The sequence below is a fragment of the Blastomonas sp. 34TW genome, from assembly GCF_059803595.1.
This window is the reverse complement of record NZ_JAPFGW010000009.1, coordinates 1-55,775: the sequence shown is the minus strand read 5'-3', so window position 1 is coordinate 55,775 and position 55,775 is coordinate 1. Positions and strand designations below refer to the sequence as shown.

Here is a 55,775-nt window from a genome sequence, read left to right as displayed (position 1 = left end):
TGACGACGATCGGCATCAGACGAACCCGTCGAGCTCGTGCTGCTTGCGCAGCGCGGTCTCGATCGCCCAGGTGACCGAATAGGCCGCGAGCGCCAGCAGCAATGGTGTCGCGAGATAGGCAAGGTTGACCACGATCTGGAACACGGGCCCTGTCGGCGTACCGGGCGACAGGAAGGATTCGAGCAGCGTTTCGTGCACCGGGCTGGCCAGGGCCCAGACCACCGCTGCCCCCGATGCGCGTTTGAGCCATCGCAGCGCCTCGACCAGCGCGGCGTCTGTCGGCCTGCCGAGGCGGCGCAGGGCCAGCCCCACGCACGCAAGCAGCAGCGCATAAGGCACGCTGACGACCGCCTCGATGGCGGCGAGACCCAGCCGCACTTCGGATCGATCGACATAGGCCGCGAAGACGGCGCGTGTTTCGGCTGTGGCCTCGACCTGCAGGCGGATTTCCTGGCTGAGCAGGCTGGCGGGTTTGGACACCCACAGGCACCCCTCGCCACCGCAATAGGGCGACGCTCCGGGGGTCAATCCGGCAAAGACGATCACGGGAAGCATCACAAGCGCTGCGACCAGGAACAGCGCCCCGATCAGCCGAAACCGGCGCGCCTGGTCTGGCGTCAGCCAATATCTGTCGGACATGATATTCTTTCTGTTTGACAGCAATTTTTTGCCATTATACATGAAAGACGCGGCGCAACGACAGCCGTTTTGTCTTGAGGTTTTCCATGATGCGGATGCAATGGACCGCGCTTTTCGCGGCGCTGACGCTTGCCTGCCATGCCGCCCCCGCCAAGGCCCGCGATGGCAGCGAGCTCGAACAGGTGGGTCCCGAACTGGCGGTCGGCATGTTTCGGCACGGTGCGAACTTTCACCCACTTGGCAGCGCGCTCAGTTTCGATCTGCCGCCACTACCGCTGGGCCAGGTCTATGACGGGATGGAGGAAGACGGCACCGCCGACGTGCAGGTGCTCTATCGTACCGCTCCTTTGAAATTCGCGCTCAAGCCGCGTCTCACCGCCAAGCTGCAGATCAGCCTCGACAAGCGCACCAGCTTTGCTAGCGTCGGCGCGGAATGGCGGCAGCACATCCTCGGTGGGCGTGTTTACGGCCAGGTCGGCATCGGGGTGAGCGTGCACGACGGCTATCGCTTCACCCCCAATCCGTTCGTACCCGGCCTGCCGCTTGCCGAGGCGCGGCGGCGCTTTGCCATCTACCAGACGCGCACGGCGTTCGGATCGCGCGTGCTGTTCAACCCCAATGCCTCGATTGGCATCCGTCTGAGCCGCAAATGGGCGGCGGAACTGGCCTGGGAACATCAGAGCCATGCCCAGCTGTTTTCCGACCAGAATCCCGGGATCGACCATGTCGGACTGCGCCTAGTGCATAGCTTCTAGATGGCGTCAGCGGAGAGCCCGGATGGGTCGGCGGCAGCAGTGACAAGCTGTCATCCAGCCTTTCTCGGCCTCCCGCCCTTCCTCCCATTTTCGCGCGACGCCCGCGCCTTCGCGCTTGACCTCGCCTGCCCCGCCCGCGCTGCCATCCATCGTGCGGTGCCGAACACGCCGTTCATCAGGCCGGGCACAGTATAGTCGACGTCCAGCGTCTCCCAGTGCAGCCCGAAGCCTGCGCCCTGCACCTCGACGTCGGCAAGCTGCTCGGGCGTGGCGTCCTGCAGGAATTCGACCAGCGCAGGCGGGAAGGCAAAGGTTGCGCCGCTCGCCAGATCGACGATGATGCGGTCCGTTTCGGCGTCATAGCGCGCCGCGACTGCGCGCGGTTCGGCGATCAGCTTCGCCTTGCCGCGCTCCTTGGCAGCGGGGGCCTGCGCATCGGACCAGTGGGTATCAGCGGTCACGTCATTCACTCCCGTGTATCTGTTGCCAGCGCTGATGGAAATCGGCGCTGCGGCGTTCGATGATGTCCATCGCGCGCCTGCGGTCATTGGTCTTCATGGCGATGCTATGGTCCATTACTGGCCGCCCTTCAGGGCCGAACAGGAAGACCTTCATCTCGCCGTCCTGACCGATCACATGGACATGCGGCGGATCGTGGTCGTCGACATAGATCACGAAACGCATTCCGGCTTCTCGATGGACGACGACCATGGACGATATGGATAACCCAACAAGCTGGGTTTTTCAATATAGCCAACCCCCTTCCCCGCCGCAGAACCTTGCGCTAAGGGCTTGGCCGACTTATCGGTTGATGCATCGGCCCGCCGGTTCCGCGCACAAAAAAATGGTCGCGCGCGTCCCCATCCGGCCTGTCGGTGACGAACCGCCTGAGATCGGGCACCGCTCCGGTGCCGTGGGACATATAACTGGAAGGGACTCCACATGACCGCTGTTGGACAGGACACGCTCGGCACCCGGGCGACGATGGAAGTGGGCGGACGCACCATCGCCTATTATTCGCTGGCCAAGGCGGCGGAAAAGCTGGGCGATATCTCGCGCCTGCCGTTCAGCATGAAGGTGCTGCTCGAGAACATGCTGCGCTTCGAGGACGGCGGCTTCACCGTCTCGACTGCCGATGCTCAAGCCATCGTCGACTGGCAGAAGAACCCCTCGTCCGACGCGGAAATCCAGTATCGCCCCGCGCGCGTGCTGCTGCAGGATTTCACCGGCGTGCCCTGCGTCGTCGACCTCGCCGCGATGCGCGATGCCATCGCCAAGCTCGGCGGCGATACCAGCAAGATCAACCCGCTGGTGCCCGTGCACCTGGTCATCGACCATTCGGTGATGGTCGACGAATTCGGCCATCCCAAGGCGTTCGAGCAGAATGTGGAGATCGAATATTATCGTAATGGCGAGCGCTATGACTTCCTGAAATGGGGATCGAAGAGCCTCGACAATTTCAAGGCGGTCCCTCCCGGCACCGGCATCTGCCACCAGGTGAACCTGGAGAATATCGCGCAGGCCGTCTGGACCAGCACCGATGAGAGCGGCGCGATCGTCGCCTATCCCGATACCTGTGTCGGCACCGACAGCCACACCACGATGATCAACGGCCTGGGCGTGCTCGGCTGGGGCGTCGGCGGGATCGAGGCGGAAGCCGCGATGCTCGGCCAGCCGGTCTCGATGCTGATCCCCGAGGTCGTCGGCTTCAAGCTGACCGGACAGCTGCGCGAAGGCGTCACCGCGACCGACCTCGTGCTCACCTGCACCAACATGCTGCGCAAGCATGGCGTGGTCGGCCGCTTCGTCGAATATTACGGCCCGGGCCTCGCCTCGCTGAGCCTTGCCGACCGCGCGACGCTGGCCAACATGGCGCCCGAATATGGCGCGACCTGCGGCTTTTTCGGCATCGACGACAAGACCATCGATTACATGCGCCTCACCGGGCGCGACGAGGAGCTGCTGGCGCTGGTCGAGGCCTATGCCAAGGAGCAGGGCTTCTGGATCGAACCCGATGCAGTGGACCCGGTGTTCACCAGCACGCTCGAGCTCGACATGTCGACCGTCGTCCCCTCGCTCGCCGGCCCCAAGCGTCCGCAGGACCGCGTCGACCTCACGCAAGTCGACGATGTCTTCGCCAAGGACATGGCCGAGACCTACAAGAAGGCCAACGAGCGCGTCGCGGTCGAAGGCAAGGATTTCGACATCGGCGATGGCGACGTGATGATCGCCGCGATCACCAGCTGCACCAACACCTCGAACCCCGGCGTGCTCGTCGCGGCGGGTCTCGTCGCCAAGAAGGCCGATGAGCTGGGCCTCAAGCCCAAGCCCTGGGTCAAGACCTCGCTCGCACCGGGATCGCAGGTGGTCACCGACTATCTCGTCAAGGCCGGGCTGCAGCAGCATCTCGACAATGTCGGCTTCAACCTGGTCGGCTATGGCTGCACCACCTGTATCGGCAATTCGGGTCCGCTCGCCGAGCCGATCAGCAAGGCGATCAACGACAATGGCCTGGTCGCCGCTGCCGTCATCTCGGGCAACCGCAATTTCGAGGGCCGCGTCTCGCCCGACGTGCGCGCGAACTTCCTGGCCAGCCCGCCGCTGGTCGTCGCCTATGCGCTCAAGGGCACGGTGATCGAGGATTTCACCACCACCCCGATCGGCACCGGCAAGGACGGCCAGAATGTGTTCCTCAAGGACATCTGGCCGACCAATCTCGAAGTCGCCGACACCATGGCATCGTGCATGGACCGCTCGATGTTCCAGGCGCGCTATGCCAATGTCTACAAGGGTGACGAGCACTGGCAGGCGATCAATGTCGAAGGATCGGAAACCTATAGCTGGCGCGCCGGTTCAACCTATGTCGCCAACCCCCCCTATTTCGAGGGCATGAGCATGACGCCCGCGCCGGTGGGCGACATCATCGAGGCCAAGCCGCTCGCGATCCTGGGCGATTCGATCACCACCGACCACATCTCGCCCGCCGGATCGATCAAGGCGGATTCGCCTGCGGGCAAGTGGCTGATGGAGCATCAGGTCGCCAAGGCCGATTTCAACAGCTATGGCGCGCGTCGCGGCCATCACGAGGTGATGATGCGCGGCACCTTCGCCAATATCCGCATCAAGAACGAGATGGTCCCGGGGATCGAAGGCGGCATGAGCCGCTATGGCCAGGAAGTGATGCCGATCTATGACGCCGCGATGCGCCACAAGGCCGATGGCACGCCGCTGGTCGTGATCGCGGGCAAGGAATATGGCACCGGATCGTCGCGCGACTGGGCGGCCAAGGGCACCAACCTCTTGGGCGTCAAGGCGGTGATCGTCGAGAGTTTCGAGCGTATCCACCGTTCGAACCTCGTCGGCATGGGCGTGCTGCCGCTGCAGTTCCAGAACGGCGATACCCGCCAGTCGCTGGGCCTGACCGGTGACGATACGTTCACGATCCGGGGCATTGCCGATCTCAAGCCGCGCCAGCAGGTGACGGTCGAAGTGACCCGCGCCGATGGCTCGACCTTCAGCTTCGAGGCTTTGTGCCGCATCGATACCGCCAACGAGATCGAGTATTTCATGAACGGCGGCATCCTCCACTACGTGCTGCGCAAGCTCGCGGCATGATCCGGTTCGTGTCCAGGGCCATGGTTGCGCTCGCCAGCGCGGCGATGGCCCTTGGCGCGGCCCCGATGGCGGGCGCCCAGGCGCCCGCCCGTCAGGCGAGGCTGGCTACCGATCCGCAAGAGGCCGGTCTCACCTGTTTCTATGCGGCGGTGGTGACCGGCGGCGGCAAGACCGAGGCTGTGGCCGAGGCAAGCTGGTTCCTGTTCGACCTGACCCGCCAGCAGACGGAAGGCGCGCCCGAGACGTTCGCCGAAAAGCTCGAGGCGACGGCGAGCCTGCCCCCGCCCAATCTCGATACGCTCGCCGCCGATGCGCAGACGCTGCTGCCGCAATGCGCCAGCCGCTATCCGCTGATCAGCTCGAAGCGCGTCGTCACCCTGCCCTCAGACCCGTTCACGCGCGAGATGCAGTGCTTTGCGCTGACCAGCTATCTCGCCGGCATGGCCGAAAGCGAGCTCGAGGATTCGGGCGAAAGCCCGTTCGGCAAGCGCGTCGGTGCGCTGGCAGACAGGCTCGCGGCGCAACTGACCGAAGAGCGCGCCAAGGCCGCCGGCATTGCGGATGAAGCGGGGATGATCCGCCAGTTCTCGCTGGCGCTGCGCGATGTCAGCCCGCTCGGCAACCCGATGAAGGTGCTCGAAGCCTGCGAGGCGATGAAGTGACCGGCGCGGCTCGCTCTGCCCGCCAGCAGAGGAGCCGCTGATGCCGCGTCTGCGCCAGGTCCCGCGCGACGAGGCGGACGATTATGTGCGCAAGCTTTATACCGCTTTGTTCGGGGATCGCGATCCCGTAGATCAGCCCGGCACCGCCACGGGCACGCCGGGCAACTGGTGGACCGTCTTCGCGCTCGTCCCCGATGCCTTCCGCCACACCACCGAGGGCTTCGGTTTCTACCGCTCCGACAAGCGCAAACTCGATCCTGTCCTGCGCGAACTCGGTCAGACGCGCGCGGGCTATGCGGTGGGATCGCGCTTCGTCTATTCGCAGCACATGAAGGCGGCGCGCTTTGCCGGGCTCAGCGAGGAGCAAGTCCAGGCGATCGCGCACTGGCAGGTCGCCGATTGCTTCACACCCGTGCAACGCGCGGTCCTGGCCTATGCCGACGCACTGGTGCTGCAGCATGGCCGCGTGCCCGATGGCGTGTTCGCCGCCTTGAAGGCGGAGCTCTCCGACGAGGAAATTCTGGAGCTCACCTATGTCACCGCGACCTATATCATGCATGCCGTGATGAGCCGCGCGCTGCGACTGGAATATGACGATATGGACGATCCGGTGACCGAGGTTGCCGCGCCCGAAGGCGCGACCGCCGATGTCATGGGCATGGTCGACCGGCGGAAACGGGACTGACATGAGCTATCACCACCTCGCCATGGCGGCGCGCGACATGGCCGCGATCCACGATTTCTACGAACGCATCACCGGGTTCGAGCTGGTCAAGGTGGAGATCGCGCCGATGATGGGCGGCGGCTGGGGCAAGCATTTCTTCTATCGGATGGATGGCGATGACAGCAGCTTCATCGCGTTCTGGGAGCTGAACGAGGTGCCGGGTGCCGACGCCCATGAGTTCAACCTCAACAAGGCCGCGCACATGCCGCCGGGCACCAACCATTTCGCCTTTGCGGTGCACAGCGCCGAAGAGCTCGACGCGCGGCGCGACCAGTGGAATGCGGCCGGGCTCGACGTGCTCGAGATCGATCACAACTGGTGCCGCTCGATTTATACCCGCGACCCCAATGGCAATATGGTCGAATTCTGCCTGACCACGGGCAGCTTTACCGAGGCGGATCGGGCGCGGGCGCTCGCGGCGCTGGGCGAACGCGAGATGAACCCGTCGCCGCCGCCCGCATCGATGCGGCAATGGCTGGCCAAGGACCGGGCGCAGGCGGAAACCCAAAGCGCCTGAAGCTGCCCGCGCGCGCTTGACTTTCCACAGCCCGCCCCTTATGCGCCCAGCTTTCGCGGGGACGGCTTGGCCGGTTTCTGCAGCGAATCATTTGAACCCGTAATTTTCAGGAGTGCCGCATGAAGCGCACATTTCAGCCCAGCAATCTCGTGCGCGCGCGTCGCCATGGTTTCCGTTCGCGCATGGCGACCCCGGGTGGCCGCGCCGTGCTGCGTGCACGCCGTGCCCGTGGCCGCAAGCGCCTGAGCGCCTGATCGGGCCGCCGCCCGTGATTGCGGGCGCGCACGACAGCACCAAATTCGACAGCACGGGCGCTCCGGAAGGCTCCGGGGCGCCCGTTGTCATGCGGCAGCGGTCCGATTTTCTCGCCGCCAATGGCGGCCTGCGTGTCGGCACGCCGGGATTCGTGCTGCTGGTCAAGCCGCGCGCGGACCAGAGCCGACAGGCGCGGATCGGCTATACCGTCACCAAGAAGACCGGCAATGCGGTAGTGCGCAACCGGATCAAGCGGCGCTTCCGCGAACTGGCGCGCACGCTGCTGCCCGAACACGGGATCGCGGGCGCAGACCATGTGCTGATCGGGCGCAACGAGGCGCTGACCCGCGATTTTGCCGCGATGAAGGCCGATCTCGAGCGCGCTCTCGCCCGGGTGCGCGAAGGCAAGGCGAGCTCGGACCGCCGTCCGCCGCGTGCCAAGCCGCGCAGGCGCTGATGCTGCGCCGGTCGTCTGGCCTTGCATGTCCGTCTAACGCCGCTGGCATGTTCGGCGCGCTTCGGGTGAGGGCAGGGGGCATGGAGCCACAATGCGCCAGATCCTGATCCTGATCGCCCGCGCCTGGCAGCTCGGTCCCTCGCGCGTGCTGCCGCCCAGCTGCCGTTACAGCCCCAGTTGCTCGCAATATGCCATCGAGGCGCTGACGAAATACGGTGCGATTAAGGGTGGCTGGCTGGCGATGAAGCGGCTATTGCGCTGTCATCCTTGGGGCGGGCACGGCCATGATCCGGTGCCCTGACAGCATCGCGCCCCCTTATGAATTGCCGGAAGAAGGTTTGAAGCGTGGAGAATCAGCGTAACGTCATCCTGGCCATCGCTATGATGGCTCTGGTACTGTTCGGATGGCCCTATGCGCTGGAGTTCTTCTATCCCGCGCGCCCGGCGACGATCGAGGATGCGGTCGAAGCGCCGCGTCCCGGCCTCAAGAACAGCAATGCCGTGCCCGATACCGGCACCGCGCCCAAGGTGATCCGCGAGCGCAAGGCGGTGATCGCCGGAAGCGCGCGCATTCCCATCGACGCGCCGCGCGTCGCCGGATCGATCAACCTCACCGGCGCGCGGCTCGACGATCTGGTGCTCAAGGATTATCGCGAGAAGCTCGACAAGGATTCGGACCGCGTCCACCTGTTCTCGCCGGCGGGTACCGAAGACCAGTATTTCGCGCAGTTCGGCTGGATCGGCGAGGGTGTCGTCACCCCGACCAGCCAGACCGTCTGGACGGCCAACGGCACCAAGCTGACGCAGAAGACGCCGGTGACGCTGAGCTGGACCAACCCTGCGGGCCAGCGCTTCGAGATCACCTATGCCATCGACGCCAATTACCTGATTACCGTCACCCAGCGCTTCATCAACAGCGGAACCACGCCTGCGATCGTGCGCCCGCTGGGGCTGATCAACCGCACCAGCGCCAATGCCGATCCCAGCACCTGGACGGTGCGCAACGGGCCGCTCGGCGTGTTCGACGATGTCGCCGATTTCGACGTGCATTATGACGATCTCGACGAGAACCCGAAAAAGCTGGTCGAATATGACGGCAATATCGATTGGCTCGGCTTTACCGACCATTACTGGCTCTCGGCGCTGATCCCCGCACCCGATACCAAGGGCAAGATGGCGGGCAATTTCCGTGCATTGGGCGGCAAGCTCTACCAGTCCGAGCTGCTGTTCGACACGACCGTGGTCGCGCCGGGCAAGCAGATTCAGACCAGGTCGATGCTGTTTGCCGGGGCGAAGGAAACCGAGCTGCTCGACGATTATGTCGATGCCAAGGGGATCAAGCTGCTCGACCGCGCGGTCGACTGGGGCTGGTTCATCTGGTTCGAAAAGCCGATCTTCAAGCTGCTCAACTGGCTGTTCGAACAGGTCGGCAATTTCGGCGTGGCGATCATCCTTTTGACCATCATCATCCGCGGCCTGATGTTCCCGATCGCGCAAAAGCAATTCGCCTCGATGGCGGCGATGCGCGCGGTGCAGCCCAAGATGAAGGCGCTGCAGGAACGCTACAAGGACGACAAGCAGAAGCTGCAAACCGAGATGATGGAGCTGTACCGCAAGGAAAAGGTCAATCCGCTCGCCGGATGTCTGCCCATGTTCCTGCAGATCCCGGTCTTCTTTGCGCTGTACAAGGTGCTGCTGCTGGCGATCGAGATGCGCCACCAGCCGTTCGCGCTGTGGATCAAGGACCTGTCCGCGCCCGATCCGCTCACCCCGGTCAACCTGTTCGGGCTGCTGCCCTTCGATCCGCCGAGCATGATCGCCATCGGCGTGCTCCCGATCATCCTGGGTGTTACCATGTGGCTGCAGTTCAAGCTCAATCCCGCGCCGATGGACCCGGTCCAGCAGCAGGTCTTTGGAATCATGCCCTGGGTCCTGATGTTCGTGATGGCACCGTTCGCGGCAGGGCTTCAGCTCTACTGGGCGATGTCGAACGTGCTCACCATCGCGCAGCAGAAATGGCTGTACAGTCGCCATCCGCAATTGAAGGAGCTGGCGGCCAAGGAAGCGGCAGAGAAGGCGGCGAAGGCCGACGGCAAGGGCAAGGCGTGACCGACGAAGCCCAACCCATCATCCACCCGCTGCTTCAGGAAGCGAACCGGCTGTTCTCGGGATCTGTCACCTTCCTCAAGTCCGCGCCCTCGCTCGAATTCCTGCCGCCGCCCACCGTGCCGGAAATCGCGTTTGCCGGCCGGTCGAATGTCGGCAAGTCCTCGCTGCTTAACGCGCTGGTGGGCCGGCGCGCGATCGCGCGCACCTCGGTGACGCCGGGGCGCACGCAGGAATTGAACTTCTTCGATATCGGCGATCCGCCGCGCTTTCGCGTGGTCGACATGCCCGGCTATGGCTTTGCCAAGGCGCCCAAGGATGTCGTCAAGAAATGGCGCTTCCTGATCAACGACTATTTGCGCGGCCGCGCGGCGCTCAAGCGCACTTTGGTGCTGATCGACAGCCGTCATGGCGTGAAGCCGGTCGATCTCGATGTCATGAAGATGCTCGACGAGGCGGCGGTGAGCTATCGCCTCGTGCTGACCAAGGCGGACAAGATCAAGGCAAGCGAACTCGAGCGCATCGCCGATCTCACCCGTGCCGAGGCGCGCAAGCATCCCGCGGCCTTTCCCGATGTCATCATCACCTCGTCCGAAAAGCGCATGGGGATTGACGATCTGCGCGGCTTTGTGATGGACAGCATCAGCGAGTAACCTTCTCGCAGACCATCTCCGTTTCGTGGCCCTTGCCGGGAAACAGGTCAGACATACAGCCGATCGATTGGGGCAGATATGAAGCTGTACATTGGCAACAAGAACTATTCGAGCTGGTCGCTGCGCGGCTGGCTGGCGTGCAAGCAATCGGGGCTGCCGTTCGAGGAAGTGGTCGTGCCGCTTTACGACGAGGCCTGGCCCGAGCGGCGGCAGGCGCCCGAATTCCAGCCCTCTGCCGGCAAGGTGCCGGTGCTGTGGGACGGCGAGGCGGTGGTGTGGGATTCGCTCGCCATTATCGACTGGCTGGCAGACAGGACGCATCGCGACCGCTTCTGGCCGAAGGACCCGGTCGCCGCCGCGCTCGCCCGGTCGATGGCGGCGGAAATGCACGCCGGCTTCCTGCCGCTACGCCGCGAATGCGGCATGAACATGCGCCGGACCTACGACGATTTCAGCGTCAGCCCCGAAGTGCATCAGGACGTGATGCGCATATTGTCGCTCTGGGCCGAGGCGCGCGCGCGGTTCGGGCGCGGCGGGCCGTTCCTGTTCGGCAGCTTCAGCGCGGCGGACATCATGTTCGCGCCGGTCATCACCCGCTTCCAGACTTATGCGATAACGCTTCCCGGCTTTGCCCAGGCCTATAGCGAGGCCATTTTGGGCCATGAATGGATGGTCGATTGGGCCGAGGCCGCGAAGGCCGAGCCTTGGGTGATCGAGCGGTTCGAGCGCTGAGTTTTCAGCCGCCGCCGCGCAGGATCGCCGCCAGCCCCGCCTCGTAATCGGGATAGGCGAGCTGCCACCGCAGCAGCCGCTTGGCCTTGCCATTGGCCACGCGCCGGTTCTCGGCATAGAAGCCCAAAGCCATCGGCGAGAGGTTCGCCTGCTCGAGCGATTGCAGCGCCGGCAGCGGCGCGCCCAGCAACCGGCACGCGGCCTCGATCACCCGGTTCTGCGAGCAGGGCAGGTCGTCGCCCAGATTGTACACGCCCGCAGGCCCGCCAAACGAGGCGATGACGCCGCCTGCAATATCCTCGACATGCACCCGGCTGAACACCTGGCCCGGCATGGCGATACGCTTTGCGCTGCCATCGCGCACCCGGTCGAGCGCGCTGCGGCCCGGGCCATAGATGCCGGGCAGGCGGAGCACGCGGACGCGCGTATTAAGCGCCTGCCAGACCAGGTCCGCCTCGGTGCGCGCATTGCGCCGTCCGGTGCCGACGACGGACGTTTCATCCACCCACGCCCCGCCCGCATCGCCATAGACGCCGGTCGAGGACAGGTAACCGATCCACTGCGCGGGCGCGGCGCGCAGGATGTCGGCATAATGGGTGAGCACCGGATCGAGCCCGGTCGCGCGGTCGGGAGGCACGCTGGAAAGCACGTGCGTGGCTTCGGCGAGGGCGGCTTGCACCGAGGCAGAATCGGCAAAATCCACGTCGCCCGCGCGCCCGGTCCCGCGCACCTGCCAGCCCTGAGCGCGCAGCTTTGCCGCAAGGTGCGAGGCCGAATAACCCATGCCGAAGATGAAGAGATGGCTCATGCGGGCGAACCTAATCAACTCCCGTCCACAGGCAACCGTTCTCCGGCGAAAGCCGGAGTCCAGTGGCGAGATAGTGTTGTATCCGCTCTGGATTCCGGCGTTCGCCGGAAAACGGCGTGACGCGGCCGGACACGCGCACTAGTCTCTCGCCCCATGGCCGATATCCAGACCGCAACCGCCAGCCCGGCGCTCCACGAACCTCCGGTGATCTACCGCGCCGATTATCAGCCGCCCGACTGGCGCGTCGAGACGGTGGCGCTGGAATTCGATCTCGATCTCTCGGCGACCGAGGTCCACGCGACGCTCGTCCTCGTGCGAAACGGCGATCATGACCGCCCCGTTCGGTTCGATTGCGACGGCGCGCTGCCGCGATCCCTCGCCGTCGATGGCCAGTCGGTGAACTGGCGGACCGAGGGCAGCGCCATCGCCTTCGACTTGGCAAGCGAACGCGCCACCGTGACGCTCACCACGCGCATCGCGCCCGATACCAACACCCAGCTGATGGGCCTGTTCGCCTCGAACGGCATGCTGTGCACCCAGTGCGAGGCCGAAGGCTTCCGCCGGGTCATCCCGTTCATCGACCGGCCCGACAACATGGCGGTCTACGAGGTGCTGCTGCGCGCGGACAAGCAACGCTTCCCCGTCCTGCTCTCCAACGGCGCGCTGGTCGAATCGGGCGATCTGGACGGTGGGCGGCACTTTGCCCGCTGGCGCGATCCGCATCCCAAGCCGAGCTATCTGTTCGCTTTGGTCGCGGGCGATCTGGTGGCGACGCGCGACCATTTTGTCACGAAGAGCGGCAAGGATTTCGATCTCGCCATCTTCGTGCGCGCAGGCGACGAGGGGCGCACCGCGCACGCGATGCAGGCGCTGAAAGCCTCGATGGCCTGGGACGAGCGCGTCTACGGCCTCGAATATGACCTGCCGGTGTTCAACATCGTCGCGGTCAGCGATTTCAACATGGGGGCAATGGAGAACAAGGGCCTCAACATCTTCAATTCGCGTTACATTCTCGCCGATCCCGACACCGCGACCGATTACGACTATGACGCGATCGAGGGCGTGGTCGCGCACGAATATTTCCACAACTGGTCGGGCAATCGCGTGACCTGTCGCGACTGGTTCCAGCTGAGCCTGAAAGAGGGCTTCACCGTCTATCGCGACCAGTGCTTTTCCGCCGATATGGGTTCAGAAGCGGTCAAGCGGATCGAGGACGTGCGGATGCTGCGCGCGAGCCAGTTCCCCGAGGATGCTGGGCCGCTGGCGCACCCGATCCGCCCCGACAGCTATATGGAGATCAGCAACTTCTACACCTCCACCGTCTACAACAAGGGCGCCGAGGTGATCCGCATGATGGCGACCATGGCGGGACCCGAGCGCTTCCGCGCGGGCTGCGACCTCTATTTTACGCGGCATGACGGCGAGGCGGTGACCTGCGAGGACTTCGTCCGGGCGATGGAGGAGGGCGCCGGGCTCGACTTGAGCCAGTTCCGCCGCTGGTACGAACAAGCGGGCACGCCGCAGGTTCAGGCGCGGCTCGAGCATGATGCGGCGACCGGCACCGCGACGCTGCACCTCCGCCAGAATTTCGCCTCCACGCCCGGCCAGCCAGTCAAGCCGCTGATGCCGATCCCGCTGCGCACCGCGCTGATCGACCGCGACATGAAGGCGCATCGCGGCGAGATGCTGGTGATGCTGACCGAGGCCGAGCAGGCGCTGTCGTTCGAAGGCTATGCCCGCGCGCCGGTGCTGTCGATCAACCGCGGCTTTTCCGCGCCGGTGAATCTCGATGTCGCGCGCGCAAGCGGCGACCTGCCGTTTCTGGTGCGCCACGATGACGATCCGTTCGCGCGCTACGAGGCACTGCAGCAGCTCGTCATCGACCGGCTGATCGCCGACATTGCCGCCCTGGACGGCCCCGGCGGCGCGCAGGGCCAGGCGGTGTCGCTCGACGAGATCATCGCGGTGTTCGGCGATCTGGTCAGCGACCAGCGGCTCGACGATTCGATGCGCGCCGAGATCCTCAGCCTGCCGACCGAGGCGTTCCTCGGCGAACAGATGCTGGTGGTGCGGCCCGAGGCGATCCATGCGGCGCGCAAGAGCCTGCGCAAGGCGATCGGAGCGCGGCTGCTGAACCAATGGCGGATCGTGCACGAGCGCGCGAGTGCGGTGCCCTATTCGCTGAGCCGCGAGGCGAGGGGGGCACGCAAGATCAAGTCGCTGGCGCTCGGTTACATCGCTTCGTCAGAAGCCGGCGACGCTGCGGCGCTTGCGTTCGATCAGTTCGCGCGCGCCGACAACATGACCGACCGCCAGGGCGCGCTATCGGTGCTCGCCAGCATGCAGGCGGACGAACGCGAGACCGCGCTCGACAGCTTCTACAACCGCTATCAGGGCAACGCGCTGGTCATCGACAAATGGTTCTCGCTGCAGACCGGATCGGCGCATCCGAAGGTGTACGAGCAGATGCTCGAGCTTATCCGGCACAAGGATTTCACGCTGACCAACCCCAACAGGGTGCGCGCGCTCTACTGGCCGTTCGTCTCCAACCAGCCGGTTTTCCATCACGAAAGCGGGTGCGGCTACGAGTTGCTGACCGATCTGGTCTTGAGGCTCGATCCGCTCAACCCGCAGACCACCGCGCGCTTCATCGCGCCGCTGGGGCGCTGGCGCCGGTTCGATGCGGCGCGCGCTGGCATGATGCGCGGATGCCTCGAGCGGATCCTGGCGCAGCCGGGACTGTCGAAGGATGTGACCGAACAGGTGGTGAAGAGTCTGGAATAGCCAAACCTTCTCCCTTGAAGGGAGAAGGATACTGAGCCTTGCCAGCGGAGCTGGCTAGGCGAAGTTGGATGAGGGTGACCGCAGCGCTGGCGCATTTCACCCTCACCCAGCTGCGACTAACTCGCTGCGCTCGTAAGTCTTCGCAGCCCTCTCCCTTCAAGGGAGAGGGGTATTTGGGAAAAGAGAATTGACCGACATCCCCATCCTCACCTCGCCCCCACTCGATGGCATCGCGCATGGCTTTACCGGGCGGCGGGGCGGGGTTTCGACCGGGCTGGTCGCAGGGCTCAATGTCGGGCTGGGATCAGACGACGATCCGGCGGCGGTGCACGAGAACCGGCGGCGCGCGGCAGAGGCGATCCTGCCCGGTTCCACGCTGGTGACGCTGCACCAGGTGCACAGCGCCGATGTGGTGCGGGTCAATGCCGCGATTCCGGTCGACGACCGGCCGAAAGCCGATGCGATGGTCACCGACCGGCCGGGGCTGCTGCTCGGCGTGCTCGGCGCGGATTGCCCGCCGATCCTGTTCGCCGACGCGCGTGCGCAGATCATCGGCGCGGCGCATTCGGGCTGGAAGGGCGCGTTTGCCGGGGTCGGCGAGGCGACGGTGGCGGCGATGGAGCGCATGGGCGCGCATCGCGAGAATATCGTCGCCGCGGTCGGCCCGTGCATCCAGCAGAAAAGCTATGAGGTAGATGCAGGCTTCTTCCGCCGCTTCTGCGAGGCCGCGCCCGAAAACGAGCGCTTCTTTCGCGAAGGCCGGGCCGACCATTATCAGTTCGATCTGGAAGGCTATATCGCTGCCCGGCTCGCCGCCTTTGGCATCGGTACGGTGCATGTGAGCGGCGTGGACACCTATTCGGACGAGGCGGGCTATTTCAGCTTCCGCCGCGCGACGCACCGGGGCGAGCCCGATTACGGGCGGCAGATGGGCGCGATCGGGCTTCGCGGCTGACCGGGCCGCAGATGCGGCACGGAGCGGATGGTTTCCTTTGTAATCATTTGCGCGCTCGGGCATAGATTGGGGCATAACAAGGGACCGGGACCAACATCCTCAACCACCTCCGCTCAGCTAAGAGCCTGTCGAAGGCCCCGCAATTCCGCCAACGTGCGCGCGTGACCTTCGACAGGCTCAGGTTGAGCGGGGTTGGGAAAGGGGAAGTGGAAACCCGCCCCAATCGCAGGAACCCCGCATATGACCGACACCCCGATCAAGCCGATCGCCACCCCCACCCCGCGCCGCAAGCCCAAGCCCGAGATCGGCACGCTCGGCGGACGCAAGCTCAAGCCCGCCACGCTGATGATGGGGCACGGCTTCGACCCCGTATTGTCCGAAGGCTCGCTGAAAGCCCCGATCTTCCTCACCTCGACCTTCGCGTTCGAAAATGCCGCGGCGGGCAAGCGCCATTTCGAGGGGCTGACCGGAAAGCGCCCCGGCGGCGCCGAAGGCCTGGTCTATTCGCGCTTCAACGGCCCCAATCAGGAAATTCTCGAAGACCGCCTGAGCATCTGGGACGATGCGGAGGACGCTCTGGTGTTTTCCAGCGGCATGTCCGCCATCGCCACGCTGCTGCTCGCCTATTGCAGCAACAATGACGTGATCGTGCATTCCGGCCCGCTTTATGCCGCGACCGAGGCGATGATCGCGCGCATCCTCTCGCGCTTCGGCATCACCTATCTCGACTTCCCCGCCGGCGCGACCCGCGCGGAGATCGATGCGGTGCTCGAACAGGCGAAGGACATGGCAGCGAAGCAGGGCGGCCGGGTCGCGATGATCTATCTCGAAAGCCCCGCCAACCCGACCAACGCGCTGGTCGATATCGAGGCGGTATCGCAGGCCCGCGATGCGGTGCTGGGCGCTGAGGCCGTGCCGACGCCGATCGCGATCGACAACACCTTCCTGGGTCCGCTCTGGCAGCAGCCGCTGCATCATGGCGCGGATATCGTCGTCTACAGCCTCACCAAATATGTCGGCGGGCATAGCGATCTGGTCGCGGGTGGCCTGTCTGGCCCCAAAAAGTGGATGGACCCGGTGCGCGCGCTGCGCAACACCATCGGCACGATCTGCGATCCCAATACCGCCTGGATGCTGATGCGCTCATTGGAGACGGTCGAGCTGCGCATGACGCGGGCGGGCGAGAATGCCGCCAAGATTTGCGCGTTCCTGGCGCAGCACCCCAAGGTCGAGGGGCTGGGCTATCTCGGCATGATCCACGATGCGCGCCAGCAGGACATTTTCGATCGCCATTGTTCGGGCGCTGGATCGACCTTCTCGCTGTTCATCAAGGGCGGCGAGGCCGAAAGCTTCCGCTTCCTTGACAGTCTGCGTCTCGCCAAGCTGGCGGTGAGCCTTGGTGGCACCGAAACACTGGCCAGCCATCCGGCTGCGATGACGCATCTTTCGGTCCCCGACGCGCGCAAGGCCGCGCTCGGCATCACCGACAATCTGGTGCGCATCTCGATCGGCGTCGAAGATCCCGACGATCTGATCGCCGATTTCGAACAGGCGCTCGAGCAGGTCTGACCAATCGATGGCCCCCGGAGCGCTCCGGGGGCCGATGCTCGCTTAGCGGATCGCGCGATAGGGCACGCCGCCGCTGCCCGCCTGGCGCTGGCGGATCAGGCGGATATAGGTTTCGGCAAGACCCCGGTTGATCCGGTCCCAGCTGTATTTCTCGCTGCGCTTGAGGCCCGCCTGGCCATGGCGTGCGCGAAGCTCGGCATCGCCGCAATAGGCCTGGAGCGCATCGGCGAACTCGACCGTCGCGCCGGGGCGCACCAGCTGGCCGGTGACATTGTGTTCGACCAGGCTCTCGCTGCCCGTCGCGCGCGCGGCGACCACGGGCACGCCGCAGGCCATGGCCTCGAGCGTCACATTGCCGAAGGTCTCGGTGATCGAGGGGTTGAAGAACAGGTCCATGCTCGCGACCGCGCGGCCGAGATCGGTGCCGCCCTGGAAGCCCGCAAATACCGCTTTGGGCAACCGCGATTCGAACCATCCGCGCGCGGGCCCTTCGCCCACTACCAGCACCTGATGCGGCACCTGGCGGCGGACCAGCCGGTCGATCGAATCGGAAAAGACGTCGAGCCCCTTTTCCATCACCAGCCGCCCGAGAAAGCCTATCACCAGCACGTTATCGGCCAGCCCCAGCGAGCGCCGCCAGTCCATGTCGCGCATGCCGGGGTTGAAGATGTGCTTGTCGACGCCGCGCGACCAGATGCCGACATCATAGCTCATCCGCTGTTCGCGAAGCACCTGCGCCATCGAATCGGACGGCGCGACGATGGCGTCGCACTTGCGATACAGGCGGCGCAGGATCGCCTCGAGCAATGGCTCGAGAAACGCCATGTTGTAATAGCGCGGATAGGTCTCGAACCGCGTGTGCACCGATCCGAGCACCGGGATATTGTGCCGCTGCGCCCAGCGCACGGCGCTGTGCCCGGCGCTGTCGGGGCTGGAAATGTGCACGACATTGGGTGCGAACCGGTTCAGGTCCTTCTTGATCCTGGGCGGCAGGATCGTCGTCACGCGATATTCGGCGCGGCCGGGGATCGGCAGTGAGGGCAGGCTGATCAAATCGCCCGCCGGCTCGAACGCGGGGGTTTTGGTCGTCGGCGAATAGACGCGAACCTGCGCGCCATTGTCGAGCAGCCAGCCGACCAGCCGGTTGAGCGCCTGGTTCGCGCCATCGCGCACGTAATTGTAGTTGCCGCTGAACAGCGCAATGCGGAGATCGGAAATGTCCATGATCGGCCCGCCTTAGGCCCGCTTCGATACAAAAGCCAGCATTTGCGGGATGGCGGCCCGATCAGGCTTCCGCCGCGACCGTCTCGGGCGGCGGCAGCAGGCGGATGCGGGTCACGCGGCGCTCGTCGCCATCTATGATCTCCAGCCGCCAGCCGCTGTCATGCTCGAGCATGCGTCCGGGAGCCGGCACCTCGCCCGCCAGCATGAAGGCCAGCCCGCCCAAGGTATCGACCTCGTCGTCGATCTCGCCCAGCGCCGCATCGACCAGCTTGGCGACATCGGCGAGTTCGGCGCGCGCATCGGCCTCCCATGCGCCGTTCTCGCCGGGCGTCACCAGCGTCTCGGGCTCGTCGTCATGCTCGTCCTCGATATCGCCGACGATTTCCTCGACCAGATCCTCGATCGTCACCAGCCCTTCGGTGCCCGAATATTCGTCGATGACGATGGCGAGGTGGGTGCGTGTCTGGCGCATCTCCGCCAGCAGATCGAGCACGCCCATGGTTTCGGGCACGAAGCGCGGCTGGCGGATCAGATTGTCCCAGGTTGCCGGGCGCGGGCCATCGGCGGCGATGATCGGGAACACGTCCTTGATGTGCACCATGCCGACAATGTGATCGAGCGATCCGTCATAGACCGGCACGCGGCTGTGCCCGTGTTCGGCGAAAATCTGCACCAGCGCATCGAAGCTCGCATGCTTGTCGATCGCGATGATGTCGCTGCGCGGCACCGCGACATCGTCGACGTCGTGCTCGCTGAAATGCAGCAGGTTGCGCAGCATCTCGCGCTCGATGCGCGACAGGTCGCCACGCGACGATGCACTGTCGGAATCGTCATCATCCTCGTGCTCGTCGATCGCCTCTTCAAGCTGGGCGCGCAGCGACTGGTCGTGTTGTTCTCCGAACAGCAGGGCCTTCAAGCCCCGCCATATTCGCCCCGAACCTTCGTCTTGTGCGGTGGATTTCCCCCCGCCATTACTGTCTCCGTCTGCCATGACTGGCTGAATCTTAACCCCGCTCTTGGATTTGATGGGAAGGCAGCATCTGAACTTGCGCCGCTAATATGGATTGTCGATGCCCAGATTGGCAAGCGCTTTCACCTCCAGCGCTTCCATGATCTCCGCATCGGCCTCGTCGATATGGTCATGCCCCAGCAGGTGGAGCATGCCGTGCAGCGCCAGATGGGTGGCATGGGCGGCCAGCGCAATGCCCTTTTCCTCGGCCTCGCGCGCACAGGTCTGATAGGCGAGCATGATGTCGCCGAGCAGCACCTCGCCGTCATCGGTATTGGCGAGCGCCGCAAAATCATCCGGATCGATCATGGGAAAGGACAGCACGTTGGTCGGCTTGTCCTTGTGGCGGTAATCGCGGTTGAGCGCCTGCACCTCGTCATCGGTGCCGAAATGCACGCTGACCGAGACGGTGAAGCGGGCATCGGCGAGCGATCCTTGCGCACTAACGGCGAGCGCGGCGGAGACGGCGCGCGCGGCCAGCGCTTCCCAGTCGGTATCGCCGGGCCAGATTGGGTCAACAGAGGCTTCGGTCTCGATCATGGGGCTATCAAGATCCCTTCGTCATTCCCGCGAACGCGGGAATCCCGCTATCGTTTCAATCGTGCGGAAGAAGCGGGACCCCCGCCTGCGCGGGGGTGACGGGCAGGAAGAAGCGAGAGTGCGCTTCACGCATCCTTGCCCTCATAGGCCTCGACGATGCGCCCGACGATCGGGTGGCGCACCACGTCCGCGGCGGTGAAGCGCACGGTGCCGATGCCCTGCACGCCCTCAAGCCGCCCGACCGCATCGGCGAGGCCCGAAGCGCCGACCCCGCCGGGCAGGTCGACCTGTTTGGGGTCGCCGCAGATCACCATGCGGCTGTTCATGCCGAAGCGGGTGAGGAACATCTTCATCTGTGCCGGCGTGGTGTTCTGTGCCTCATCGAGGATGATGAAGCTATCCGCCAGCGTGCGCCCGCGCATGAACGCCAAGGGCGCGATCTCGATCTCGCCGCTGGCGATGCGCCGCTCGACCTGCTCGGCCGGCAGCGTGTCATAGAGCGCGTCGTAGAGCGGGCGGAGATAGGGATCGACCTTCTCCTTCATGTCGCCGGGCAGGAAGCCCAGACGCTCGCCCGCCTCGACTGCGGGGCGCGACAGGATCAGCCGGTTGACGGTGCCGGTGATCAGCTGGCTCACCGCCTGCGCCACCGCGAGATAGGTCTTGCCGGTGCCCGCCGGGCCGAGCGCGAAGATCACGTCGTCGCGCACCAGCGAGCGCATGTACTCGGTCTGCGTCGCAGAACGCGGCACGATGGTCTTCTTGCGCGTGCGGATCATGATGCCGGGCGGCTCGGCCACCTCGGAACGCACGATGCCCTCCAGCGTCGGTTCGGCGGACATCGTGATCAGCGCGTCGACCGCGCCCTCGTCGATATCGAGTCCCTGCTCGATCCTTTTGTGCAGGCCGACCAGCACGTCGCGCGCGCGCGCGGCGCTTTCCGCCTCGCCCTCGATCTGAATGCGGTTGCCGCGCGCCTGGATGTAGACGCCGAGCCGGTTCTCGATCGCCACCAGATTCTTGTCGAACTGGCCGAACAATGGCCCGAGCAGCGTGGGTTCGTCGAACTCGACCCCGATCCGCGCCTTGTTGGCAGGTTCGGGCCGATTGAACGGAAAGTCGCTGCCATAGATCGGCGAGAGCTGCGTCGATTGCGGGTCGCGCTTGCCGCGAAACTTGGTCGAATCGCCGCCGCGTCCGCCGTTACCCTTCTTGTGCGCCATCAGGCCGCCACCAGTGCCAGCGGCTCGCCCGCCAGGCTGTTGGGTCCGGCCGAAACGATCTCGACCTCGATCAGATCGCCGATCTTCGCGCCCTCCTGCGTCACATGCACCGATTGCAGCCAGGGCGATTTGCCCACCAGCTGGCCCGGCTTGCGTCCCTGCCGTTCGAGCAGCACCTTCATGCGCTTGCCGACCGTGCCCATGTTGAAGGCATGCTGCTGGGCGTTGAGCAGGTCTTGCAGACGCTGCAGCCGCTCGTCCATGATCTCGGGCGCGATCTGATCCTCCATATCGGCGGCGGGGGTACCGGGGCGGGGCGAATATTTGAAGCTGAACGCCTGAGCGTAAACCGTGTCGCGCACGATATCGAGCGTCGCCCGGAAATCGGCCTCGGTCTCGCCGGGAAAGCCCACGATGAAATCGCCCGACATCGCGATATCGGGCTTGGCGGCGCGGATCCGGTCGATGAGCTTGAGATAGCTCGCCGCCGTGTGGCTGCGGTTCATCGCCTTGAGGATGCGGTCCGAACCTGCCTGCACGGGCAGGTGAAGGTACGGCATCAGCTTGGGGATGTCGCGGTGCGCCGCGATCAGCGCGTCGGTCATGTCATTGGGGTGGCTGGTGGTATAGCGGATGCGCTCGAGCCCGCTCATATCGGCCAGCGCCTCGATCAGTCCTTCCAGCCCCCTGGCGCGGCCACGATCGTCGCTGCCGGTCCAGGCGTTGACGTTCTGACCGAGCAGCGTGATTTCCTTCACCCCCGCCTCGACCAGCGTGCGCGCTTCGGCCACCAGATCCGCATAGGGGCGGCTGATCTCCGCGCCGCGCGTATAGGGCACCACGCAATAGGTGCAGAACTTGTCGCAGCCTTCCTGCACGGTGAGGAAGGCGGAAGGCCGCTGCTGGCGCGCGCGACCAGGCAACGCGCCGAACTTGGTAGCGGCGGGCATGTCGGTATCAATCGCGGTTTCGCCGCGCCGCGCCTGTTCGATCAACTCGGGCAGCCGGTGATAGGCCTGCGGTCCGACGACGATATCGACGCTACGCGCGCGCTTTGCGATTTCCTCGCCCTCGGCCTGGGCGACGCAGCCTGCGACCGCGATCATCGGTTTGGTGCCATCCTCGCGCTTCAGGCGACCGATGTCGGAATAGACCCGCGCCACCGCCTTTTCGCGGATATGGCAGGTGTTGAGGATGACGAGATCGGCCTCGTCGCGACTTTCGGCCTGGCTCATGCCCTGGGCAGCGAGCATCTCGCCCATGCGCTCGCCATCATAGACGTTCATCTGGCAGCCGAACGAGGTGACGAAATAGCGGCGAGGGGCGTCCCCGGCGGATTCGGGGGCGGATGCGGCAGGGTTATCGATGCTGTGGGTCATGAATGCCAATGGCTATACAGCCGGTTCACGCCCCAAGGAAGCACAAAGCGCCGCATCGATCCGCGCCCGCGCCTCGGCCGCGATCGCCTTGCGCCCGGGAAAATCGGCCGGGCTGAACGGTTCGAGGAAATGCATCGTCACCCAGAAGCTGCCGCGCCGGGTGAACAGCCGCAGCGCATTGTTCGGCGCGGTTTCCTCGCCCACCCAGGCGATGTCATGCGCATTCGCGCCGTAATCGAGATAGATCGGCTGGACGAGCACGCCGGGCGGCGGCGGATCGAGCACCTGCAGCAGCGGCGACTTGAACGGCAGCAGCGTGCTGCCATCGGTGGTCGTGCCTTCGGGAAAGATGGTGATCGCCCAGGTCTCGGCGAGGGCGTCGCGCAACTCGTTGATCTGCCCGGCAATGCCGAGCCGGTTGGTGCGCGAGACGAACACGGTGTCGTTGAGCTTGCACAGCCAGCCGATGACAGGCCAGCTCTTGATCCCGTCCTGCGCCACGAACGCACTGCCGTTGCGTCCGGCGATGACCGGAATGTCCAGCCAGCTCAAGTGGTTGGCAATATAGAACACGTCGCGCTTGAGCGGCGTTCCGACCACCCGGACCTTGGCCCCGCAGGCGCGCCCCACCCCGCGCAGGAACAGCTTGGGCCAGGGATTGGAGAGGCGGAGCGTGCGCCAGACATAATAGAGCGGCACGCAGACCAAGAGCATCGCCACGATCAGCAGCACGCGCAAGGCGAGCCGCACGCGCCCGATGGGCCCGGGATCGCGCCAGTGCAGATGCGCCATGTCGGGCGTATCGGGATAGAGCGGCGGCGACGGTGCGGGTGCCGGGCTGGCCTCGCTCATGGAAAGGCTCAATCCTTGCGGTCGAGCGCGACGCCGTAAAGCTCCATGCGATGATCGACCAGCCGATAGCCGAGCCTCTCGGCGATCAGCTTCTGCAGCGCCTCGAGCTCGGGGTCGACGAACTCGAGCACCTTGCCGGTCTCGACATCGATCAGATGGTCGTGATGCGCTTCGGGCGCAGCCTCATAGCGCGCGCGGCCATCGCCGAAATCGTGCCGGTCGAGAATGCCCGCCTCTTCGAACAGCCGGACGGTGCGATAGACCGTGGCGATCGAAATGCGCGGATCGATGGCCGAGGCGCGTTCGTGCAGCCGCTCGACATCGGGATGATCATCGGCTTCGGACAGCACGCGCGCGATCACGCGCCGCTGATCGGTGATCCGCAGGCCACGATCGGCGCACAACGCCTCCAGGTCGATTTTCTGGCGCATGCTGCCCCTTTTGCAATGCCGTTGCTGGTTGAGGCCAGTCCGCCGCATGGTGAAAGGCGATGGCTGGCCGGCGCCGGGACAGGTCCCTTGCGCCTTCCAGCCAATTTATCGTGCCATGCCGCAAATGCAACCGCTCGCGATGCCGGATGGCTCCGGATCAGCGATTAGCTGACGCTGCGCTGGCTTGGCCCCAGGATTACTTGCCGGTCCGCTTGCCAGGCTTGCGACCCAGGCCGATCTTCTTGGCGAGCTCGCGGCGGGTCGCGGCGTAATTGGGCGCAACCATCGGGTAATCGGCGGGCAGGTTCCAGCGCGCGCGATATTCCTCGGGCGTCATGTTGTAATGGGTCATCAGATGGCGCTTGAGCATTTTCAGCTTTTTGCCGTCTTCCAGACAGATGATGTAATCCGGCTTGACCGACGCGCGTACGGAAACTGCAGGTTCGGGCAGCTCGGGCTCGGCCGCGGCTTCTCCGGGCGTCAGGCTATTCAGCGCGCGATGAACATTTTCGATCAGGCCGGGAATATCGGAAACCGACACGCTGTTGTTGCTTACATGCGCAGCGACAATATCCGCCGTCAGTGTAATGAGCGTTTCACGCATATCGAGTTCTGCTTCTGCCATCGTCCTTCATCCCTTTTCTTGTTCTAGTGTGCGACCACTAATCCCGCAAAGTGGCAGGGCACCGGCGGTATGCAAGGGCAAATCATCCCCGTCAATAGCTAAAGTCTATCACAAAAAACGGATAGTGAATGCTAACATTTTTGGCAGATAAATGCGATTCTATTTTTTACAAGTCGAGCGCTAATGTGAGCGCATCGTAGTGATGACTACCGGCGCCCTTGTAGTAACCTTTCCGTAAACCTACGGATTGAAAGCCGAATTTTGAATAAAGATGAATGGCAGGGTTATTTGACCGCATTTCGAGATGGAGTCGCGACACGCCGGCTTGACGCGAATTTTCAACCACTTGATTGAGGAGTGTGGTCGCAGCGCCAAATTGACGCCAATTTGGGGCGACCGCGATCAGCAACAGTTCTTCTTCCTCGGCCACGCGCCGGGTCATGGCAAAACCGACCGGCTCGCCTGCCGTGTCGGGCATCGTGGGGGCGGTCTCGAGCAGCAGCACATGCGTGAGCGGCATTGCCAGCATCGACCGGGTCTGGCTGTGGTTCCAGGCCTCGCCATAAAGCGGATCGAAGGCCCGCTGCATGATGTGCATGACGGGTCCGATCGCATCTTCTGCCGCCAGTCCGGCGACGAGCTGAAAGGCCGGAGCCGCACGCGGAGCGGATGGGTCGTCCTGGGCCATGGTCAGCCAGTGCCCTGCACGGCCATCGGCTTGGCATCGGCGCCGCGACCATAGACCGGATCGGCCGCCAGCCCGCGCGATGGCGCAGGCAGCAGCAGCGCGCGCCTGGCATCGGGCAGCAGCGTCAACGCCATCCCGTGACCGCGCGCGGCCACCAGCGGCTCGGCCATGCTGCCAGCCACCAGGTCGTGCACGCACGCCGCGCTCGCCGCCTCGGGCGGGAGCGAGCCGAGCGCGCTCAGCGCTGCGCCGTCGCGCGCGAAGCTCTGGACGAAATATTCGCCATGGCCGCCGGTCATCGCGACATCGAGTGCCTTGGCGTCGGGATGCGCCTCGAACGCCATCGCGGCGACCAGCGCATGCGTCGAATAGCCGGTCACCGGCACGCCCCAGGCAAGGCCGAGCGCGCGCGCTGCCGCCAGGCCCACGCGCACGCCGGTAAAGCTGCCCGGGCCGCAATTGACCAGAATCGCCTTGGCGCGGCCGCGATCGGGCAGCGCAGCGATCATCGGGACCAGCCTTTCGGCATGGCCGCGGCCCATGACCGCATGGTCGCTGGCGATCAGCTCGGAATCGTGGAACAGCGCCACCGAACAGGCTTCGGTCGCGGTATCGATGACCAGCAATGTTTCACGATCGGGCAGCATACCCGATGGCCGCTAGCTGATTGTGTTGAACCGGTCAAAACCCGGACGCGGGCTGCGACCGAAAATCGTCGACGGGTCGCCATAGCCCAGCGTCGAGATGAAGTTCGACTTCACATTCGGCTGGTCGGCGAAGAAGGCCGCATCGACCGCGGCATTGTCGAACCCCGACATCGGCCCGGTATCAAGCCCCAGCGCGCGCGCGGCGAGGATGAAATAGGCGCCCTGGAGCGAGGAATTGCGCAACGCCGAGATGCGGCGGAACTCGGCCTTGTCGTCGCCGGTGAACCAGCTGTGCGCATCGGTATGCGGGAAGAGTTCGGGCAGGAGCTCGTGAAACTCCAGATCCATGCCGATCACGACGCTGACCGGCGCAGCCAGGATCTTCTTGGCATTGGCCTCCATGCAGCAGGCGGCGAGCTTCTGCTTTGCCTCGTCGGACACGCACCACACAAGGCGCGACGGCAGCATGTTGGCCGAGGTCGGGCCCATCTTCATCAGGTCCCAGATCGCGTGCAGCTGCTCCGTCGTTACCGGCTGGTCGGTATAGCCGTTATAGGTGCGCGCGGTGCGGAACAGCTGGTCAAGCGCGGCATCGTCGAGCGGCGCGGACATGGGGTGCTTTCTGGGTCTCGGGGGAGGGGGAAGAGCCGTCAGGCGGCGCGGACTTCGGTCACTTCGGGGACGTAATGCTTGAGCAGCGATTCGATGCCGTGCTTGAGCGTCGCGCTCGACGAGGGGCAGCCCGAACACGCGCCCTGCATCTGCAGATAGACCACGCCCTTGTCGAAGCCGCGATAGACGATGTCGCCACCGTCATTGGCGACGGCAGGGCGCACGCGCGTCTCGATCAGCTCCTTGATCTGCGCGACGATATCGGCGTCCTCGGGATTGCTCGGCCAGTCGGAATCCTCGGGCGGGACCGAGATGCCCGCAGCACTGGCGGCGCGGAACAGTGGCATGTCGGCCGAGAAATGGTCGAGCAGCACCGAAAGCACGTCGCCCTTCAGGCTCGACCAGTCGGCACCGGGTCCCGAGGTCACCGAAATGAAATTGTGCCCGAAGAACACGCCAGTGACATCGCCGAGCGAAAAGATCGCTTCGGCAAGCGGCGAGGCTTCGGCCTCTTCGGGCGAGGCGAAATCGCGCGTGCCGATTTCCATGACCTGGCGGCCAGGCAGGAACTTGAGCGTTGCGGGATTGGGCGTGGTTTCGGTTTCGATCAGCATGCAGGCTATCTGGTGCGCAAGCGGCGCTGACGCAAGACCGATTCTGTCTATGGCGCGGGCCATCGCGTCCACCGCATATTCACTGGCCAGTCAGGATGGCGCTGCCTATACATCGGCGCATGACCTTTCCCCTGATGCGCTGTGCGCCCGTGGCCGCTGCTCTGGCGGCGCTTTCGCTGGTAATCTCCCCGCCGCTGCTCGCCAATCTGCCCGGCGAACCGGTCGCCAGCGGCAAGGATGCCAATGGCAAGCCGCTGCGTCCGCCCAATCTGGAGCCTGGCGAAAAGACCCCCTGGCTGTACAAGGGCAGCAACGTGCCGGTCGACAAGGGCTGGACCTTCGGCGAACTGAGCAACGGCGTGCGTTATGCGGTGCGCCGCAACGGCGTGCCGCCGGGCCAGGTGGCGATCCGCGTGCGCATCGATGCCGGGTCGATGATGGAGACCGATCCCGAACAGGGCTATGCGCACCTGCTCGAGCATCTGACCTTTCGCGGGTCCAAATATGTCCCCGATGGTGAGGCGATCCGCATCTGGCAGCGGCTGGGCGCGAGCTTCGGCAGCGACAGCAATGCCGAAACCACGCCGACGCACACCGTCTACAAGCTCGACCTGCCCGCCGCGACCCCCGCGGGCCTCGACGAGAGCATGAAGATCCTGTCAGGCATGATCCGCGAGCCGGGGCTCACCGCAGAGGCGGTCAAGGCCGAGGTGCCGGTGGTGATGGCCGAATTGCGCGAACGGTCGGGCGCGCAGGTGCGCGTCGGCGATGCGACCCGCAACCTGTTCTTCGCCGGGCAGAAGCTGGCCGAACGCTCCCCCATCGGCAAGATCGAGACGCTGAACGCCGCGACGTCCGAGGCGGTGCGCGCCTTTCACCAGCGCTGGTACCGGCCCGAGAACACCGTGATCTCGATCGCGGGCGACGTCGATCCGGCGACGCTCGAACAGCTGATCAAGACCTATTATGCCGACTGGAAGGTTGCCGGAAAGCAGGCGCCCTATCCCGGCTTCGGGGCGCCCGATCCCAAGCTGCCGATCGCGCGGACGATCGTCGAGCCGGGCTTCCCCTATCTCATCAGCATGGCGATCCTCCGGCCCTGGAAGCCGGTCAACGACACGATCGAATATAATCAGCAGCTGCTGATCGATCTGGTCGCGACCCAGCTGATCAACCGCCGGCTCGAAGGCCGGGCGCGCGGCGGCGGCAGCTTCCTCCAGGCGCAGGTCAACCAGGAGGATGTCAGTCGTTCGGTCGATGGCACGTTCATTTCTGTCGTGCCGATCGGCGACGACTGGCAGGCGGCGCTCGCCGATGTGCGCGGCGTGCTCGCCGACGCACTCGCCACCCCGCCAACGCCCGAGGAAATCGCGCGCGAGATGGCCGAGTTCGATGCCGCGCTGGCGGTGCGCGTCGAAAGCGCCGCGACCGAGGCGGGGGCCAAGCAGGCCGACGATATCGTGGGCGCGGTCGATATCCGCGAGACCATCGCCTCGCCGCAGACCGCGTTCGACGTGTTCCGTGGCATGAAGGACCTGTACACGCCCGAAAGGCTGCTCGAATCGACCCGGCGCCAGTTTACCGGCGTCACCACCCGCGCGATCCTGGTCTCGCCCAAGCCGGTCGACAATGGCGAGGCACTGCTCAACGCGGCACTGACCCGCGATGTCAGCGCCGATGCCAGCGCGCGGCTTGCAGCCGCCAAAGTAACCTTCGACGATCTGCCCAGGCTCGGCGCGCCGGGCACGGTTGCGGCGACCACCGATCTCCAGCTGCTCGACATCGAGATGATTGAGCTGTCGAACGGGGTGAAGGCGATCCTCTATCCCAATGACGCCGAAGTCTCGAAGATCATGGTCAAGGTCCGCTTTGGTAACGGCTATCAGGCGTTTCCGGCGGACAAGCCCTCGCTGGTCTGGGCGGGCCAGTCGGCACTGGTCGCCAGCGGCATCGGCGAGATCGGCCAGGAAGGGCTCGACCGGCTGACCAATGGCCGCCGCATCGGTTTCGGCTTCGACGTCGAGAACGACGCGTTCTCGTTCTCCGCCGACACCCGCCGCGCCGATCTGGAGGACCAGCTCAAGCTGTTCGCGACCAAGCTGGCCGCGCCGCGCTGGGATGCGAACCCCGTCCGCCGCGCCAAGGCGGGGACGGAGCTTGCCTATCGCAGCTTCTCGATGTCGCCACAGACCGTGCTCGAGCGCGATCTGAACTATCTCACCCGCGACCGCGATCCGCGCTGGAAGGTGCCGGGCCCGGACGAAGCCGCGCAGCTGACCCCCGAGGCGTTCCGTGCGACCTGGGAACCGCTGCTGCAACAGGGGCCGATCGAGGTGCTGCTGTTCGGCGATTTCGACCGGGCAGAGGCGATTGCCGCGCTGGAAAAGACCTTTGGTGCGCTGCCTCCGCGCCAGCCGGTGCCGGTGGTGGCCGGGCCCGAAACGGTGCGTTTCCCCGCCCCCAATGGCGAACCGGTCGTCGTCCGCCATGAAGGTGCGCCCGATCAGGCCGCAGCCTTTATCGGCTGGCCGACCGGAGGCGGGCTTGAGGGCGTGCAGGAAAGCCGCCAGCTCGAAATCCTGACCGCGATCTTCAACAGCCGTCTGTTCGACCAGCTTCGGGCCCAGGCCGGCGCGAGCTATGCACCCCAGGTGGTCAACAACTGGCCGATCGCGTTCGACCAGGGCGGCTATATCGGCGTGATCGGACAGCTTGCACCGGAAAACGTCGGCAAGTTCTTCGAGATCGCCAATGCCATCGCGGCGGATCTTGCGGCAAAGCCGGTGGATGCGGACGAACTGGCTCGTGCGACCGAACCGCTGCGGCAGCTCGTCTCGAGGGCCAGCACGGGCAACAATTTCTGGCTCAACCAGCTCCAGGGCGCGACGCGCGATCCGCGCCGGATCTCGGCGCTGCGCACGATCCTGCCCGATTACACGGTGACGACGCCCGAAAAGATGCAGGCGCTTGCCGCCAAATATCTGCTGCGCGACAAGGCCTGGTCGTTCGTGGTGCTGCCCGAGGAAGCACCTGCCCCCTCGGGTCGGTGATGCGGCCGGTCAGCTCGTTGGCATCTCGTCGGGCCCGCGGCCGGGCTCGACGGTATCTGGGCTAACCGGATCGATCTCGGGCGGCTGCTGCACCGGGTCTTCCATCGGCGGCTCGTTGACCGGAAGTTCGGGCGGGCTCTGCGGCTCGATTCGGTCAGGCGCGGGGATCTTGGGGTCGTCGGGACGTGTGGCCATGAAAAGGCTCCTTTCGTTCGACCTACGCGCCGCCGGTACAGCGGTTGCGGGCGAGACATCGCGCGGGATGCGCCCCCTTGCCCTTTGCGGCAACCTTCTTTAGACGCGCACGCTTGATTACCGCGACGCGGGCGTGGCGAAACTGGTAGACGCGCCAGATTTAGGTTCTGGTATCGCAAGATGTGGGGGTTCAAGTCCCTTCGCCCGCACCATCGCATGGATGGCCGGGAAAGGGTGGGATTGCCCTTTCTTATTATGGAAAGACAAGAGTTTAAGCCGATGCAGATTGTCGAGACGCTGAACGAGGGCCTGAAGCGGGCCTATACCATCACCATCCCCGCCAAGGATCTGGACGCCCGGGTCGATGCGGAGGTGAAGAAGATCGCGCCGCAGGTGCGCATGCCCGGTTTCCGCCCCGGCAAGGTGCCCGCCAACCTGATTCGCAAGATGCACGGCGAATCGATTCACGCCGATGCGCTCAACGCCACCATTCAGGAAAGCGTCGACAAGGCGATCCGCGACAACAACCTGCGCCCCGCCATCCAGCCCTCGGTCGATCTGAACGAAGACTATGCTGCCGGCAAGGATGCCGAGGTCAAGGTCTCGCTCGAAGTTCTGCCCCAGGTTCCCACCCCGTCGATCGATTCGATCACGCTCGAGCGCCTGACGGTCGAGCCTGCCGAGGAAGCCGTGACCGAAGCGCTGCAGCGCATTGCCGACGGCCAGAAGAGCTATGATGCCGCGCCCAAGAGCTACAAGGCCAAGGAAGGCGACCAGGTTGTCATCGATTTCGAAGGCAAGGTCGATGGCGTGCCGTTCGAAGGCGGCAAGGGCGAAGGCATGGCCGTGGTCATCGGTTCGGGCCAGCTCATCCCCGGTTTCGAGGACCAGCTCGTCGGCCTCAAGGCCAATGACGAAGCCGTGATCAACGTGACCTTCCCCGAAAATTACGGTGCCAAGGATCTTGCAGGCAAGGCCGCGACCTTCGACATCATCGTCGGCGAGGTGAAGAAGCCCGGCGAGACCAAGCTGGACGACGATTTCGCCAAGTCGCTCGGCCTCGAAAGCCTCGAGCAGCTGACCGGCCTGATCAAGGGCCAGCTGGAGCAGGAACTGAACGGCCTGACCCGCACGCACATGAAGCGCCGCCTGCTCGACCAGCTGGCCGCCAATCATGATTTCGAGGTTCCGCCCTCGATGGTCGAAGCCGAGTTCAACCAGATCTGGGCGCAGCTCGAACAGGAAGCCGCGCAGGAAGAAGATGTCGAGGCCGCTCGCGCCGAGATGGAAAAGGACCGCGACGAATATCACGCGATCGCCGTGCGCCGCGTGCGCCTGGGCCTGCTGCTCTCCGAGATCGGCCAGGCCAATGGCGTCGAAGTGTCGGCGCAGGAAATGAACATGCTGATCGCGCAGGCCGCGCAGCAGTATCGCCAGGAAGACCGTCAGCGCTTCGCGGAATATATCCGCAACACGCCGATGGCCGCCGCCCAGCTGCGCGCGCCGCTCTATGAGGACAAGGTCGTCGACTTCCTGTTCGACAAGGCGACGATCACCGACCGCAAGGTCACCCGCGAAGAGCTGGAAGCGGCGATCGAGGCGGACGAGGACGGCCATGTCCACGGTCCCGATTGCGGTCACGACCATGCCCATGACGAAAAGCCCAAGGCCAAGAAGGCCGCGCCGAAAAAGGCTGCGGTGAAGAAGGACGCCGAAGCCGCTCCGGCTGAGGCGGCTGAAGACGCCAAGCCCGCCAAGAAGGCTCCGGCCAAGAAGGCGGCAGCGAAGAAGGAAGAGGCACCGGCCGAAACCGCAGAAGCTGCCGAAAAGCCCGCCAAGAAGGCCCCGGCGAAGAAGGCTGCAGCCAAGAAGGCCTGATCCTTCCGCGCTTCGAACCGAAACAAACCCCCGCGATTCCGTATCGCGGGGGTTTTTTCATGTCCGCCGCCAGCGCCGGTCGGCCAGGATCGCGCGCGCGGCATTGTGTCCCGGCGCGCCGGTGACGCCGCCGCCCGGGTGCGTGCCCGATCCGCACATGTACAGGCCCTTCAAGGGCCCGCGATAATCGGCATGGCCCAGCACCGGCCGCGCCGCCCAGAGCTGGTCGAGGCTCATCCGCCCATGGAAGATATCGCCGCCGATCAGCCCGAACGTGCGCTCGAGACCCTTGGGGCTGAGCACCTGCCGCCCGAGGATCGAGGCGCGGAAACCCGGCGCATGCGCCTCGACCGTGTCGATGATCGTGTCCGCTGCCGCCGCTTCCTGCTCTGGCGTCCAGGCGAGCACAGGATCGAACTGCTGGCAGAACAGGCTGGCGACATGATGGCCTGCCGGCGCGAGGCTGTCGTCGACGATCGACGGAATCAGCATCTCGACGATCGGTTCGCGCGACCAGCCGTGCGCCTTGGCGTCGGTGAACGCGCGGTCCATATAGTCGAGGCTGGGCGCGATCACGATTCCGGCGCGCAGATGCTCGCCTTGCCCAGGCAGGGACGTGAAATCGGGCAGGCGACCCAGCGCGACATTCATGCGGAAGCTGCCCGATCCGGTGGCATAGCCGCGCATCCGCCGCGCGAAATCCTCAGGCAGCGCGGCTTCGGGCACCAGCCGACCGTAGAGCAGTCTGGGTCCGACATTGGCGACGATCCGCGCCGCTCGCATCTCCTCGCCGCTCGCCAGCCGCACGCCGACCGCGCGCCCGCCCTCGACCAGCACCTGCTCGACCGGGCTGTTCAGCCGGATGTCGACCCCCTGTTCGGCACACGCTTCGGCCATCAGCCGGGTGATCGTCCCCATGCCGCCGATGACATGCCCCCAGCTGCCCTTGTTGCCGTTCACCTGCCCAAACACATGATGCAGCAGCACATAGGCCGAGCCGGGCGTATCAGGGCTGGCATAATTGCCGACCACCGCGTCGAAGCCGAACGCGGCTTGCACGGGCGCGCTTTCGAACCATTGGGCCAGGAACTCGCGCGCCGATTTGGTGAACAGCTCGAGCACGTCGCGCTGCACGTCGCGCGACAGCCGCGAGAGCAGCCGTCCGGTGGTGAGCGCCTCCACTAAACCGGCGATACCGCTGCCGATATTGGGCGGGGGCCGCAGCGCCAGATCGCGCAGCACATCGGCGACCCGGTCGAGCATTGCGTAATAGCCTGGCAGCGCCTCGGCATCGCGCTTCGAGAATCGCGCGAACTCGGCTTGCGCCCGCTCGAGTCCGCCGCCCAGAATCAGGTAATCGCCTTGCGGCAGCGGCAGGAAATTGGAAACGGGCCGCTCGATCACCCGATAGCCGCGCTCAACCAGCCCCATGTCGGCGATGACGCGCGGCTGCAAAAGGCTGACGGTATAGCTCGCCACCGAGTTGCGGAAACCGGGATGGAATTCCTCCGTCACCGCCGCGCCGCCGACGACATGCCGCGCCTCGAGCACGCGCACCTTCATGCCTGCACGCGCGAGATAAAAGGCTGAGGTCAGGCCGTTATGCCCGCCCCCGATGATGATCGCATCCGGCTGTGTGTCGCTCGTCCCCATGGATTGAAGGCCTAGCCCAGCCTTGCGCCCTCGCCAACTGCGCACAGCCCCAAGAATTCGCTGGCGTGGGCTTGCGGATATTGATAGCGGTTCGCAAAACCATGCTTCTAGACCAGCTTCCCACCGGCCAGCGCGCGGAGATTGCCGCGATCGACTGGAGCATCCTGCCTCCGGACGAGGGCAAGCGTCTGCGCGCGCTCGGCGTCGACGAGGGCGCGTTTGTCTCGATCCGCCAGCGCGGTATCTTTTTCGGGCGCGATCCGATCGCGCTCGACATCGGGCGGATGACCGTGGCGATCCGCCGCGTCCACGCGCGCGCGATCACGCTGCGCGCGCCGGAGCCTATCGCATGACCCGGCACCAGCCGCTGATCGCGCTGGTCGGCAATCCCAATGCCGGCAAGAGCGCCTTGTTCAATGCGCTGACCGGCGCGCGGCAGAAGATCGCCAACTATCCCGGCGTCACCGTCGAGCGTAAATCGGGCCGCTTCGCCTTTGCCGATGGCCGCCCCGCCGAGCTGATCGACCTGCCCGGCAGCTACAGCCTCGACCCGACCAGCCCCGACGAGGCCGTGACGCGCGATGTCGTCATGGGCCGCCAGGCCGGCGAGCGCCAGCCCGATGCGCTGGTGATCGTGCTCGATTCGGCCAATCTCGACCAGCATCTGGTGTTCGCGCTCGAACTGCTGGCATTGGGCCTGCCCACCGTGGTCGCGCTCAACATGGTCGATCTCGCCGAACGCGACGGGCTGACGCTCGATGCCGAGCGGCTGGCGGCGGATCTCGGCGTGCCGGTCATCCCGACCGTCGCGGTGCGCAGGCGGGGCCTGACCGAGCTGGCGGGAGCGCTCGATGCGGTGATCCTCGCCAAACAGGTGCCGCACGCGCCGCTCGGCGAACCCGACATGCGCGCGCGGCGCAGGCGTGCCGAGCATATCGCCAATGCCGCGATCGTCAGCCAGACGCAGAGCCGCCGCTGGACCGACCGCGCCGATGCCGTGCTGCTCCACCCCTTTGCCGGGCCGCTGATCCTGTTCGCGCTGCTGTTCGTCATCTTCCAGGCGGTGTTCAGCTGGGCGTCGCCCTTTGCCGATGCGCTGGAAGCGGGCGCAGGCGCGCTGAGCGAGCTGGCCACCGCCGCCATTCCCGAAGGCTTTTTCCGCTCGCTGGTCGTCGATGGGGCAATCGCGGGCGTCGGCGCCGTCGTCGTCTTCCTGCCGCAGATCGTCATCCTGTTCTTCTTCATCCTGATGATGGAGGCGACCGGATACATGGCGCGCGCTGCGTTCATCATGGACCGGCTGATGGCCAGCGTCGGCCTGTCGGGCCGCTCGTTCATTCCGCTCTTGTCCTCGTTCGCCTGCGCCATTCCCGGCATCATGGCGACGCGCAGCATCTCGGACGAGAAGGACCGGCTCACCACCATCCTGATCGCGCCGCTGATGACCTGTTCGGCGCGGCTGCCGGTGTACACGGTGATCATCGCCGCATTCATCCCCGAAATCACCGTCGGGCCGGGTGTCGGGCTGCAGGGGCTGGTGCTGTTCGGCCTCTATGTCTTCGGCATCATCGGTGCGATGGTGGTGGCGCTCGTGCTGCGCTCGACCGTGGCCAAGGGCGGGGCGAGCGGCTTCCTGATGGAAATGCCCAAATATCAGATGCCGCGCATCGCCGATCTCGCGCTCGGCCTGTGGCAGCGCGCCTGGCTGTTCCTCCGCCGCGCGGGCACGATCATCTTTGCCGTCACCATCGGCCTGTGGCTGCTGCTCAGCTATCCGCAGGTGCCGCCAGGCAGCAGCATGAGCCAGTCCGAATATTCCGCCGCCGGGCGGATCGCCAGCGTGCTGGAACCGGTGGTCGCGCCGATCGGCTTTTCGCGCGACATCGCGCTCGCGCTGATCCCCGCCATGGCGGCGCGCGAGGTCGCGGTCTCGGCGCTCGCCACCACTTACGCGATCGACGCAACCGACGAAGACGAACAGGCCCAGGCCTTGGGCGAGCGGCTCGCCGGGCGCTGGTCGCTGCCGACCGCGCTCGCCTTCCTTGCCTGGTTCGTGTTCGCGCCGCAATGCATCTCGACCATCGCGGTCACACGGCGCGAGACCAATGGCTGGAAATGGCCGATGTTCATGGTCGGTTATCTGTTCGGCCTGGCCTGGATCGCCGCCGGGATTACCTTCTGGACCGCCACCGCATTCGGTCTATAAACGGGCCAACGGACCGCGCGGTGCATCGCGCGTTCTCTCCATCACAGCATCATTATCCTGAGGAAAGCATATGTCGGGCAGCGTCAACAAGGTCATCCTGATCGGCAATCTGGGGGCCGATCCCGAGGTCCGCAGCTTCGCCAATGGCGGCAAGGTCGCCAATCTCCGCCTCGCCACCACCGAGACGTGGAAGGACCGCAACAGCGGCGAGAAGCAGGAGCGCACCGACTGGCACACCGTCGCGGTGTTCGGCGATGGCCTCGCCGGTGTCGCCGAGCGGTACCTCCGCAAGGGCAGCAAGATCTATGTCGAAGGCCAGCTGCGCACGCGCAAATGGCAGGACCAGCAGGGCAATGACCGCTACACCACCGAAGTCGTGCTGCAGGGCCCCGGCGCGGTGCTGACCATGCTCGACAGCGCGCAGGGCCGCGGCGGCGGTGGCGGCATGGGCGGCGGCGGCGGCGATTATAGCGGCGGTTCGCGCGGCGGATCGTCTGGCGGCAGCTCGGGCGGTGGATCGCGCGGCTTCAACGATGGCGGTTCCAGCAGCGGCTGGGGCGGCGGCGGCTTTGACGACGATCTGAACGACGACGTGCCGTTCTGATCGGTATCGCGCCATGCCCTTCACCATCTATCACAACCCAAAATGCGGCACCTCGCGCAATGTCCTGGCGGCGCTGCGCGAGGCGGGGCACGAGCCTGAGGTCATCGAATATCTGAAGACCCCGCCGTCGCGCGAGACGCTGGAAAGCCTGATCAAACGGGCAGGCGAGGGCGCGCGCGCTCTGCTGCGCGCCAAGGAGCCGCTGGTGAAGGAACTCGGCCTCGACGGGGCCGATGTCACCGATGCGGCGATCGTCGACGCGATGATGGCGCACCCGGTCCTGATCAACCGCCCGATCGTGGTGACCGAAACTGCGGTGAAGCTCTGCCGCCCTAGCGAGACGGTGCAGGCGCTGCTCTGAAACGCGAAACCCCGACGAGGCTCTCGCCATCGCCGGGGTCTGGAGTGTTTGGCGTTAAGCCTGATCAGCTAAGATAATCGTGCAGTACGCGGCCATAGGGCAGCGTCATGTCGGTGACGAGGTGCAAGCCCCCGACATGCTCGATCACGGGCAGGTCAGCCAGCGGGCAGTTGACCGAATCGATGAGCTCCACCCGCGCCCGTCCGGTCCAGGCGCCCTTGACCACGATATTCTCGAAAGTGATGCCGACGAGCTGCGCGATGGCAGGCGTGCCGTCGATATCGGGGATCAGCTTCAGCGTCACTTGCGTCCGCTTCAGCAGCGTCTCGATCTCGCCAAGGTCGGTCGGGCCGCCATGCTTGTAGACCATGGTGCCATGCGCCACCGCCTGACCCGAATAGGTCAGCTCGCCGGTCAGCGTGTCGCCCACGGTCTTGAGCCTGGCGATGCCGTATTTCATCGGATAGCCCCAGATCTCGCGGCCTCCGGCGAGCGGCGGGCAATTGTCGACATACATTTGCGTCAGGAAATTGCATTTCTCGCCGTTGAAGGTGCACGGGATCGCCTGCGCCACCGCCGAATAGGCGCCGAAACCCTCGCCATCGGGCAGATCGAGCCATTGCACCGAGACTATTTCGCCATCGGGCTCGAGCGGCTCGGGCAGCATCTTGCGAATCTTCGCCGGATCGGTGCGATAGCTGACGATCATGTACTGGCGTTCGAAGAACTTGTACGGGCCCACCGGATAGGTCGGGCTCTGCAGCGGCATGGAGCTGAGTTTCAGCACATCCTGCTTTTTCATGATGACGTCCTCCCCCTCAGCCTGCGGCGTCTTTGATATAATCGAACAGCACCCGGCCATGCGGCAGGGTGAGATCGCTGACGAAATGCTTGCCGCCGACGATGCGCAGGATCGGCAGGTCCGCGACCGGCGCGTTGACATGCGGGATCAATTGCAGCCGCGCGGGGCTGACCCAGCAGCCCTTCACCGTGATATTCTCCAGATTATAGGCGACGAGCTGGCAGATCTTGGGGCTGCCATCGACATCGGGGATGATCTTGAGGTTGCACGAGGTCTTGGTCATCGACTTGGCCTGTGCCTCGCAGCCGCCTGGCGCTTCCTGCCATTTATAGGCCATCGTCCCCATTGCCACGGTCTGGCCAGCATAGCTCAGGGTGCCGGTCAGCGTGTCCGATGCGATCACGAGCTTGGGCAGCGCATATTTCTTGGGAAAGCCCCAGATCTCGCGCCCGCCGTCGATCGGCGGCTGGTCGTCGAGATACATTTGCGCGGTATAGTTGATTGGCTCGCCGTTGAAGGTGCAGGGGATGACGATGCCGCTTTCGGTATAGTCGCCAAAGCCCGAGCTGTCGGGCATCTTGATCCATTCGTAGAGAACCAGATTCTCTTCGTTCGGCACCAAAGGCTCGGGCACCGCGGCGCGCAGCGCGACCGGATCGGTCTCGTAGGTGACGATCATGAATTCGCGGTTGATGAAGCGGTACGGACCCAGCGGATAGCTGGGCGCGGCCGCCGGCATGGAAGGCAGTTTCAGGATGTCTTCAGGCGTCATGGCAGGACAGCCCCTTTTTGCGTGGAGATCAGAGGAAGAAGGATTTGATATCCGTCGACGATGTCACCCCGACATCGTCGAAATGGTTTTCCAGCCACTGGCTGGCACAGGCGCGACCCACGTCCCTCAGCTTCTGCATGAAGGTCCAGTCGGGATTGAGCTTGCTGGTGACGCCCAGGCTTTCCATGAACACCTCGTCCTGGATCGAATGGATCAGCATCCGCCGGTGCTTGTCGTCGTTGAGCTGACCGTCGTCGATCAGGTGCGTGACGAAGGCGATCGCGCGCATTTCGCGCATCAGGCTGGAATTGAAGCTGATCTCGTTGATCCGGTTGAGGATGTCCTTGGCGGTCCTGGGCACTTCCTCGCGGTTGAGCGGGTTGATGTGCACGATCACCACATCGCTGGTCTGGCTGCCATAGATCAGCGGGAAGATCGCCGGATTGCCCATATAGCCGCCGTCCCAATAGGCCTCGCCGTCGATCTCGATGGTCTGGAACATGAAGGGCAGGCAGCCCGAGGCGAGCACCTGATCGGGGCCGATCTCGTGATTTTCGAACATCCGCACCTTGCCGGTCCGGACATTGGTGGCCGAGAGGAACAGCTTGATCGGGCAGCCTTCGCGCAGCACGTCGAAATCGACGCTGCTTTCGAGCACCTGGCGCAACGGATTGAAATTGAACGGGTTTAGCTCATAGGGCGACATGACCCGCGAAAGGATGTCCATGAACACGAATGCCGGGCTGAAATCGAGGCTGTGATTGCCCAGCGCCTTGTCGATCCAGCTCGGCTGGAGCGGGCCCTTCGCGCCCTCGTCGCTGATCTTCTTCCAGAATTTGGCGAGCTCCTCGCGCGCGCCTTCCGCGCCGCCGATGGTCAGGCCATAGCCCAATACCGTGGCGTTCATCGCCCCCGCGCTGGTCGCGCTCACCGCGTCGAAATGGAGCCGCCCGTCCTCAAGCAGTCTGTCGAGCACGCCCCAGGCAAAGGCCCCGTGCGCGCCTCCACCCTGCAAGGCCAGATTGACCGGCTTGCTGTTCGCCGCTGCAACATATCTGTCACTTTTCGGTTTCGCATCCGCAGCATAAGCCGCCGACGACGGACCAGGCTTGGCCATCGTACATCCCCCAGAAACAGTCGCGAAACCCGAGTTTTTCCGTTGGAACCTAGGGGTAACTCACGTTAGACGAGTCGGCAAGAGTGATTCGCTGCAACTGCGAACATCGCCCGGGCCGCGTCGTGCAACCGCATTGAAATTGAAGAGGATCTTTTATGCTCAAGGGTTTGAATGCCATCGTCACCGGCTCGACCAGCGGGATCGGCCTGGGCATCGCGAACGTGCTGGCGTCCAAGGGCGCTAACCTCGTCATCACCGGTTTCGGCGATGCCGACGCGATCGAGAAGGAGCGCGCCGGCCTGGCCGAGAAATACGGCGTCGAGGTCGTCTACAGCAATGCCGACATGTCGAAGCCCGATGAGGTCAAGGCGATGGTCGAACTGTGCGTCGAGAAGCTCAGCTCGGTCGACATCCTCGTCAACAATGCCGGCATCCAGCACACGGCTTCCGTCGAGGAATTTCCGGAAGAAAAATGGCACCAGGTGATCGCGATCAACCTGTCGGGCATCTTCTTCGCCATCCAGGCCGCGCTGCCGCACATGAAAAAGAAGGGCTTCGGCCGCATCATCAATATCGGATCGGTTCACGGCCTGATCGCCAGCAAGCACAAGGCGGCCTATGTCGCCGCCAAGCACGGCGTGGTGGGCTTGAGCAAGGTGGTCGCGCTGGAAAACGCCGGCACCGGCATCACCTCGAACACCATCTGCCCCGGCTGGGTCCACACCCCTCTGGTGCAAAAGCAGATCGAGGCGATGGCCGAGGAACAGGGCATCAGCGTCGAGGCCGCGACCGAAAAGCTGCTGATCGAAAAGCAACCGAGCAAGCAGTTCGCGACGCCGGAGCAAATGGGCGAACTCGCCGCGTTCCTCTCGAGCGAGGCGGCAGCGCAGATCACCGGCACTGCGATTCCCGTGGACGGCGGCTGGACCGCGCAGTAACACGCGATGATGGTGGTGGGGCCGGGGCGCTCCGCTGTTCTAAGCTTGAAACAGCGAAACGGCGGGGCACATGCTCCGCCGTTTCTGTTACAGCCCTTTGCGGTTCAACAGGTCGACGACTCTGCGCCAGCCCTGATACCGGGCCCAGCGACCCAAAGTCATACCATCAGCTGGGCGTACCGCGTTGAGGTCTGCGCCATGAGCAATCAGCACCATCGCCACATCGTCATCGGATATGCTGAACAGAATATGCTCGCCTTCATCATCGCGAAAATTCGGATTGGCACCTGCGTTGATTAGCATCTCGGCTATGGTCGGGTCGGAAACATTGAACAGTGCAGTTTCGCAATAATGGTTCTTACAGGTCTGAGCCTCTGCTCCTGATTTCAGCAATATGGCCACGGTTTTGCGCCGGTCGACAAGCGAATGGCTTGTTTCAGTGTATGATCCACCACTCGCTGCTTCGAAAAGCGGTCGGAAAGGCACCGTCTGTTCACTCATCGTACCGCGCGGATTGGCACCTGACGCCAGAAGATCTTTCACTATGGCTACATCGGCGTTCCGTGCCGCAGACGCTATTAACCTGGACTTGAATTCTATATCGAGTGCGGCGAGCCGGAAAGCGGCGGCAATGCGCTTATAAGCGTGGTGATTGTCCATCCCAACTGCGGTGGACAGGGCATCCTTGAGGGTCTCCTGATCGCCCGCGGCACCATTTTTCAAAAGCCATGCCATGGCATCGTGTTGGCGCGCTGTGATGGCAGAACGCAGCGGATTAAGGGCATAGGTTTCTACTGGTTCAGAGGCGCCTTGAGCATTCACAGGTGCACCAAGCGCTTTCAGGCGAATCATTGTGGCGACGTCATTGCGCTCGGCGGCTGCTTCCATGAGTTCCAGCCCAATTACTCCGCCGAAATCAACGTCTTGAGCCAGAAGTATTGGGAGGATGTCGGGCGTACCCTTGACCCAGCGGTCCGAGCCAGATGCCTTATCGATCAAGTCCTGAAGCGTTCTGACGGTAGTCGGCATTCCAGCCCGATCGCCTGCATAATCGACTATCGATTTCCTCGCGCTACCGGTTCGTATCGAAACGATATAAGCCGGGTTATCTGTTACGTCTGCTGCATAGCGATCGTTCAGATTGAAGAAATCGACTTTCTTGAACTCTGCGATGAGAGTATCAACTTTCTGCGATGGTATCTTCGTATGATATCTTCCGGAAACTCTGACGCCAGTATTATAGGAGGTGTCAATACCCTCTCCAAAGCCAAGTTCCGCCGATGTTTTTCCGGTATCAAAAATTACATTTCCCGAACCATCTATCTGAACCAAATATGACGGGCATGCATCGAGGCAACCGCCCGTCCTTATCAATTCAATATGTAAATTTTGCTTGTCTATTTCTGGAAAGGGCTTCGATGCTTGTCCGCATGAACCGAGCAAAAAGACAGCCGTGTTGAAAAACAGCATTTGCAGTGTTCTGAAAGCAATAATTGCGCACATTGTTTGAGATCGACTCATCGCTTGTCCGTTTGTTGCGTCATTAGCCCACCGGTGCCCGTCTGCGATAGCTCAGCGCCTCCGCGACATGCACCCGGCCCACCGTCTCCGTGCCGCTCAGGTCCGCGATCGTGCGGGCGACCCTGAGTACCCGCGTATACCCCCGCGCCGATAGCCGCATCGCTTCGGCGGCGCGGGCGAGGAGCTGGCGCGCGGGTTCGTCCGGCGTGGCGAAGCGTTCGAGGGCCTCGCCGTCGATCTCGGCGTTGGTGCGGGCCTTGATGTCCTGATAGCGCGCGGTCTGGAGCGCGCGGGCGGCGGCGACTCTGGCCGCGACCTCTTTCGATCCCTCGGCGGGCGGGGGCAGCGTCAAGTCAGCTGTGAATCACGACAGTCAGTGAGAATCTAGAAAGCTTCCGGACGCTAAAGTGCAGGAAGTCAGTGATAATTCGCGGGTAGTGCGTGCGACCAGTTGTCGAAAACGCGGTAGATAGTGAGACCGTTTTCGGGTGATCCCACCCCCTGTCTGAGCGCAAGGAGGCACCCATCCATGCTCAAAAATCAGTTCGAACAGCGCAAGATTGGAAAAACTGCGGCGTCATTTCGTCAGCAGACAGCCTTGACCACACCATCGGGGCCGCAATGGACTGAATCAGCGTTGGAAGCCTCTGCCGTCATACAGATAGCCTTCGTCCCAACTGTCGTCGACATCATCACTCAGCCGATTCTCAGATACACCCTTGCGGGTAAGGACAGGCAATATACCCCTGACATCGCAGCGACCTTCGCCGAAGAGGGCGATCCAATACCGGAACGGTTCATCATTGAAATCAAACGCCGGGAAGAGCTGGAAAACAAGCGCCGTGAGTTTGCGGACAAGTTTTATGCTGCTCGGGAAGAGTGCGCCAAAATAGGTTTCGAGTTCCGGGTTCTTCACGAGGGGCACCTGGAAACGGCCTATTACCGCAATGCCCGGAAGCTGTTGCCGGAGCTGAGCCGCCAACCGGACTTCTCTGCGCTCGACCTGCTTCAGAGCAAATTCGGAAAACGTAAGTTCACTCGGGCTGACGGGGCTGAGGTGTTGTCAGCACTATACCAATGGCAATGGGAGGCTGCCGAAATGATGAATGTTTTGATTGCCTGGAGAGTAATTCATTGCGATCTTACAGCAGATATCGACGATGGAAGCGAGATACGGGTCTTGTCTCAAAGTGAATCAACGAAGCAAATCGATCCGTTTCTAAAAATGCTCCGTAATGCAGATTCAGGGGTGAACGTTTAGAGAACATGTGTTAGTGTTGTGAGATTGTTTTGTGATTCGGTTATCTCTCATGGCACTCATTCAAGGCAGGAAAGGTGAGAAAGTCGTATTTGGCGGCGAGGAGATGTCCGTCCGAAAGCCTGTTGATCTAAACACATTATTGCTGGTCGATAAGAACGGGGATTACCACTACGCCCCAATTAAGGACCTCGAAAAAGAAATCCGAGGCGAGGCCAGAAAGAAGATCGTTCATGACGAAGTGCGGGAGGCAAAAGTTAGCGCCTGGGCTGCAGCCTGTCACGGTCTTCTGAACGACGAGCGCCACAGTAAAGCCAAGGTTGAGGCTGCCGCTGCAGCCTTAGGCACCTCGGTTGCAGGAATTTACCGCGCGCTGGGCCGATGGCGAACGACGGGAAATATCCGAGACCTACCGCCACCAACGCGAAATGGCGGCCGAGGCAAGATCCGCACCAAGCCAGAGGTCGAGGCCATAATCCAAGATAACCTGGACCTGTTTCTGCAGAAGGGCGGAATATCCAAACGAGGGTTCTATAAAACGTGCAAGCTTGCTGTGGAGAAAGCGGGCTTCAGGGTTAGTCAATCAACGTTGCGCGAGCGACTCGCCAGTCTTCCCACCTACCGCGTGCTGAAAGACCGGAAAGGTTCGAGCTTTGTGAAGCGGACCATGGATCCGATAAGGGGAGCATATCCCAACATCACCAGGCCACTTGAAGCGGTTCAAATAGATCACTGGATGGTCGATGGCCAACTGGTCTCCGATAATCGAATTGGAACGATCGGTCGTCCATGGGCCACACTTGGGATCGACATATACTCGCGAATGGTTTTTGGCGTACATGTTGGCCTGGACGCTCCTGGCAATGTGCCCTTTGGGTTGATGATGATGAACGGGATGCTCCCGAAGGATCGGGTAGCAGATGAGTTCGGTTTCAATTGGGATAACCCGATACGTGGCCGACCAACCACGATCGAGATGGACAATGCCAAAGAGTTTGATGGCAGAATGGCGCGGGCAGGTTGCGCAGCGTTCAACATCAACCTGAAAATTCGCCCCGTGGGGTCTCCCCAATACGGACAATTTATCGAGCGGTTCAATGGAACCCTCGCATCGAAGTTAAAAGATATCCCGGGTGCCACAGGCTCCAACATCACGGAAAAGCAGGATAAAAATCCTGAAAAAACTGCGGCGCTGACTTTGGCTGAAATGACTAGATTGATTTGGTTAAAAATAGACGAATATCATAATGAGGTGCATTCGGAGCTGGGCATGACACCTCTTGAAAAGTTCAAGAGTTACTATTTCGTCCCTGAAGGTCAAAGGCACCGGCCACCCGAAATATTTGTCGATGATCTCGATTTTCGTCTGAATTGGTATCCGCTGGAAGAGCGTACGATCCAGAGATATGGAATCCTAATTGACCACATAGAATATTACTCCGAGAGTATCGAGTGGCTAGTAAGAAACCGAAAAGATTTTGGACAAGTAGAGGTGCGTCGTGATCCCTTCGATGTCCGCGTCATATATGTCAAGCAACCCAAATGCAGGGCTCGTATCAAGGAAAATTTCGAATTTTCGGGGCAGGACTCGAGTGCTCCCAACTGGATACCAGTGAAAGTCAGGGCAATCAACTTTCCTCAAGCGAGCATCTTTGAGTTGAAGAAAGCAGCTAAAGAGGCATTGGCTCGCAAGAGAGAACCAACACCGGCTTATGTCGCGCAGCTTATCGAAGAGAATCAGAAGCTCATAGATAATGCGGTGAAGTTGACTAAAACGGCTCGGAGAGAAGAAGCGAGGCGAAATCATCACCGCAAGCTCAGTGGGCAAGCAGTAACAAAGGCCCCGGCCTCAAATAGGGTGGAGACTGCTAAGTCAATCCCAACGCTACACCCGACCGCGAAGACGCCTCCTGGAACCAAGTCCTATGGCGACTTTAAGTCTATCGTTGCCGCAATCACCGATGAAGAACTGCAGGATATGACCCAATGACCTCAGTGCCTGAAAACACGCGTCTTGATCCCTCATTTCAAAAATATCTCGAGGTCGAAGGGCGGCACCGCATCGATATGTGCTGGGACAAGATATTTATCAGAACCAAAGACGCAGCAGCTGCTTTTAATGAAATGCAGGATTGCATGAACGCGGCACCAAGCACGAAACCTAGAGGCCTTATCATTATAGGTGAGCCTGATACCGGTAAAAGTAAAACAATGACGGAGTTCAGGAATCGAAACCTACCGGAGAGAGACCCCGACAGTGAGTATGCCGAGCATCCTGTAGTTTATATGAAAGCCCCAAACGATCCCAATCCAACGGTGTTCCTCAAGAAGCTGCTCGATAGCCTGGGATATCCGATCCGATACAATGCAACAACATCGGAGATATTCGCCTATGCCATCAGGATGTTGAAACACTGTAAAGTTGGTACGGTCATTGTCGATGAGTTTCGTGATATCGGAAGTGCAAATATATCTCAAAAAATAATCGACTTCTTTGTGTTTTTCAAGAATCTGATCAACGAAACTGAGCGGCCATTCATAGTAGGGGGAACGCCCGACTTGCTGAATTTTATATCAACCGATAGGAACCTCGTTGGCCGCCTCGACCAAGTTGTTCGGTTGGGGCGTTTGGAATTTGGCGAGTTCATCAAAGTCCTATTGGCATTTGAGAGACTTATGCCGTTACGAAAAGCAAGCAATTTTCAGGAAAATGAGCAGCTAATTCAGAATTTGTATTCTCACTCGGGCGGCTACATTGGGGAAATCAACAGGTTGCTGGAAGATGCTTGCAAATTGGCGATCACGAGCAACGAAGAGAGGATTACGCTTTCGACTATTGATCGCATAACCTATAAGCGAAGCCGATCGCGGGTTCCTGAATTGGCATGAGCCTGGCCGTAATCTCTCCCAGGCAAGCCCATCGAAGCGAGTTCGGTCGCTGGCCCTACCGCCCTCGCCCCATTCCGAACGAGCTTCTGTCCTCTTACATCGGGAGGCTTTCACGCGGCCTGGGGATGAAGCCGATCTCTTTTCTGAACTCTGTAATGGGTTCGCGTAAAAATCTGCTGGCACAGGATCTCGACAATTTCGCTCCGCTCAACCTGTTGCAGCAGCTGGCCATCGGCTCTCAGGTCGACATAGAATCGCTTCAGGCCTGCACGCTCGGTTCCTATCAAGGTGCGCTGAACATCAATCACAACAAGCGCGGCCGAAACCCATGGGTGCTGCCGACGACGATCGATAACAACGTCCGTCATCGACCAGGGCTGCAGTTTTGTCCAATGTGCCTGCTCGAGGACCGACCTCATTTCCGGAAGCCCTGGCGGTTGGGATTTGTAACGGCATGCACAACGCACGGAACCATGTTGCGAGATCGCTGCCCGCATTGCCATGAACTCGTCAGGCCACTCCAATCATCCGAGGCGTGGAGGTGCTTTTCCTGTGATGAAAGCCTCAGGGTCGAGACGGTCACTGCTCCGGCCCAGTTGCTCACTTGGCAAAAGGGCGCCGAACAGGCTTTAGAAAATGGCTGGGCCAAGCTCGGAGATCAATTCATAAGCTCTACCACGTGGTTCATCATCATGCGCCAAGTCGCCACATTGCTGGTAAACGGTCCAAAGGCAGAGGGACTGCGCAAAACGACAGTCCAGCTATATGGCGGCACTGACGATCCCTTCCCGAAACCAACCGAGCGTCAGCCGTTCGAATTTCTCGAGGTCGCAGACCGGCTCAGGCTATTCACCCAGGTTGCCAAGCTCACGAAGGATTGGCCTCATCGCTTCGTGCAGGCGTCGTTCGATGCCGGCCTCTGCAAATCTCATGCAATCAAGGACATGCCCTATGTCCCATTCGCATTCGATGCCATGCTGCGCACATATCTGGATGCGACGCCCTACCATGCCTCAGATGCAGAGGTGGCAGCGGTTGCCTCATGGCTGCGTAAAACAAAGGGAGCGGCCTATTATCGTGATCTCAAAGCCATCTGCGGCGAAAGCCGAAGGGCCATTTATCGCCATATGGACTATCAAAGGCAGCAAAAGCACCCTTCAGTATGGCACGAGCGAATCCAAGGTTAATGCTTCAACCATTCCTCCAACCATTCCTCCAGGAGCGACTGGTAGTGCTTAGGGTCCGACCAGCATTTCGCTGAGCGCCTATGGCCCGCCACCTTCGGACCATCTCCACCGGAACCACTACGTTGCAACCATTTCCAGCCGCAAGCCTGTCCTTTTTGAAACATTACTAACGCGAGTGATTTCATGTCCTCTTTTGGGTCGGCATATACACCCAAGCTGGCTGGCCTGTCAGGTGTCGAACCCACATCCGCGACAGCAACTAAACCAGTATTTGTCTCCACGATTGCCAAAACCGGTGACTCCGCGAGGGAATCAGTAACGAGGGAGCCTTCCGGCTTGGGTTGTGGATTGCCATCGACAAAATACGAAACATGCCATTTGCGGTTAGCTGCGAGTGATGCCAGCGCTTCCCACGTCTTGCGCCGCCCATCCAGAATGCTCTGGTCATGAGCTAGTGCCGCGTCTGTTGCGGGATCACGCTGCGATTTACTGGACCGTCGAATGTTTACCTGCCCAGTTGCAGCGTCTCCGCCACTGACAGCATCATCAGTCGAGAGGAACGTTTCTCCATCAACTTCGTCGGGTCGGATGCTGATTCCAGGAGGACCCTTATACGCGCTACCCGGCGTCCACTTGATTTCCAGAGCGTCCAGGCTGGCGAAACTCGTGCCGACATCAATGGTTGAATAACCTCTTGCCTTCTTCGGAGCTACGTCACTGCGGATGGTTCGAGTTCCAGACTTTGCAAGAAGCGTGCGACCGGCCGACAGAGGAGCTTCGGGATCGCGCAGCATCTCATCCGGGTATCTGACTTCAATTGAGCTGATAGGATAGGGGGAAAAGATCTTCGTGATCTCATCTATAACAAAGCGCGATGGCCACTTACTATCTGGAGCCGCAGAAGATTTTGGCACCCGACGCAACCATCGGCCACGAAATTCAAATTCCACAGCAGCAGACCACGGCCATTCGAAATCTAAATACAATCCGTTTTTATCTCGAAAGCCGCTCTCGACATTAAATTGTTGGTTTATTGAATAGTAGCATTTCAATAATTTTTTTGATGGGTCAGATTGCAATGCTGCAAGGACCATGACGTCGGAGCGGTCAATCTTACGATCAACCACGATGACAACCTTCCCCTCCGAATCAACGCTTGAACTCTCTCGATCCCAGGAAAACCGAGTCGGCAAAACCGACTTGTCGCGCCTGCCATCAATCAGCTGCTTCAGCATGGTGCTGCTACTGCCGAATAGGGCTCGGATCAGCACAGTCTTCGGAAGAAAGACCAATGTGGGCGATGGTTTACCATCACCTTCTATAGACTCGTGCGCCAGCAGCCAACCGGGGCATTCGCTTACCGAATCCGTGTGGTTCGCCTGAAGGCGACCTTCAACTGTGCCAGCGCCCAAGGTTTCTGTTCTGCCTTGGGGATGTAAGGATAATAGCCCGCGCTGGTGCCTTTTGGGGGCCTCACCATTATGCTGGCCGCCTTTGAACCGGCGGCCCGGCACAAGGAGGTTCAATTGGCCCACGCCAACCCAAGCCACAAACGGGTCTGCTATCCGGTTTGCTGCATCGATCTTCCCAAAGCAGACCTCGATCTGCGGTTCGTGATTATTAAGACCTTGATTATCCCGCACGCGCCCAAGTGCGAGGATCTCAACTGGTTGCGAGATGTGCGCTATCGGATGGAGAATCAGAGGATTTGCCATGCTCCCTTGGATGGCATGGCAACCGTTTCAATCAGGCTAAACGGATGTCGGGGGTCCTGCAGGACACGAGGTGAACACGTGCGCGACCGTCTGCCTCATGCGATATCTATAGGGGTATGAATGGATGAAAGTGTATTTTCTATAAATTGTTATGAAAATCTGCCAAAATAATAGGCAACAATTTGTCCATTTGGCGAAAGCGCACCTCCATCCTACAATTATGATGATGCATTAATGCGTTATTATATTTGCTAGGTGGAAGGATGAGTTAATATGGATAAAGGTAGCCGCATTGCGTTTGGCCATGAGACTGGCAATCTGTCGCATTCCGAAACTTCTCACCAAGCGGGAGATGAGGATTCACTCGCATCGCCGTGGCAGCGGCTCTGGTCCAAAACACTGGACCTCAATCTCTATATGATACCACTTACTTTGATTGCCACCCTGTTAGGCTTTTTTGATGGAAGCGAGCACCCTTTATATAGCGGCATGATCCTGCTTCCATTTGCTATAGCGATCGACGCAATTATTATTTCAACTATTGGTAATAGCATAGGCCGCGCTATCATTGGCATAAGGGTTGAAAAAAATGATGGAGAAAAGCTGACTGTGGCCGAAGCGCTAAGGCGCGGGCTAAGGGTCTATTTCTTTGGTATGGGAATGGGGTTGCCACTCGTTTCATTCTTCACGTATCTTCATAACCTGAAAAGATTAAATAAGAACCGACCCACATCGTGGGATGAGGCAATAGATACTAGCGTTTCTCGAAAAGGAAACACAACTGCCCGCACTTGGCTGACAGCGATTCTAACCATTGCGATCGCCATGACCATTCGAGTGCTCTACATGGCTGATGCGGGTAAGTTTGACAGATATGGGGAAGCGGTGACGCAGGAACTATCGCCAAGGGCAATGGCGATGGATCGCGCCGAAGGCCGGCCGAAATTTGAAAAAACTGATGATCCTATCCATTATGCACTTCTTGAATCGGCCAACGAACTGAAAAAGAGCCTGCCTCAGAAATTAGATCCAATAACTCTACTCACAGATGTTACCGTGGATGGTAGGTTATTTACGTACCACTACAATATTTTGAGAAGGGATGGCTCAGATAATGAGCTGATGAAAAATCAAGGGGATCGACTGTCGAAAGATCTGTGCTCGGATCAAGATTTTTTTGAGTTTATGAAGGATTATGAAGTAGTCTATCGTTATCGATACAGAATGCCAAATTCTGAAATCCCTATAGTAATCGATATCGATTATGCTCAGTGCAAGGCAAAGGGAATTTTTCCTTGAATGATTTTGATTTCGACGGGTCCATGCGGCCGCGAGAAAACGGACCCGTCGAAATAGATCCTGGATTGGTAGTTTCGCTGATTATGCGCTGAATTTTTTTTCAGGTTCACCGATATCAAAAGGGTATCGGCTCTGCGGTGATGGCGTTTGCCATCTGACCGGGCAGCATGACAGCGGACCGCCCTGATATAATCATCGAGCCGAGCAATGCGCCGACGCTATTGCCGCGACCTTCCTGACGATGCAGCCCTGTGAGCTTATAGTTCTTTCCGTTCACGGTGACATGATCGAAGGTCACTTCGAACTTCCCGGATTTTCCGCCGATTGCTCGACCGGTCTTCCAGGTGATCGTGCCCTGGACAACGCTGCCACGGGGAATCGCAATGACACCGCCTTCAACGACGTCGCTCACCACGCTGAACTGGAACTTGTCGCCTTCCTCAATTTTCTTGGAAGTGATCTCAACCAACGGCGTCACGGTGAGAACTGTGCTGGGAGGGACAATTCGGGAGGTCGTTGATGGTGCAGCGGCCGGCGCAGGTGCAGGTGCGATCACCGCTGGTGCTGCTTCCTGTGCAATTGAGGTTCCGGCCATCGCAATAACCGAAATAGCTGCTGCGACACCAATGGCGCGCTTGATCATTGTTTTTCCCCTGCTGATTAACCGCGTGATGACGGTGCGCCAACGCCACAGCGCTGTCAAACAACACTAAAGCCAAATTGATGCTAATCCGCCGAGATGTGATCCGCTTTTGTTCGGCCATTGTTCATTTTATGGGCTGATGGTATAAGCGGTCTGCCTCAGCACGACTCGCTGAATGGCAGAAAGGAAAATGATATTTATGGGTAAGATTTTAAAGCCAGGGCAGGCAGCGCCACGGTCTGGCCAATACGAGCAAGTGGGGCCTCGTGGTGGCAGCACCGGAAAAGAACGCACGGTAACCAGCGGAGAACCGCTTCCGCCAACCCCTAAGCCGGGGATGGGTTATCGGCTCGTCGATCCGACCAAACATTGATCATCGAACTTTGCGTTGGAAGGACAAGTCCCCGACCGATCCTAACGGCAATCGCGAAAAGGCCATAGAACACAATATAAGCACCTCGCAGATCCGTTCATATCAAGGGAAACTCTCGTTTCCGATGCAAACAGGAAGGGGTGGCTCGCAGGGCCACCCCTTTTTGCTTTGATAGGAAAATCCGCGCTGGCAACGTTGCGGGAGCAAACGAGCTGGAATTTTTGGTATGGAAGAATGCACTCTCATTGGCTTTGATTCTGCATGGACTGACAACGCAAAAGCGCCTGGAGCAATCTGTGCGTTAGGCCTGAGACCAGATGGCTCGATCGCATTCCATTCCCCTCAGCTGGCTACTTTCGACGACGCCCTGAAATTCATAGATGGTGTCCGGACGACAAGCGGACCGACGCTGATTGCCCTCGATCAACCAACGATCGTGCCGAACCAATCCAGTATGCGCCCGGTTGAGCGGGTGGTGGCCAGTCTCATCAGCTGGGCTGGCGGTGGGGTGCAGCCATCCAATCGCGGGAAAGTCGGGATGTTCTGCGACAACTCGCCTATCTGGAAATTCCTCGCCAGACTTGGTGCAATGGAAAATCCCGAGCAGGCGCGCAGTTCAACCTCTGGGCTTCACGTCATGGAGGTTTTTCCTGCGTTGGCGCTGTTGTCGCTCGATACCTCATTCTGCTCGCGCCTCGGTGCTCCAAAATATAACCCCGGCCGTCGCAAAACATTTCGACTGCTCGACTGGCGCCGTGTTGCAACCGTTGCAGCGCATGAGTTTCGTGCATTCGGGTTAAATGAGGCAGCGATCTGGTGCTCAAATGAAGCCGAACGGACCTCTGTCGGGAAAGCCGATCAGGATCGCCTTGATGCAATGCTGTGCCTTCTCGTCGCTGTCTTCTGGAGGATCGCCGAGCGAGAGCGGTCCATGATGATAGGGTCATTGACTGAAGGCTATATGGTTTGCCCGGCCAGTGATGAGGTTCGCCAAAGGCTGAAGCAGCGCGCAGGAGAATTGCAGATCGCCATCAGGTAGCCAGCCAAACTTTATGGCGGGCAAATCAGAAATCCTATACGCCCGCAATTGACAGGGTGGCCGAATCGCGCTAATGGGCATTCATGATATCCGATATGCCCATAGGAGTGCAGAAGTGAGCAAGTCGCCTGATCTGAACGAGGAATTTGGGAACCGCTTGGCCGAATTCCACTGGGCCTATGACTGGACCGAGGTGGATGCCATTCTACGGGCCTTCTCCTGCGTGGGCGAACTGATCGCCACTGCCTTTGACCCCGTCACCGCTGCAAGGGGCATGGCGGCGCTCAGGCTGGTCCTCGATACCCAGCCGTCAGATGAAGTTAAATGGTCGCGTCTCACCAATGAAGGTCTCGAGGACTGGAAGGATGTCTGGGGGGATCTAAGCGGCTACGACCACTCCAGCTATCCCGCGCTAATGGACGGTGCCCATGACATGCATGCATTCGCTTTCTATGGCATCATGCCCGCCTGGAACCTGGAGAATGCGGATACGAGCGGTCAGCCGTTCACCGACGTCCCCTCCTATGTCAGAAACACTGTAGGGCAGCTCGAGACCTTTGCCCGGCTGCTGCCAGCGCCACTGGACCTTTATGGCATCGAGGAACTGGCGAAAACCTGCACGGCCGCCACAGGCAGGCTCAAGATTGATCTTGATGAGCCTTTGACCGTGCACGAACTCGCTGCCGTGACCGGCGTAACTCCCAAACGGTTGCAGAACGCCATGTATGCCAAATCTGCCGATGCGCCGATTGCGAACAAGTCTGATGGTCTTATCCCGGTAGCATCTGCACAGCGATGGCTTGAGGCCCGGGATTACCGACCATCGATCTGGAAGGAATTTATCGCCGCCAAGGCATGGGAACAGGGCGAAGGCACGCAGGTCTCGGTCCATGCCCAAGCCGAGACCGAAACAGACGATTTTGTGTTCGTTCCCGAAGCTCGTGACGGATCATTGTTCACCCCTACAGCGTGCAGGAGAGGCGGTGAGCGAGGTGAACCACGCTACACGATCGGAGCGAAAGGATCAGAGCAGGATTTCGACAGCTATGACACTGCGCTCGCTGAGCTATCTCGCATGATCACCCCTCGCTGGCGCCGACCAAACGAGCAAGGCAATTTCGGTATTGTCACAGCTGAACGCTGGCGTCGGCTTACCAGGGCAGAGCTGAATTCGTTGTGACCTATAAATCTCGCATCAGGCCTGGTCCAAAAGCAGGCCAAACCTAAAGGACGCCATAGCTCTGCCTGAGCCCACACCGCCTGCAGCCTCGTGCTGCAGGGGCCAGGATCGTGCTGCAATGGCGGGAGGATGCGCAAGCATTCTCACCACTGTCGGGGGTGGGCCTCCCCCGGATGGCTCGTAAGCGTCCGGTGAGGACCGTCGCATACGATGGCCGCTTTCGGGACGAGGGCCGAGAGGTCGGAATGGCCGAAAGTGGGTGGGAATCAGCCATGCCCTGAACCTGACCCATGGGGCTATGCGGCGTATCATCTTCGGTCTAATTCAAAGGCTATGCGCCAGTTATCAGTCGGCTTCGCTGCCACAGTCCTTCTTTGCGGGTGTCAGAGCCAGACTGGGCAGGATTGGCTAGATCCGTTGGTTGTCACTGACTACGCTGACAGAGTCGAGCTGACATATGCTTTTCGAGGCGCGGCTTCGTATTGTGCGTTCGGTTGTATAGATATTTGCAGAATGATACCCGAACCACAGGTGCACAGCGAATTGGACGAACAAAACCTCGCCAAGTTTTCGAGTCTATTCGAGCGGGCAAATGCAAGCGGGCTTTTGCTTGAGCTACCGAAAAAATCTGGACCTATCGTTCAACCTATGGCGCCACGGAGCATACAAGAGAGCCAGATCGGGTCTGTGAAGCTTGAATGCATAGAGAACCATAGCAGGCACATCAACCGGATCGAGGCCCTACTTAACAGACTGGCACCCAAGGAGCCGTAGAAGGCTTTCCATCACCTCGATTTGGTGCGACCGGGAGTGACCGATATTGATGTCGTGGACGGCTCTCCACCCCCGCGAGATAATCTCCGCGGGAGAGTCGGAGAGGAGAGTGACGATGGAGCAAGTATCGGTTGTAGGGCTGGATCTGGCCAAGTCTGTTTTCCAGGTCCACGGCGTCAACGCGCAGGGCGAGGCTGTTCTGCGGCGCAGGCTTACGCGGGGGCAGTTGCTGAAGCTGTTCGAGAAGCTGCCGCCATGCCTTGTCGGGATGGAAGCCTGCGCCTCGGCTCACCACTGGGCGCGCCAGCTGGCGGCGCTTGGCCACGAGGTGAAGCTGATGCCGCCGCAATACGTGAAGCCCTATGTAAAGCGCGGCAAGAACGATGCGGCCGATGCCGAGGCGATCTGTGAAGCGGTAACCCGTCCGACGATGCGGTTCGTCGGCGCGAAGTCGCCCGACCAGCAGGCGACCATGATTCTGCACCGGGTGCGCAAGATCTTGACCCGCCAGCGCACCCAGATCAGCAACGCCCTGCGTGCCCACATGGCCGAGTTCGGCATCACCGCAGCCATCGGGCGCGGAGGACTGGAGCGGCTGATCGCGGTCATCGCTGATCAGGATGATGCGCGACTGCCCGATGAGGCACGGGCCTGCCTTGCCGTGCTGTGCACCCAGCTTGGGATGGTCAAGGAGCATATCCTCGATAATGACCGGCGCATCCTGGCCGATGCCCGCAAGACCGAGGCAGGCCGCAAGCTGATGAAGATACCCGGCATTGGCCCGCTGCTGGCCAGCGCGATCGTCGCCTGCGTTCCCGACCCTGCTATCTTTGATGGCGGACGCGGTATGTCGGCATGGATCGGGCTGACCCCGCGCCAGAACTCCAGCGGCGGAAAGGAGCGGCTTGGCAGTATCACCAAGGCGGGCAACACCTACCTGCGCGAGCTGCTTGTGGTCGGTGCCATGGCAGTGGTGCGGCAAGCGAAGCAGGGCAGCGCAAAGTGGCCGTGGGTAACGCAGCTTCTGGAGCGCAAGAAGCCCAAGGTTGCTGCGGTTGCGCTGGCTAACAAGAACGCCCGGATCATCTGGGCGATGATGGCAACCGGCGAGGCTTACCGCGAAGCGGAGTTGGCCGCAGCCTGAGAGATCGCGCCCCAGGGCGCTACACCGTAACCCTGCGGTGAGGGCCGCCTTGCGCTGATTTGGTCGCGTGCCGAGAAGGCACCGGTGCAAGCGCTGGTGCTT

At 61.9% G+C, this 55,775-nt stretch carries 54 protein-coding genes, 1 tRNA gene and 1 pseudogene (1 of these 56 running past the window's edge); 30 read left to right on the top strand and 26 right to left on the bottom strand.

Annotation, left to right across the window (positions count from 1 at the left end; translation table 11 throughout):
* On the bottom strand, nt 1-16 hold the start of the coding sequence (locus tag OPU69_RS12460) for a helix-turn-helix domain-containing protein (protein WP_060977431.1). The gene continues 224 nt to the left of window position 1, outside the view; only the first 16 of its 240 coding nucleotides appear in the window; the start codon lies at nt 14-16; the stop codon falls past the left edge of the window.
* Complete coding sequence (locus OPU69_RS12455) at nt 16-639, bottom strand: hypothetical protein (protein WP_498511431.1); 624 nt, start codon at nt 637-639, stop codon at nt 16-18. Before OPU69_RS12455 ends, OPU69_RS12460 begins: the two co-directional genes overlap by 1 nt.
* A gap of 86 nt (nt 640-725) precedes the next feature.
* Here OPU69_RS12455 and OPU69_RS12450 point away from each other — a divergent pair, with 86 nt between their 5' ends.
* Nucleotides 726-1,394 carry an acyloxyacyl hydrolase gene (locus OPU69_RS12450; protein WP_208597824.1) on the top strand — a complete coding sequence of 223 codons (669 nt, stop codon included), beginning with the start codon at nt 726-728 and terminating at the stop codon, nt 1,392-1,394.
* A 50-nt stretch (nt 1,395-1,444) separates the two neighbouring features.
* Here the strand turns inward: OPU69_RS12450 and OPU69_RS12445 are convergent, their stop codons facing one another.
* Together OPU69_RS12445 and OPU69_RS12440 are read right to left on the bottom strand one after the other, a co-directional pair.
* Complete coding sequence (locus OPU69_RS12445) at nt 1,445-1,855, bottom strand: DUF2442 domain-containing protein (RefSeq protein ID WP_498511429.1); 411 nt, start codon at nt 1,853-1,855, stop codon at nt 1,445-1,447.
* A gap of 1 nt (nt 1,856) precedes the next feature.
* Nucleotides 1,857-2,105, bottom strand: a complete 249-nt coding sequence (locus OPU69_RS12440; RefSeq protein WP_498511427.1) for a DUF4160 domain-containing protein — start codon at nt 2,103-2,105, stop codon at nt 1,857-1,859.
* A gap of 231 nt (nt 2,106-2,336) precedes the next feature.
* On the opposite strand from OPU69_RS12440, the gene acnA reads away from it, so the two are divergent.
* The 10 genes from acnA (at nt 2,337) to OPU69_RS12390 (ending at nt 11,115) form a co-directional block, all read left to right on the top strand.
* Nucleotides 2,337-5,009, top strand: a complete 2,673-nt coding sequence (gene acnA, locus OPU69_RS12435) for an aconitate hydratase AcnA (RefSeq protein ID WP_498511425.1) — start codon at nt 2,337-2,339, stop codon at nt 5,007-5,009.
* Nucleotides 5,006-5,671 carry a hypothetical protein gene (locus OPU69_RS12430; RefSeq protein WP_066114605.1) on the top strand — a complete coding sequence of 222 codons (666 nt, stop codon included), beginning with the start codon at nt 5,006-5,008 and terminating at the stop codon, nt 5,669-5,671. The genes acnA and OPU69_RS12430 overlap by 4 nt, the downstream gene beginning before the upstream one ends.
* 40 nt (nt 5,672-5,711) lie before the next feature.
* A complete protein-coding gene (locus OPU69_RS12425) occupies nt 5,712-6,356 on the top strand; it encodes a carboxymuconolactone decarboxylase family protein (protein ID WP_498511423.1) in 645 nt (214 codons plus the stop codon).
* 1 nt (nt 6,357) lies between these two features.
* The gene (locus OPU69_RS12420; RefSeq protein ID WP_498511421.1) at nt 6,358-6,912 is read left to right on the top strand and encodes a VOC family protein; all 555 of its coding nucleotides are present in this window, start codon (nt 6,358-6,360) and stop codon (nt 6,910-6,912) included.
* A 119-nt stretch (nt 6,913-7,031) separates the two neighbouring features.
* The gene (gene rpmH, locus OPU69_RS12415; protein WP_060977424.1) at nt 7,032-7,166 is read left to right on the top strand and encodes a 50S ribosomal protein L34; all 135 of its coding nucleotides are present in this window, start codon (nt 7,032-7,034) and stop codon (nt 7,164-7,166) included.
* A gap of 89 nt (nt 7,167-7,255) precedes the next feature.
* Nucleotides 7,256-7,624, top strand: coding sequence for a ribonuclease P protein component (gene rnpA / locus OPU69_RS12410; RefSeq protein ID WP_498511419.1), 369 nt, complete (start codon nt 7,256-7,258; stop codon nt 7,622-7,624).
* Between the two features lie 91 nt (nt 7,625-7,715).
* Nucleotides 7,716-7,925: a membrane protein insertion efficiency factor YidD gene (gene yidD / locus OPU69_RS12405; RefSeq protein WP_060977423.1), complete on the top strand. Its 210-nt coding sequence runs from the start codon at nt 7,716-7,718 to the stop codon at nt 7,923-7,925.
* Between the two features lie 44 nt (nt 7,926-7,969).
* Entirely contained in the window at nt 7,970-9,733 is a 1,764-nt protein-coding gene (gene yidC / locus OPU69_RS12400; protein ID WP_498511417.1) for a membrane protein insertase YidC, read from the top strand.
* Nucleotides 9,730-10,383: a ribosome biogenesis GTP-binding protein YihA/YsxC gene (yihA, locus tag OPU69_RS12395; RefSeq protein ID WP_082730767.1), complete on the top strand. Its 654-nt coding sequence runs from the start codon at nt 9,730-9,732 to the stop codon at nt 10,381-10,383. The genes yidC and yihA overlap by 4 nt, the downstream gene beginning before the upstream one ends.
* A 78-nt stretch (nt 10,384-10,461) precedes the next feature.
* Nucleotides 10,462-11,115 carry a glutathione S-transferase family protein gene (locus OPU69_RS12390; RefSeq protein ID WP_498511415.1) on the top strand — a complete coding sequence of 218 codons (654 nt, stop codon included), beginning with the start codon at nt 10,462-10,464 and terminating at the stop codon, nt 11,113-11,115.
* A 4-nt stretch (nt 11,116-11,119) separates the two neighbouring features.
* Here the strand turns inward: OPU69_RS12390 and OPU69_RS12385 are convergent, their stop codons facing one another.
* Nucleotides 11,120-11,923 (bottom strand): Rossmann-fold NAD(P)-binding domain-containing protein, encoded by an 804-nt coding sequence (locus OPU69_RS12385; RefSeq protein WP_498511413.1) that lies wholly within the window; start codon nt 11,921-11,923, stop codon nt 11,120-11,122.
* A 153-nt stretch (nt 11,924-12,076) separates the two neighbouring features.
* On the opposite strand from OPU69_RS12385, the gene pepN reads away from it, so the two are divergent.
* The 3 genes from pepN (at nt 12,077) to OPU69_RS12370 (ending at nt 17,231) form a co-directional block, all read left to right on the top strand.
* Nucleotides 12,077-14,707 (top strand): aminopeptidase N, encoded by a 2,631-nt coding sequence (gene pepN, locus OPU69_RS12380; RefSeq protein WP_498511411.1) that lies wholly within the window; start codon nt 12,077-12,079, stop codon nt 14,705-14,707.
* Between the two features lie 187 nt (nt 14,708-14,894).
* The gene (pgeF, locus tag OPU69_RS12375) at nt 14,895-15,662 is read left to right on the top strand and encodes a peptidoglycan editing factor PgeF (RefSeq protein WP_498511409.1); all 768 of its coding nucleotides are present in this window, start codon (nt 14,895-14,897) and stop codon (nt 15,660-15,662) included.
* A 240-nt stretch (nt 15,663-15,902) separates the two neighbouring features.
* The gene (locus OPU69_RS12370; RefSeq protein WP_498511407.1) at nt 15,903-17,231 is read left to right on the top strand and encodes a cystathionine gamma-synthase family protein; all 1,329 of its coding nucleotides are present in this window, start codon (nt 15,903-15,905) and stop codon (nt 17,229-17,231) included.
* Between the two features lie 42 nt (nt 17,232-17,273).
* Here the strand turns inward: OPU69_RS12370 and OPU69_RS12365 are convergent, their stop codons facing one another.
* From OPU69_RS12365 to OPU69_RS12310, 12 genes are all read right to left on the bottom strand, one after another.
* On the bottom strand, nt 17,274-18,455 hold the full coding sequence (locus tag OPU69_RS12365) for a glycosyltransferase family 4 protein (RefSeq protein ID WP_498511405.1): 1,182 nt from the start codon (nt 18,453-18,455) through the stop codon (nt 17,274-17,276).
* 61 nt (nt 18,456-18,516) lie between these two features.
* Nucleotides 18,517-19,446 carry a hemolysin family protein gene (locus OPU69_RS12360; RefSeq protein WP_060977415.1) on the bottom strand — a complete coding sequence of 310 codons (930 nt, stop codon included), beginning with the start codon at nt 19,444-19,446 and terminating at the stop codon, nt 18,517-18,519.
* 63 nt (nt 19,447-19,509) lie between these two features.
* The gene (gene ybeY, locus OPU69_RS12355) at nt 19,510-20,004 is read right to left on the bottom strand and encodes an rRNA maturation RNase YbeY (protein ID WP_060977414.1); all 495 of its coding nucleotides are present in this window, start codon (nt 20,002-20,004) and stop codon (nt 19,510-19,512) included.
* Nucleotides 20,005-20,129: 125 nt separating this feature from the next.
* Nucleotides 20,130-21,227 carry a PhoH family protein gene (locus OPU69_RS12350; protein WP_498511402.1) on the bottom strand — a complete coding sequence of 366 codons (1,098 nt, stop codon included), beginning with the start codon at nt 21,225-21,227 and terminating at the stop codon, nt 20,130-20,132.
* Complete coding sequence (gene miaB, locus OPU69_RS12345; protein WP_498511400.1) at nt 21,227-22,606, bottom strand: tRNA (N6-isopentenyl adenosine(37)-C2)-methylthiotransferase MiaB; 1,380 nt, start codon at nt 22,604-22,606, stop codon at nt 21,227-21,229. The genes OPU69_RS12350 and miaB overlap by 1 nt, the downstream gene beginning before the upstream one ends.
* Before the next feature lie 12 nt (nt 22,607-22,618).
* Entirely contained in the window at nt 22,619-23,458 is an 840-nt protein-coding gene (locus OPU69_RS12340; RefSeq protein WP_067512692.1) for a lysophospholipid acyltransferase family protein, read from the bottom strand.
* 8 nt (nt 23,459-23,466) lie between these two features.
* On the bottom strand, nt 23,467-23,889 hold the full coding sequence (locus OPU69_RS12335) for a Fur family transcriptional regulator (RefSeq protein ID WP_060977413.1): 423 nt from the start codon (nt 23,887-23,889) through the stop codon (nt 23,467-23,469).
* Between the two features lie 196 nt (nt 23,890-24,085).
* Nucleotides 24,086-24,514 carry a Ros/MucR family transcriptional regulator gene (locus tag OPU69_RS12330; RefSeq protein WP_060977412.1) on the bottom strand — a complete coding sequence of 143 codons (429 nt, stop codon included), beginning with the start codon at nt 24,512-24,514 and terminating at the stop codon, nt 24,086-24,088.
* A 166-nt stretch (nt 24,515-24,680) separates the two neighbouring features.
* Nucleotides 24,681-25,202: a GNAT family N-acetyltransferase gene (locus OPU69_RS12325; protein ID WP_066114606.1), complete on the bottom strand. Its 522-nt coding sequence runs from the start codon at nt 25,200-25,202 to the stop codon at nt 24,681-24,683.
* Nucleotides 25,203-25,204: 2 nt separating this feature from the next.
* Nucleotides 25,205-25,849: a tRNA (adenosine(37)-N6)-threonylcarbamoyltransferase complex dimerization subunit type 1 TsaB gene (gene tsaB, locus OPU69_RS12320; RefSeq protein ID WP_060977411.1), complete on the bottom strand. Its 645-nt coding sequence runs from the start codon at nt 25,847-25,849 to the stop codon at nt 25,205-25,207.
* Nucleotides 25,850-25,861: 12 nt separating this feature from the next.
* Nucleotides 25,862-26,461 (bottom strand): malonic semialdehyde reductase, encoded by a 600-nt coding sequence (locus OPU69_RS12315; RefSeq protein ID WP_498511396.1) that lies wholly within the window; start codon nt 26,459-26,461, stop codon nt 25,862-25,864.
* 38 nt (nt 26,462-26,499) lie between these two features.
* Nucleotides 26,500-27,075 carry a NifU family protein gene (locus OPU69_RS12310; RefSeq protein ID WP_060977409.1) on the bottom strand — a complete coding sequence of 192 codons (576 nt, stop codon included), beginning with the start codon at nt 27,073-27,075 and terminating at the stop codon, nt 26,500-26,502.
* 119 nt (nt 27,076-27,194) lie between these two features.
* Between OPU69_RS12310 and OPU69_RS12305 the strand changes: the two genes are divergently transcribed.
* Nucleotides 27,195-30,125: a M16 family metallopeptidase gene (locus tag OPU69_RS12305; RefSeq protein WP_498511394.1), complete on the top strand. Its 2,931-nt coding sequence runs from the start codon at nt 27,195-27,197 to the stop codon at nt 30,123-30,125.
* A 9-nt stretch (nt 30,126-30,134) separates the two neighbouring features.
* On the opposite strand, the gene OPU69_RS12300 is transcribed toward OPU69_RS12305, so the two are convergent.
* On the bottom strand, nt 30,135-30,320 hold the full coding sequence (locus OPU69_RS12300) for a hypothetical protein (RefSeq protein ID WP_060977407.1): 186 nt from the start codon (nt 30,318-30,320) through the stop codon (nt 30,135-30,137).
* Nucleotides 30,321-30,447: 127 nt separating this feature from the next.
* Here OPU69_RS12300 and OPU69_RS12295 point away from each other — a divergent pair.
* Nucleotides 30,448-30,532, top strand: a tRNA-Leu gene (locus OPU69_RS12295).
* Between the two features lie 67 nt (nt 30,533-30,599).
* A complete protein-coding gene (gene tig, locus OPU69_RS12290; RefSeq protein ID WP_060977406.1) occupies nt 30,600-32,198 on the top strand; it encodes a trigger factor in 1,599 nt (532 codons plus the stop codon).
* 57 nt (nt 32,199-32,255) lie between these two features.
* Here the strand turns inward: tig and OPU69_RS12285 are convergent, their stop codons facing one another.
* Nucleotides 32,256-33,851, bottom strand: coding sequence for a phytoene desaturase family protein (locus OPU69_RS12285; RefSeq protein WP_060977405.1), 1,596 nt, complete (start codon nt 33,849-33,851; stop codon nt 32,256-32,258).
* Between the two features lie 101 nt (nt 33,852-33,952).
* Between OPU69_RS12285 and OPU69_RS12280 the strand changes: the two genes are divergently transcribed.
* The 4 genes from OPU69_RS12280 to arsC all read left to right on the top strand — a co-directional run bounded on the left by OPU69_RS12280 (nt 33,953) and on the right by arsC (nt 37,022).
* Nucleotides 33,953-34,204: a FeoA family protein gene (locus tag OPU69_RS12280; protein WP_498511391.1), complete on the top strand. Its 252-nt coding sequence runs from the start codon at nt 33,953-33,955 to the stop codon at nt 34,202-34,204.
* Entirely contained in the window at nt 34,201-36,057 is a 1,857-nt protein-coding gene (feoB, locus tag OPU69_RS12275) for a ferrous iron transporter B (RefSeq protein WP_060977403.1), read from the top strand. The genes OPU69_RS12280 and feoB overlap by 4 nt, the downstream gene beginning before the upstream one ends.
* 70 nt (nt 36,058-36,127) lie before the next feature.
* On the top strand, nt 36,128-36,661 hold the full coding sequence (gene ssb, locus OPU69_RS12270) for a single-stranded DNA-binding protein (RefSeq protein WP_498511388.1): 534 nt from the start codon (nt 36,128-36,130) through the stop codon (nt 36,659-36,661).
* 13 nt (nt 36,662-36,674) lie between these two features.
* A complete protein-coding gene (arsC, locus tag OPU69_RS12265) occupies nt 36,675-37,022 on the top strand; it encodes an arsenate reductase (glutaredoxin) (protein WP_060977401.1) in 348 nt (115 codons plus the stop codon).
* 64 nt (nt 37,023-37,086) lie between these two features.
* Here the strand turns inward: arsC and OPU69_RS12260 are convergent, their stop codons facing one another.
* From OPU69_RS12260 to OPU69_RS12250, 3 genes are read right to left on the bottom strand one after another with little or no spacing between them, the layout of a single operon-like run.
* Nucleotides 37,087-37,824, bottom strand: coding sequence for an acetoacetate decarboxylase family protein (locus tag OPU69_RS12260; protein WP_060977400.1), 738 nt, complete (start codon nt 37,822-37,824; stop codon nt 37,087-37,089).
* A 16-nt stretch (nt 37,825-37,840) separates the two neighbouring features.
* Nucleotides 37,841-38,596 (bottom strand): acetoacetate decarboxylase, encoded by a 756-nt coding sequence (locus OPU69_RS12255; RefSeq protein ID WP_060977399.1) that lies wholly within the window; start codon nt 38,594-38,596, stop codon nt 37,841-37,843.
* Between the two features lie 28 nt (nt 38,597-38,624).
* Nucleotides 38,625-39,713, bottom strand: a complete 1,089-nt coding sequence (locus OPU69_RS12250; protein ID WP_498511385.1) for a patatin-like phospholipase family protein — start codon at nt 39,711-39,713, stop codon at nt 38,625-38,627.
* 155 nt (nt 39,714-39,868) lie between these two features.
* Between OPU69_RS12250 and OPU69_RS12245 the strand changes: the two genes are divergently transcribed.
* Complete coding sequence (locus tag OPU69_RS12245; protein WP_498511383.1) at nt 39,869-40,651, top strand: 3-hydroxybutyrate dehydrogenase; 783 nt, start codon at nt 39,869-39,871, stop codon at nt 40,649-40,651.
* Between the two features lie 87 nt (nt 40,652-40,738).
* Here the strand turns inward: OPU69_RS12245 and OPU69_RS12240 are convergent, their stop codons facing one another.
* Together OPU69_RS12240 and OPU69_RS12235 are read right to left on the bottom strand one after the other, a co-directional pair.
* Nucleotides 40,739-42,121 (bottom strand): DUF6438 domain-containing protein, encoded by a 1,383-nt coding sequence (locus OPU69_RS12240; RefSeq protein ID WP_498511381.1) that lies wholly within the window; start codon nt 42,119-42,121, stop codon nt 40,739-40,741.
* A gap of 73 nt (nt 42,122-42,194) precedes the next feature.
* Nucleotides 42,195-42,530: pseudogene (locus OPU69_RS12235) on the bottom strand (magnesium chelatase subunit ChlI family protein); the annotation flags it as partial.
* 171 nt (nt 42,531-42,701) lie between these two features.
* Between OPU69_RS12235 and OPU69_RS12230 the strand changes: the two are divergent.
* From OPU69_RS12230 to OPU69_RS12215, 4 genes are read left to right on the top strand one after another with little or no spacing between them, the layout of a single operon-like run.
* The gene (locus tag OPU69_RS12230) at nt 42,702-43,433 is read left to right on the top strand and encodes a TnsA endonuclease N-terminal domain-containing protein (protein WP_498511379.1); all 732 of its coding nucleotides are present in this window, start codon (nt 42,702-42,704) and stop codon (nt 43,431-43,433) included.
* A 49-nt stretch (nt 43,434-43,482) separates the two neighbouring features.
* Entirely contained in the window at nt 43,483-45,420 is a 1,938-nt protein-coding gene (locus OPU69_RS12225; RefSeq protein ID WP_498511377.1) for a transposase, read from the top strand.
* Nucleotides 45,417-46,319: a TniB family NTP-binding protein gene (locus tag OPU69_RS12220; RefSeq protein ID WP_498511375.1), complete on the top strand. Its 903-nt coding sequence runs from the start codon at nt 45,417-45,419 to the stop codon at nt 46,317-46,319. Before OPU69_RS12225 ends, OPU69_RS12220 begins: the two co-directional genes overlap by 4 nt.
* On the top strand, nt 46,316-47,506 hold the full coding sequence (locus tag OPU69_RS12215; protein ID WP_498511373.1) for a TniQ family protein: 1,191 nt from the start codon (nt 46,316-46,318) through the stop codon (nt 47,504-47,506). The genes OPU69_RS12220 and OPU69_RS12215 overlap by 4 nt, the downstream gene beginning before the upstream one ends.
* On the opposite strand, the gene OPU69_RS12210 is transcribed toward OPU69_RS12215, so the two are convergent.
* Nucleotides 47,503-49,221, bottom strand: coding sequence for a hypothetical protein (locus tag OPU69_RS12210; protein ID WP_498511371.1), 1,719 nt, complete (start codon nt 49,219-49,221; stop codon nt 47,503-47,505). The two genes, OPU69_RS12215 and OPU69_RS12210, sit on opposite strands and share 4 nt — an antisense overlap.
* Before the next feature lie 273 nt (nt 49,222-49,494).
* Between OPU69_RS12210 and OPU69_RS12205 the strand changes: the two genes are divergently transcribed.
* Nucleotides 49,495-50,520: an RDD family protein gene (locus OPU69_RS12205; RefSeq protein ID WP_498511369.1), complete on the top strand. Its 1,026-nt coding sequence runs from the start codon at nt 49,495-49,497 to the stop codon at nt 50,518-50,520.
* A gap of 115 nt (nt 50,521-50,635) precedes the next feature.
* Here OPU69_RS12205 and OPU69_RS12200 read toward each other — a convergent pair whose 3' ends face one another.
* Nucleotides 50,636-51,163, bottom strand: a complete 528-nt coding sequence (locus OPU69_RS12200) for a hypothetical protein (RefSeq protein ID WP_498511367.1) — start codon at nt 51,161-51,163, stop codon at nt 50,636-50,638.
* Nucleotides 51,164-51,762: 599 nt separating this feature from the next.
* Here OPU69_RS12200 and OPU69_RS12195 point away from each other — a divergent pair.
* From OPU69_RS12195 to OPU69_RS12185, 3 genes are all read left to right on the top strand, one after another.
* Nucleotides 51,763-52,575, top strand: coding sequence for a DUF429 domain-containing protein (locus OPU69_RS12195; RefSeq protein ID WP_498511365.1), 813 nt, complete (start codon nt 51,763-51,765; stop codon nt 52,573-52,575).
* A 115-nt stretch (nt 52,576-52,690) separates the two neighbouring features.
* The gene (locus OPU69_RS12190; protein ID WP_498511363.1) at nt 52,691-53,755 is read left to right on the top strand and encodes a hypothetical protein; all 1,065 of its coding nucleotides are present in this window, start codon (nt 52,691-52,693) and stop codon (nt 53,753-53,755) included.
* Between the two features lie 889 nt (nt 53,756-54,644).
* Complete coding sequence (locus tag OPU69_RS12185) at nt 54,645-55,673, top strand: IS110 family RNA-guided transposase (RefSeq protein WP_498511649.1); 1,029 nt, start codon at nt 54,645-54,647, stop codon at nt 55,671-55,673.
* Nucleotides 55,674-55,775: the final 102 nt, after the last annotated feature.

What these genes read in the sequence shown, in the direction of transcription:
- OPU69_RS12430 (WP_066114605.1), top strand. Translation starts at nt 5,006, where the DNA reads ATGATCCGGTTCGTGTCCAGGGCCATGGTTGCGCTCGCCAGCGCGGCG.
- arsC (WP_060977401.1), top strand. Translation starts at nt 36,675, where the DNA reads ATGCCCTTCACCATCTATCACAACCCAAAATGCGGCACCTCGCGCAAT.
- OPU69_RS12195 (WP_498511365.1), top strand. Translation starts at nt 51,763, where the DNA reads ATGGAAGAATGCACTCTCATTGGCTTTGATTCTGCATGGACTGACAAC.
- tig (WP_060977406.1), top strand. Translation starts at nt 30,600, where the DNA reads ATGCAGATTGTCGAGACGCTGAACGAGGGCCTGAAGCGGGCCTATACC.
- OPU69_RS12305 (WP_498511394.1), top strand. Translation starts at nt 27,195, where the DNA reads ATGACCTTTCCCCTGATGCGCTGTGCGCCCGTGGCCGCTGCTCTGGCG.
- OPU69_RS12325 (WP_066114606.1), bottom strand. Translation starts at nt 25,202, where the DNA reads ATGGCCCAGGACGACCCATCCGCTCCGCGTGCGGCTCCGGCCTTTCAG.
- yidD (WP_060977423.1), top strand. Translation starts at nt 7,716, where the DNA reads ATGCGCCAGATCCTGATCCTGATCGCCCGCGCCTGGCAGCTCGGTCCC.
- OPU69_RS12425 (WP_498511423.1), top strand. Translation starts at nt 5,712, where the DNA reads ATGCCGCGTCTGCGCCAGGTCCCGCGCGACGAGGCGGACGATTATGTG.
- OPU69_RS12225 (WP_498511377.1), top strand. Translation starts at nt 43,483, where the DNA reads ATGGCACTCATTCAAGGCAGGAAAGGTGAGAAAGTCGTATTTGGCGGC.
- OPU69_RS12245 (WP_498511383.1), top strand. Translation starts at nt 39,869, where the DNA reads ATGCTCAAGGGTTTGAATGCCATCGTCACCGGCTCGACCAGCGGGATC.
- OPU69_RS12220 (WP_498511375.1), top strand. Translation starts at nt 45,417, where the DNA reads ATGACCTCAGTGCCTGAAAACACGCGTCTTGATCCCTCATTTCAAAAA.
- rnpA (WP_498511419.1), top strand. Translation starts at nt 7,256, where the DNA reads ATGCGGCAGCGGTCCGATTTTCTCGCCGCCAATGGCGGCCTGCGTGTC.
- OPU69_RS12215 (WP_498511373.1), top strand. Translation starts at nt 46,316, where the DNA reads ATGAGCCTGGCCGTAATCTCTCCCAGGCAAGCCCATCGAAGCGAGTTC.
- OPU69_RS12360 (WP_060977415.1), bottom strand. Translation starts at nt 19,446, where the DNA reads ATGGCAGACGGAGACAGTAATGGCGGGGGGAAATCCACCGCACAAGAC.
- OPU69_RS12365 (WP_498511405.1), bottom strand. Translation starts at nt 18,455, where the DNA reads ATGGACATTTCCGATCTCCGCATTGCGCTGTTCAGCGGCAACTACAAT.
- OPU69_RS12230 (WP_498511379.1), top strand. Translation starts at nt 42,702, where the DNA reads ATGCTCAAAAATCAGTTCGAACAGCGCAAGATTGGAAAAACTGCGGCG.
- OPU69_RS12340 (WP_067512692.1), bottom strand. Translation starts at nt 23,458, where the DNA reads ATGAGCGAGGCCAGCCCGGCACCCGCACCGTCGCCGCCGCTCTATCCC.
- OPU69_RS12260 (WP_060977400.1), bottom strand. Translation starts at nt 37,824, where the DNA reads ATGAAAAAGCAGGATGTGCTGAAACTCAGCTCCATGCCGCTGCAGAGC.
- OPU69_RS12420 (WP_498511421.1), top strand. Translation starts at nt 6,358, where the DNA reads ATGAGCTATCACCACCTCGCCATGGCGGCGCGCGACATGGCCGCGATC.
- feoB (WP_060977403.1), top strand. Translation starts at nt 34,201, where the DNA reads ATGACCCGGCACCAGCCGCTGATCGCGCTGGTCGGCAATCCCAATGCC.
- OPU69_RS12350 (WP_498511402.1), bottom strand. Translation starts at nt 21,227, where the DNA reads ATGGCGCACAAGAAGGGTAACGGCGGACGCGGCGGCGATTCGACCAAG.
- OPU69_RS12300 (WP_060977407.1), bottom strand. Translation starts at nt 30,320, where the DNA reads ATGGCCACACGTCCCGACGACCCCAAGATCCCCGCGCCTGACCGAATC.
- tsaB (WP_060977411.1), bottom strand. Translation starts at nt 25,849, where the DNA reads ATGCTGCCCGATCGTGAAACATTGCTGGTCATCGATACCGCGACCGAA.
- OPU69_RS12390 (WP_498511415.1), top strand. Translation starts at nt 10,462, where the DNA reads ATGAAGCTGTACATTGGCAACAAGAACTATTCGAGCTGGTCGCTGCGC.
- rpmH (WP_060977424.1), top strand. Translation starts at nt 7,032, where the DNA reads ATGAAGCGCACATTTCAGCCCAGCAATCTCGTGCGCGCGCGTCGCCAT.
- OPU69_RS12200 (WP_498511367.1), bottom strand. Translation starts at nt 51,163, where the DNA reads ATGATCAAGCGCGCCATTGGTGTCGCAGCAGCTATTTCGGTTATTGCG.
- OPU69_RS12280 (WP_498511391.1), top strand. Translation starts at nt 33,953, where the DNA reads ATGCTTCTAGACCAGCTTCCCACCGGCCAGCGCGCGGAGATTGCCGCG.
- miaB (WP_498511400.1), bottom strand. Translation starts at nt 22,606, where the DNA reads ATGACCCACAGCATCGATAACCCTGCCGCATCCGCCCCCGAATCCGCC.
- OPU69_RS12455 (WP_498511431.1), bottom strand. Translation starts at nt 639, where the DNA reads ATGTCCGACAGATATTGGCTGACGCCAGACCAGGCGCGCCGGTTTCGG.
- OPU69_RS12370 (WP_498511407.1), top strand. Translation starts at nt 15,903, where the DNA reads ATGACCGACACCCCGATCAAGCCGATCGCCACCCCCACCCCGCGCCGC.
- OPU69_RS12330 (WP_060977412.1), bottom strand. Translation starts at nt 24,514, where the DNA reads ATGGCAGAAGCAGAACTCGATATGCGTGAAACGCTCATTACACTGACG.
- OPU69_RS12255 (WP_060977399.1), bottom strand. Translation starts at nt 38,596, where the DNA reads ATGACGCCTGAAGACATCCTGAAACTGCCTTCCATGCCGGCGGCCGCG.
- pepN (WP_498511411.1), top strand. Translation starts at nt 12,077, where the DNA reads ATGGCCGATATCCAGACCGCAACCGCCAGCCCGGCGCTCCACGAACCT.
- OPU69_RS12310 (WP_060977409.1), bottom strand. Translation starts at nt 27,075, where the DNA reads ATGCTGATCGAAACCGAAACCACGCCCAATCCCGCAACGCTCAAGTTC.
- OPU69_RS12185 (WP_498511649.1), top strand. Translation starts at nt 54,645, where the DNA reads ATGGAGCAAGTATCGGTTGTAGGGCTGGATCTGGCCAAGTCTGTTTTC.
- OPU69_RS12440 (WP_498511427.1), bottom strand. Translation starts at nt 2,105, where the DNA reads ATGGTCGTCGTCCATCGAGAAGCCGGAATGCGTTTCGTGATCTATGTC.
- OPU69_RS12315 (WP_498511396.1), bottom strand. Translation starts at nt 26,461, where the DNA reads ATGTCCGCGCCGCTCGACGATGCCGCGCTTGACCAGCTGTTCCGCACC.
- OPU69_RS12285 (WP_060977405.1), bottom strand. Translation starts at nt 33,851, where the DNA reads ATGGGGACGAGCGACACACAGCCGGATGCGATCATCATCGGGGGCGGG.
- OPU69_RS12205 (WP_498511369.1), top strand. Translation starts at nt 49,495, where the DNA reads ATGGATAAAGGTAGCCGCATTGCGTTTGGCCATGAGACTGGCAATCTG.
- OPU69_RS12240 (WP_498511381.1), bottom strand. Translation starts at nt 42,121, where the DNA reads ATGCTGTTTTTCAACACGGCTGTCTTTTTGCTCGGTTCATGCGGACAA.
- acnA (WP_498511425.1), top strand. Translation starts at nt 2,337, where the DNA reads ATGACCGCTGTTGGACAGGACACGCTCGGCACCCGGGCGACGATGGAA.
- OPU69_RS12450 (WP_208597824.1), top strand. Translation starts at nt 726, where the DNA reads ATGATGCGGATGCAATGGACCGCGCTTTTCGCGGCGCTGACGCTTGCC.
- ybeY (WP_060977414.1), bottom strand. Translation starts at nt 20,004, where the DNA reads ATGATCGAGACCGAAGCCTCTGTTGACCCAATCTGGCCCGGCGATACC.
- OPU69_RS12210 (WP_498511371.1), bottom strand. Translation starts at nt 49,221, where the DNA reads ATGGCAAATCCTCTGATTCTCCATCCGATAGCGCACATCTCGCAACCA.
- OPU69_RS12250 (WP_498511385.1), bottom strand. Translation starts at nt 39,713, where the DNA reads ATGGCCAAGCCTGGTCCGTCGTCGGCGGCTTATGCTGCGGATGCGAAA.
- OPU69_RS12335 (WP_060977413.1), bottom strand. Translation starts at nt 23,889, where the DNA reads ATGCGCCAGAAAATCGACCTGGAGGCGTTGTGCGCCGATCGTGGCCTG.
- OPU69_RS12385 (WP_498511413.1), bottom strand. Translation starts at nt 11,923, where the DNA reads ATGAGCCATCTCTTCATCTTCGGCATGGGTTATTCGGCCTCGCACCTT.
- ssb (WP_498511388.1), top strand. Translation starts at nt 36,128, where the DNA reads ATGTCGGGCAGCGTCAACAAGGTCATCCTGATCGGCAATCTGGGGGCC.